This window comes from Clostridium sp. NSJ-145, from assembly GCF_021044725.1.
GTDB lineage: Bacteria > Bacillota > Clostridia > Clostridiales > Clostridiaceae > Clostridium > Clostridium disporicum_B.
Window position 1 is genome coordinate 1 of sequence record NZ_JAJNOS010000023.1, and the last position, 42298, is coordinate 42298.

Annotated in this window: 36 protein-coding genes; 23 read left to right on the plus strand and 13 right to left on the minus strand. The window is 30.6% G+C overall.

Going from position 1 to position 42298, the window contains the following annotated elements; genetic code table 11:
• Positions 1–143: 143 nt before the first annotated feature.
• On the minus strand, positions 144–836 hold the full coding sequence (locus tag LQE93_RS15415; RefSeq protein ID WP_186839733.1) for a YjjG family noncanonical pyrimidine nucleotidase: 693 nt from the start codon (positions 834–836) through the stop codon (positions 144–146).
• Between the two features lie 309 nt (positions 837–1145).
• Between LQE93_RS15415 and LQE93_RS15420 the strand changes: the two genes are divergently transcribed.
• The gene (locus LQE93_RS15420) at positions 1146–2459 is read left to right on the plus strand and encodes an APC family permease (protein ID WP_231074341.1); all 1314 of its coding nucleotides are present in this window, start codon (positions 1146–1148) and stop codon (positions 2457–2459) included.
• 136 nt (positions 2460–2595) lie between these two features.
• Here LQE93_RS15420 and LQE93_RS15425 read toward each other — a convergent pair whose 3' ends face one another.
• Positions 2596–3783 carry an ROK family transcriptional regulator gene (locus LQE93_RS15425; protein ID WP_231074342.1) on the minus strand — a complete coding sequence of 396 codons (1188 nt, stop codon included), beginning with the start codon at positions 3781–3783 and terminating at the stop codon, positions 2596–2598.
• Between the two features lie 214 nt (positions 3784–3997).
• Here LQE93_RS15425 and LQE93_RS15430 point away from each other — a divergent pair, with 214 nt between their 5' ends.
• Both LQE93_RS15430 and LQE93_RS15435 read left to right on the plus strand, forming a co-directional pair.
• Entirely contained in the window at positions 3998–5290 is a 1293-nt protein-coding gene (locus LQE93_RS15430; protein WP_231074343.1) for a PTS sugar transporter subunit IIC, read from the plus strand.
• A 28-nt stretch (positions 5291–5318) separates the two neighbouring features.
• Positions 5319–6218, plus strand: a complete 900-nt coding sequence (locus LQE93_RS15435) for a DUF7916 family protein (protein WP_231074344.1) — start codon at positions 5319–5321, stop codon at positions 6216–6218.
• Positions 6219–6303: 85 nt separating this feature from the next.
• On the opposite strand, the gene LQE93_RS15440 is transcribed toward LQE93_RS15435, so the two are convergent.
• Complete coding sequence (locus LQE93_RS15440; RefSeq protein ID WP_231074346.1) at positions 6304–7728, minus strand: DUF4317 domain-containing protein; 1425 nt, start codon at positions 7726–7728, stop codon at positions 6304–6306.
• A 359-nt stretch (positions 7729–8087) separates the two neighbouring features.
• Between LQE93_RS15440 and LQE93_RS15445 the strand changes: the two genes are divergently transcribed.
• Complete coding sequence (locus tag LQE93_RS15445; RefSeq protein ID WP_231074347.1) at positions 8088–9233, plus strand: glycerate kinase family protein; 1146 nt, start codon at positions 8088–8090, stop codon at positions 9231–9233.
• A gap of 185 nt (positions 9234–9418) precedes the next feature.
• On the opposite strand, the gene LQE93_RS15450 is transcribed toward LQE93_RS15445, so the two are convergent.
• The 3 genes from LQE93_RS15450 to LQE93_RS15460 all read right to left on the minus strand — a co-directional run bounded on the left by LQE93_RS15450 (position 9419) and on the right by LQE93_RS15460 (position 13317).
• The gene (locus tag LQE93_RS15450) at positions 9419–10501 is read right to left on the minus strand and encodes a YeiH family protein (RefSeq protein WP_231074349.1); all 1083 of its coding nucleotides are present in this window, start codon (positions 10499–10501) and stop codon (positions 9419–9421) included.
• 189 nt (positions 10502–10690) lie between these two features.
• Positions 10691–11659 (minus strand): 4Fe-4S dicluster domain-containing protein, encoded by a 969-nt coding sequence (locus tag LQE93_RS15455; RefSeq protein WP_341380627.1) that lies wholly within the window; start codon positions 11657–11659, stop codon positions 10691–10693.
• 32 nt (positions 11660–11691) lie between these two features.
• Positions 11692–13317, minus strand: a complete 1626-nt coding sequence (locus LQE93_RS15460) for an FAD-dependent oxidoreductase (protein WP_186839620.1) — start codon at positions 13315–13317, stop codon at positions 11692–11694.
• A gap of 178 nt (positions 13318–13495) precedes the next feature.
• Here LQE93_RS15460 and LQE93_RS15465 point away from each other — a divergent pair, with 178 nt between their 5' ends.
• The 6 genes from LQE93_RS15465 to speC all read left to right on the plus strand — a co-directional run bounded on the left by LQE93_RS15465 (position 13496) and on the right by speC (position 21677).
• Positions 13496–14404: a LysR family transcriptional regulator gene (locus LQE93_RS15465; protein ID WP_055267850.1), complete on the plus strand. Its 909-nt coding sequence runs from the start codon at positions 13496–13498 to the stop codon at positions 14402–14404.
• A 155-nt stretch (positions 14405–14559) separates the two neighbouring features.
• Complete coding sequence (hemA, locus tag LQE93_RS15470; protein ID WP_231074351.1) at positions 14560–15804, plus strand: glutamyl-tRNA reductase; 1245 nt, start codon at positions 14560–14562, stop codon at positions 15802–15804.
• Between the two features lie 101 nt (positions 15805–15905).
• Positions 15906–16808 (plus strand): hydroxymethylbilane synthase, encoded by a 903-nt coding sequence (gene hemC, locus LQE93_RS15475; protein WP_186839595.1) that lies wholly within the window; start codon positions 15906–15908, stop codon positions 16806–16808.
• The gene (gene cobA, locus LQE93_RS15480; RefSeq protein WP_231074353.1) at positions 16805–18301 is read left to right on the plus strand and encodes a uroporphyrinogen-III C-methyltransferase; all 1497 of its coding nucleotides are present in this window, start codon (positions 16805–16807) and stop codon (positions 18299–18301) included. Before hemC ends, cobA begins: the two co-directional genes overlap by 4 nt.
• Positions 18301–19284 (plus strand): porphobilinogen synthase, encoded by a 984-nt coding sequence (hemB, locus tag LQE93_RS15485; RefSeq protein ID WP_231074355.1) that lies wholly within the window; start codon positions 18301–18303, stop codon positions 19282–19284. The genes cobA and hemB overlap by 1 nt, the downstream gene beginning before the upstream one ends.
• Before the next feature lie 242 nt (positions 19285–19526).
• Positions 19527–21677 (plus strand): ornithine decarboxylase, encoded by a 2151-nt coding sequence (speC, locus tag LQE93_RS15490; protein ID WP_231074357.1) that lies wholly within the window; start codon positions 19527–19529, stop codon positions 21675–21677.
• Between the two features lie 257 nt (positions 21678–21934).
• Here the strand turns inward: speC and LQE93_RS15495 are convergent, their stop codons facing one another.
• From LQE93_RS15495 to sdaAB, 3 genes are all read right to left on the minus strand, one after another.
• Complete coding sequence (locus tag LQE93_RS15495) at positions 21935–22960, minus strand: PTS sugar transporter subunit IIC (protein WP_231074359.1); 1026 nt, start codon at positions 22958–22960, stop codon at positions 21935–21937.
• A gap of 91 nt (positions 22961–23051) precedes the next feature.
• Positions 23052–23939, minus strand: a complete 888-nt coding sequence (sdaAA, locus tag LQE93_RS15500) for an L-serine ammonia-lyase, iron-sulfur-dependent, subunit alpha (protein WP_172675776.1) — start codon at positions 23937–23939, stop codon at positions 23052–23054.
• Positions 23940–23952: 13 nt separating this feature from the next.
• Positions 23953–24624 (minus strand): L-serine ammonia-lyase, iron-sulfur-dependent subunit beta, encoded by a 672-nt coding sequence (gene sdaAB / locus LQE93_RS15505; RefSeq protein WP_231074361.1) that lies wholly within the window; start codon positions 24622–24624, stop codon positions 23953–23955.
• 253 nt (positions 24625–24877) lie between these two features.
• Between sdaAB and LQE93_RS15510 the strand changes: the two genes are divergently transcribed.
• A complete protein-coding gene (locus LQE93_RS15510) occupies positions 24878–25708 on the plus strand; it encodes an SDR family NAD(P)-dependent oxidoreductase (protein WP_055267835.1) in 831 nt (276 codons plus the stop codon).
• A gap of 108 nt (positions 25709–25816) precedes the next feature.
• On the opposite strand, the gene LQE93_RS15515 is transcribed toward LQE93_RS15510, so the two are convergent.
• Positions 25817–26392, minus strand: a complete 576-nt coding sequence (locus LQE93_RS15515; protein WP_231074363.1) for a TetR/AcrR family transcriptional regulator — start codon at positions 26390–26392, stop codon at positions 25817–25819.
• A gap of 236 nt (positions 26393–26628) precedes the next feature.
• Here LQE93_RS15515 and LQE93_RS15520 point away from each other — a divergent pair, with 236 nt between their 5' ends.
• Positions 26629–28710, plus strand: a complete 2082-nt coding sequence (locus tag LQE93_RS15520; RefSeq protein WP_231074365.1) for an efflux RND transporter permease subunit — start codon at positions 26629–26631, stop codon at positions 28708–28710.
• Complete coding sequence (locus tag LQE93_RS15525) at positions 28711–30672, plus strand: hypothetical protein (protein WP_231074367.1); 1962 nt, start codon at positions 28711–28713, stop codon at positions 30670–30672.
• Between the two features lie 77 nt (positions 30673–30749).
• On the opposite strand, the gene LQE93_RS15530 is transcribed toward LQE93_RS15525, so the two are convergent.
• The gene (locus LQE93_RS15530) at positions 30750–31268 is read right to left on the minus strand and encodes an NUDIX domain-containing protein (protein WP_231074369.1); all 519 of its coding nucleotides are present in this window, start codon (positions 31266–31268) and stop codon (positions 30750–30752) included.
• Positions 31269–31588: 320 nt separating this feature from the next.
• On the opposite strand from LQE93_RS15530, the gene LQE93_RS15535 reads away from it, so the two are divergent.
• Positions 31589–31744 (plus strand): zinc-ribbon domain-containing protein, encoded by a 156-nt coding sequence (locus tag LQE93_RS15535; RefSeq protein WP_055267825.1) that lies wholly within the window; start codon positions 31589–31591, stop codon positions 31742–31744.
• 47 nt (positions 31745–31791) lie between these two features.
• Here the strand turns inward: LQE93_RS15535 and LQE93_RS15540 are convergent, their stop codons facing one another.
• Complete coding sequence (locus LQE93_RS15540; protein WP_231074372.1) at positions 31792–32802, minus strand: AraC family transcriptional regulator; 1011 nt, start codon at positions 32800–32802, stop codon at positions 31792–31794.
• A 339-nt stretch (positions 32803–33141) separates the two neighbouring features.
• Between LQE93_RS15540 and LQE93_RS15545 the strand changes: the two genes are divergently transcribed.
• The 7 genes from LQE93_RS15545 (at position 33142) to LQE93_RS15575 (ending at position 39965) form a co-directional block, all read left to right on the plus strand.
• Positions 33142–34092: an iron-hydroxamate ABC transporter substrate-binding protein gene (locus LQE93_RS15545; RefSeq protein ID WP_186838414.1), complete on the plus strand. Its 951-nt coding sequence runs from the start codon at positions 33142–33144 to the stop codon at positions 34090–34092.
• On the plus strand, positions 34079–35071 hold the full coding sequence (locus LQE93_RS15550) for a FecCD family ABC transporter permease (protein WP_055267821.1): 993 nt from the start codon (positions 34079–34081) through the stop codon (positions 35069–35071). The genes LQE93_RS15545 and LQE93_RS15550 overlap by 14 nt, the downstream gene beginning before the upstream one ends.
• Positions 35071–36078, plus strand: a complete 1008-nt coding sequence (locus tag LQE93_RS15555) for a FecCD family ABC transporter permease (RefSeq protein WP_055267819.1) — start codon at positions 35071–35073, stop codon at positions 36076–36078. Before LQE93_RS15550 ends, LQE93_RS15555 begins: the two co-directional genes overlap by 1 nt.
• Positions 36079–36080: 2 nt before the next feature.
• Positions 36081–36881, plus strand: coding sequence for an ABC transporter ATP-binding protein (locus LQE93_RS15560; protein ID WP_055267817.1), 801 nt, complete (start codon positions 36081–36083; stop codon positions 36879–36881).
• Positions 36871–38121, plus strand: coding sequence for an MFS transporter (locus tag LQE93_RS15565; RefSeq protein ID WP_231074373.1), 1251 nt, complete (start codon positions 36871–36873; stop codon positions 38119–38121). Before LQE93_RS15560 ends, LQE93_RS15565 begins: the two co-directional genes overlap by 11 nt.
• 174 nt (positions 38122–38295) lie before the next feature.
• Positions 38296–39699: an MATE family efflux transporter gene (locus tag LQE93_RS15570; RefSeq protein ID WP_231074375.1), complete on the plus strand. Its 1404-nt coding sequence runs from the start codon at positions 38296–38298 to the stop codon at positions 39697–39699.
• A gap of 50 nt (positions 39700–39749) precedes the next feature.
• Entirely contained in the window at positions 39750–39965 is a 216-nt protein-coding gene (locus LQE93_RS15575; protein WP_231074377.1) for a hypothetical protein, read from the plus strand.
• A gap of 58 nt (positions 39966–40023) precedes the next feature.
• Here LQE93_RS15575 and rbr read toward each other — a convergent pair whose 3' ends face one another.
• Complete coding sequence (gene rbr / locus LQE93_RS15580) at positions 40024–40617, minus strand: rubrerythrin (RefSeq protein WP_231074379.1); 594 nt, start codon at positions 40615–40617, stop codon at positions 40024–40026.
• A 218-nt stretch (positions 40618–40835) separates the two neighbouring features.
• Here rbr and LQE93_RS15585 point away from each other — a divergent pair, with 218 nt between their 5' ends.
• Together LQE93_RS15585 and LQE93_RS15590 are read left to right on the plus strand one after the other, a co-directional pair.
• On the plus strand, positions 40836–40985 hold the full coding sequence (locus LQE93_RS15585; RefSeq protein ID WP_084759044.1) for a YfgJ family double zinc ribbon protein: 150 nt from the start codon (positions 40836–40838) through the stop codon (positions 40983–40985).
• 100 nt (positions 40986–41085) lie between these two features.
• Positions 41086–42165 carry a M42 family metallopeptidase gene (locus tag LQE93_RS15590; protein WP_186838421.1) on the plus strand — a complete coding sequence of 360 codons (1080 nt, stop codon included), beginning with the start codon at positions 41086–41088 and terminating at the stop codon, positions 42163–42165.
• Positions 42166–42298 lie beyond the last annotated feature (133 nt).

Sequence of the window (42298 nt, forward strand, 5' to 3'; positions counted from 1 at the left end):
ACCTCCTATTTGTCGTGTCAAAAAACTTGTTCATTTAGAAATAATTTCATATAAATATATGAATAAAAAATAAAAAGACCGTCTACTGAAATGATTTTAAAAATCATTTCAGAGACAGCCCCTTTTTATGTAATTAAAACTGTTTATGAATTAATCAATATTTCTTTTAATTCATCAAAGCTAGAAACTTCGTATGTAGGCTTTATTGAAGTTTTATTTTCTAATTTTTTTGGATTATACCAGCAAGTATCTATACCAAAGTTTATTCCACCTTGTATATCTGAAGTTAAGCTATCTCCAACCATTAAAACTTTTGATTTATCAGAATGATTTATAGTTTTTAAAGTATGTTCAAAGATTTCTGGATTTGGTTTTGATATTAATATTTCCTCAGAAATAACTACAGTATCAAAGTATTTTGCTACAGTAGATTTTCTTATTCTCTTATCTTGAACAGCAGTAAGTCCGTTAGTTACTATAGAAAGCTTATGTGATTTAGATATATCTTCTAAAAGTTCTACACTACCATCATATAAAAAGGATGCATCAGCTAAATGTTCCATATATGATTTTGCAAATTCATTTTCATCAAAGCTTACTCCTAATTTATCTGATAATCTTTTAAATCTTTCTACCTTTAATTTTGCTTGAGTAATAAGACCTTCTTCGAACTCTTTCCATATAGCTGAATTTATTTCTTGATATATTTTTAAGTGATAATTTTCATCATAATCGAAGCCAAATTTAATCATTGTATTTTTAAAAGCTTCTTTTTCTGATTTTTTAAAATCAAATAATGTTTCATCTGCGTCAAATAATATAACTTCGTATTTCATAATTTTCCCCCCAAGTTTATATCAAATAAATTTTTACCTAATATAAGAATATCATTTTTTTGAATTTATTTATACAGAGGATATTAATAATAGATAAGGAAATAATAGATTAGAAAATTGATAATTACGATATTAAAAATTAAATTTATTAAGCTATAAATAGTAAGAAAGAAGGAAAACTAATAGGATAGTCTTATTTTGAATTGAGCCAAAGATTTAATTAATTAAGTCATAAAATGTCGAAATTTGACTAAAAATATTTTTTAAGTATAATTAGTAAATGCTAATATTATACTTACGGAGGAATTTATGAACAAAGAACTAAAGAAAAGCCTTGGTCTAGCGGCTGCTTTTTCAACAGTTGTAGGAGTAGTTATAGGATCAGGTGTATTTTTTAAACCTCAAGCAATATATACTGCAACTAATGGAGCACCTGGATTAGGAATCTTAGCATGGATTTTAGGTGGTCTTATAACAATAGCTGGTGGTCTTACTGCAACAGAGGTATCTGCCGCAATACCAAAGACTGGTGGTATGATGATTTATATTGAAGAAATATATGGCAAGCGTTATGGATTTTTAACTGGATGGATGCAGACAGTATTATTTTTCCCAGGAACAATAGCAGCTGTAGCTGTAATATTTGCACAGCAAGCTTCAGAACTTTTAGGTTCTACGTCAAATAATATGAAAATGGTATTGCCAATAGCTATAGGAATCATATTATTGACAGCACTTTTAAATACTATTGGGTCTTCTTTTGGTGGCTCTATTCAGACTGTAGCTACTTTAGGAAAATTAGTTCCATTAGTTTTAATTATAATTTTTGGATTTACAAAGGGAAACAGCACATCAATACTTACACCTATGGTTGGAGAGGGAGTGAACCCTGTAACTACTTTAGGTCAAGTTCTTATAGCAACATTATTCGCTTATGATGGATGGATAAATGTTGGAGCTATTGCTGGTGAAATGAAGGATCCAGGAAAGGATTTACCAAAGGCAATAGTTGGTGGACTATCATTAGTTATGGCAGTTTATTTGGCTATCAATGTAGCTTATTTATGGGTAGCCCCAGCAAGTAGCTTAGCAAATATTACTTCACCTGCATCTCTTGTTGCTACAAAATTATTTGGGCCAATAGGTGGAAAGTTAATATCAGCAGGGATATTAATATCTGTATTTGGGACATTAAATGGATATTTATTAACAGGACCAAGAGTAGTATATGCATTAACTAAAGAGAAATTATTACCAGGTAGTAAGATTCTTTCAAAGGTTAATAAAGGTGGTTCACCATATAACTCAATATTACTTATATCAATACTTGCTTGTATATATGCATTAACAGGTCAGTTTAATTTATTAAGTGATTTAACTATATTTGCAGTATGGGTATTTTATGTTCTTACATTTATAGGAGTAATTATACTTAGAAAGACTAAGCCAGACCTTTATAGACCTTATAAAGTTCCAGGATATCCAGTAATACCTATAATAGCAATACTTGGAGGAACTTTTGTTGTAATAAATCAACTTATTACAGCACCACTTATATCTTTAGGTGGAATAATTATAACAATAATAGGGTTGCCTATTTATGCTTATATGAATAAAAAATAGCAATTTAATTTTCATAAAGTTTATTAAGATTACTTGATTATATCTTATGGTATTTATAATCTACTATTCAATTTAATGATGTGTAAAAAAAGAGTTAATGTAAAGCATGGAGTACATTAACTCTTTTTTATTATATTTAATTAATAAGTAGTTTAGAGATACAAAGAGAAGATGCAGATAAAGCACCATTATGATTATGATAATTTTTAATTATAATATTTTGTTTCTTTTGTAATGCAAATAAGTTAATATTTTTATCTAAATATTCCATTAATAAATTTGATAATAAAGGCTCACTAAATAATTCTCCGTGAACAATTATTTTATTTGAATCAATCATCATGGATAAATTATTAATTGTAATGGCAAGATATTTAATTGCGGAGTGAAGTATATGTATTATACCTTCATCACCTAATAGATATGCCTTTAATATAGTATTTATTGTTATATTATCTTTGTCTGTAACTAATTGTTTAAGGAATGTAGTTTCAGAATTAGAAAATATAATTTGAGATTTTTTTATTATCCAAGCTTCACTTCCGTAAGTTTGAAGACAACCTCTCTTACCACATTCACATAGCTCCCCATCAGGATGAACAATTATATGTCCTATTTCTCCTACTAGATAATTATCTTTAGCATATAATTCACCATTATACATGTATGAACAGAACATTCCTCTACCAACATGGAAGAATATAAAATTATCATCATTATTATTAGCAGAGAATAATCTTTCGGCTAATGTCATACATTTAACGTTATTCTCAAAAAACATTGGGAGATTAATATTATCTAATATTAATTTAATATTAAAATTTCCCCAAAAATTATTATTGGTTACAATTGATTTGTTTTCATAATTAAAGTGACCAGGTATAGCAAGTCCAATACCTCTTGGATTATAGTCCTTACAACTATCTATAAATAATTGTAGCTCCTTAAGATAAAACTCTGGGGTTAAAAGATTAGAGGAATCATTACTATTTAATTGAATAATATTTTCCTTGATAATTTTGCCACTATTATCAGTTAGACAGAAGGAGATGTATTTATGAGATAACTCCGTTCCTATATAAAAACTATGATTAGGGGAGATACCTAATAGTATCTTTTTTCTCCCAGATGTACTTTGTTCAGGAATAACTTCTCCGATTTCGTGAATAAGATTCTGATTAATCATTTCACCAGTAATTTCGCTAACTGTTGCAGGTGTGATTCCAGTTTCTTTTGAGATATCAATTCTAGAAATAGGCCCGTTAGAATAAATTTTATCTAAAATTGTAAATCTTAACTTTTGTTGTTTTTTTGTAATTTTCATAAGTATCCTCCTTCTTCACTAATATTAAATATATATTAATTATAATTTATAAACAACTAGGAAAAATAAAATAAAAAAACATAATTGACAAATTATGGATAATGGCATATCATTTAGTTAATAATAATTATTTATAATTAATCTTAGTTATGAAATGGTTTAAATATTATAAATAAATTATTTTTTATAATTAAATGGATGGGGGAGAGATAAAATGAAAAATGTAAATGGGTTCCTAGAAGAAAAATTATTACCTATAGCCGCTAAATTAGGTAATAATAAAATACTAATTGCGATACGTGATGGTATCACATTAAGTATGCCACTAATTATTATCGGGTCATTATTTCTTGTACTAGCTAGCTTTCCAATTGAGGCATGGACTAATTGGTTAGCTGAAATAGGTGTTGATGGATACCTTTGGAAAGGGGTAGATAGTAGTTTTGGTCTTATGGGATTAATTGCAAGCTTTGGGGTTGCGAACAGTTTAGCTCGTCAATATAAAGTTGATGGTGTTTCAGCAGGTGTTATATCATTATCTTCCTTTATAGTTATAACACCTTTTAGTGAGGGTGGAATTCCAGTTGGATATATGGGAAGCAAAGGTTTATTTGTAGCAATGGTTATTGGTATTATTTCAGCCTTAATTTTTCAATGGTTTATTAATCATAATATTCAAATAAAATTACCAGATGCAGTGCCACCAGCAGTTGCTAGAAGCTTTAGTGCTTTAATTCCAGGTGCAGCTATCATTACTTTATGGTTAGTTATTTATGGAATACTTGATAAGGTTGGTATTGGTAATGCACATGATTTATTAGCAATAGTTTTAGGTGGACCATTAGGATTACTTGGGAATAATATATTTGGAACATTAATTGCGATATTATTAAATAGTTTATTCTGGTTTATTGGTATCCATGGTGGTAATGTTGTTAACAGTATTCTTAGTCCAATTTGGTTAATAAATTCTGATGCAAACCGTTTAATATTCCAAGCAGATAAGTTTGCAGAATTACCTAATATTATTACTGCTCAATTTATAGATAACTTTGTCTTCATGGGTGGTGGTGGTGCCACAATCGGTTTAGTAATAGTTATTGCTATTATGGCAAGACGTAGAAAAGCAAGTCAAATTACTAAAACTATGGCCCCATTAACATTAACACCTGGACTTTTTAATATTAATGAACCAGCTATGTTTGGAATACCGATAGTAATGAACGTTTCATTATTAATACCATTTATATTAGCGCCAGTAGCAAATGCATTAATATGTTATTTTGCAATGGCAGCAGGAATAGCTGCTAAGACTACTGGTATTTCAGTTTCGTGGACAATGCCTCCAATAATTAGTGGATTCCTTACAACAGGTGGTCATATAAGTGGATCTATTTTACAAATAGTTTGTATAATTGTTGATATAGCAATTTACTGGGGCTTTTATAGAACAGTAGAAAAACAAAACTTAGAATTAGAATCAGCAGATAATACTATAAAAATATAAAAAAGAAAAAATTTAGGGGGATTAGATTATGGGAAAAAGACTTATTAGTGCAAACACTTCAGATATATTAGAAATGACTGCAGCAGAGTTAAAGCAAAGTATTAAAGCAAGTGAAGGAAGAGTTATCCTTTCAGAAAATGTAGCACCGAGAGAATCATTTATAGGAGATATTACTAATTCTGAAATTGCCAGAGCTTTTGGAGCAGATTTAATCCTTCTTAATGGATTAGATGTTTTAAATCCAGTTATTTTTGGATTAGATGTAAAAGAAGGTACATTTGTAGATGAACTACATCGTTTAGTTGGACGTCCTATAGGGGTAAACTTAGAACCAGTAGATTTAGATGCAGATATGGCTGAGGATCGTTTAGTAATAAGCGAGGGTAGACAAGCTACTGTTAAGACAATTGAGGAAATTGAAAGAGTTGGTATGGATTTTGTTTGCTTCACAGGTAATCCAGGTACAGGAGTAACAAATGCTGCAATAGAAAAAACAATTAAGTTAGCAAAAGAGAAATTCTCAGGACTAATTATTGCAGGTAAAATGCATGGAGCTGGTGTTGATGAACCAGTTGCTGATATAAAAGCCATTGAAGGATTTATCGAAGCAGGTGCAGATATAATATTAGTTCCAGCAGTTGGAACAGTACCAGGATTTGATGAAAATGAATTAAAGGAAGCTGTTAAAGTAGCTCATAGTAAAGGTGCACTTGTATTAAGTGCAATCGGAACTAGCCAAGAAAGCTCTGATGAAGATACTATTAAACAAATTGCTATTCGTAATAAAATTTGTGGAGTAGATATTCAACATATAGGGGATGCAGGTTACGGTGGAGTTGCACCATTTGAGAATATTTTTGCTATGAGTAAGGCAATCCGCGGGGTTCGTCATACTGTATCAATGATAGCTCGTTCAATTAATCGTTAATATAAAGTTAAATTACTTGCTATAAAAGTTAAATGTATCAATTATAAAAGATTATGTTTTATAATTGATACATTTTTTATTATTGTTAAATTAAATCATCTAATCCATTAACAGTTGTTTGTTCATCTTCATCAATAGGAATCATTATGAATTTTTTACCGTCAATTATTTGTGATTTTATTTGAGGTATTTTTTCAGGTTTTACTTGAAGTATAACATCATAATCAGCTGCAACTTCATCATTTTCTAATATTGCATCATTAGTTTCTTCAGTAGTATCCATATTATTTTCTTCTAAGTTATTTTCAACTGGTTCTTCTGAAGTATTTTCTAAAGCTTCTGAAGCGTTATCTTCTGTAGCATTTTCTAATTCTACATTACCTTCGTTAACTTCTGTAAAGTTATTAGTTACCTTATCAGCAGCAGCTTCTTGTTTAACTTGCTCAAGTTTGTTTTGAAGCATTTCAACTTGTCTTACAAGATGCTCTTCTTTTTTTCTTTGCTCATTTGCTTTAAGTACTTTTGGGTCAATTAAGCTTTCTGCTAAAGGTAGGTCATTACCGAAGTTTGCTACATATGATTTTTCTATTTTAGGAGCAAGCTCTTCAGGAACTCCACTTTCTACTAAGATATTTTGAATATCCTTACTTGATATTAATATTGGTTCAGCATCAGCTACATCTTCATACATAGAATTATGTTCTTCTATCATATTATTAATGCTTTCTTGAACCTCCATAAATACTTTATCTGCTTTCTTTTCATCAGCACCAAAAGAACCTTTAATTATTTCTTGGAAGGTTTCTTTTTGAATAGTAGCAGTTTGTTTTGAAGGACATCCTAAAGCATATTCCATTAATTCATAATGGGGGTCCTTAGCATTTTTTGTATAGTACATAATAGAGTTAACATCTGAACTACGGTTAATAAATGCTGGGAATATAAATCCATTAGCAGGAGCTTCAACAACCCAATCTCTATCACGAGCTTTAATTCTATTTTCATCCTCATAGTATCTAAGACCAGGTGCAGTAAGTGAAACTGGACATATTGCACATAGTACGTATTCATATACTTCTTCAGATTCATCAAGCTTAGCATTATCTTTAGTTTTAGTAATAACGTCATAAGCATCATGATACAGAAGTATTAAAAAGTTACCTGTATAATCATAGTTCTCTATAATAGACTCGTAAAAACTATCAAGAAGAGCATCATCTTTTAATGCACTACTTTTAAGTTGCATAAGAGAAATTTGTTTTTCATTCACAAGGTCTTCGTTAAGTGGAAATTCAAGTTGTAAAATATTATTTCCAATAGTTCCAGACATAACTTTTTTAGCAATTTCTAAGTACTTATGATAATCATCTTCCTCTAAGTTTAAGAATGTTTCTCTAAATTTTAAAATTACATGTTTTTCTCCACTGACATAGCACCCACACATTTTAGTAAAAGTACAGTGGTCTTTCTTTAGTCGTTTTTTTAATTCAAGTATATCTTTCTTTCTCATACATAAACCCCTCAATTTAGTATTTTATATTTCTATATATTAATTATAAGCAAACTCTTTTTTATATTAAACTATTTATTAAGTTTCTGTAAGTAAAAATTTTATATTTAAGTTATGTTTAAAGTGGAAATTAAGGGAAAATGGTAAATGTAATATATGGATATACATTCTATATATTTTGTATAATAGTATGTGATGGTGGATGGGGACCTTTTCTCTTTGCCATCAACTTCTATATGAATTCCAAGAAATTTAATCTTGATTATTAATTTAGAAATGAAAAGATTATGTTTTAAAACTAACCTTATAATATAAACATAGGAAAATAAACTTTAAATAGATTTATTTAGGAGAATTATATGAAAAAAGACTTTGTTATCGTATTAGCACCAGATTCATTTAAGGAAAGTATGACTGCAAAAGAAGCTTGTGTAGCAATGGAAAGAGGAATAAAGAAAATAAATTCAGATATAAAATGTGTACATGTTCCTATGGCTGATGGGGGAGAGGGTACAATGCAATCATTAGTGGATTCCACAAATGGTAAGGTGTATTCTTTAGAAGTAGTAGGACCATTAGGAAATAAGGTTAAAGCAGAGTATGGTATTTTAGGGGATGGAGATATAGGAATTTTAGAAATGGCTAGTGCAAGTGGAATACAGTTAGTTCCATTAGATAAAAGAAATCCTTTAATAACAACTACATATGGTACTGGTGAACTTATTAAAGCTTGTTTAGATAAAGGTGTGAAAAAGCTACTAATAGGTATTGGTGGAAGTGCAACTAATGATGGAGGAGCAGGAGTTATACAAGCTCTAGGCGGAAGATTATTAGACAAAGATGGAAATGAGTTAGGTTTTGGTGGAGGAGAGTTAGGAAAATTGCATAGTATAGATTTAACTAATTTTGACTCTAGGTTAAAGGATATTATTGTAGAAGTAGCTTGTGATGTTAATAATCCACTTTGTGGTGAAAGAGGAGCTTCAAATGTGTTTGGACCACAAAAGGGAGCAACAGAAGAAATGATTAATTTATTAGATAATAATTTAAGATATTATGCAGATATAATAAAAAATCAGCTTGGAAAAGATATATTAAATGTACCAGGTGCAGGAGCTGCAGGAGGCTTAGGTGCTGGACTAATGGCATTTTTAGATGGAAATCTGAAAAAGGGAATTGAAATGGTAATAGAATACGCCGGATTAGAAGAGAAAGTAAAAGCTGCAGATATGGTGTGGACTGGAGAAGGAAGTATTGATTTTCAAACTCAATATGGAAAAACTCCTTTAGGCGTTGCAACAGTTGCTAAAAAATATAATAAGCCAGTTATAGCCTTTGCAGGAAAAGTTGGAGATAATATAGACGTGCTATATGAAAAGGGCATAGATTGTATATTTGGAATTATGCAAGGTGTAATGTCTATTGAAGAATCTTTAGCTAAAGGTCAAGAAAACTTAGAAAAGGCAGCTGAAAATGTAATAAGACTTATGAAGTTAAACTGTTAATTATAATAGTTTAATATATTGTAATAAATTTGACACCTAATTGTCACAAAAGAAAGTTATTATAAATTCATAAAGTAGTTAAAGCATTATTATTTACCCCAAAAAATAACCTTTTAAGAAAAGCTAGCACTAATGTCCCCCAACAAAAGTGCCAGCTTTTTTATTTAATAAATTTTAGTTAGTAACTATCCTACGTAGCTTGCAAATAGGTGAATAAATATCATTGATGAAGCTGCAACTGCAAGCCAAGTACATCCACCAAGAATAATAGGTTTAATACCTTTAGTAAATAAATCTTTAAATTGAATTTTGAATCCTACACCAGCAAGAGCTACTGTAATAAAGAATTTATATCCAGTCTTAAATAATCCAGATAATCCTTCGATACTACTGAATAGACCCATTGTATTTAATACAGCCATAAGTAGGAATCCAAGTATAAACCAAGGGAATACTTTTAATACTGTTTGTCCTATGCTTGCTTGTTTAGTAACAGCAACTTGAGTTGCAGCACTAGAATTGCTCATAGTTGATGCAGTAGCAATAGCATTTTCTTTAGCTTCTTTACGTATAGCAAGTATCGTAAAAATTACAGCAAGTGCAATAAGCATAGTAGTTCTAGTAAGTTTTACGGTAATTGCTAAGTTAAGGTCAAGACCATGTATTGCATTATAAGTAGCTTCAGATGCAGCAACACTAGAAGTATCGTTTATAGCAGTACCAGCTAAAAATCCAAATTGATTAGCTGTTAAATTAAGAGCACCAGCTAGATATGGATAAACTAAAGCTGCTAAAATATCAAATAAGAAGATTGATGTCATAGCATATGCAATTTCAGTTTCTTTAGCTTTGATTATAGATGAAAGAGTTGCTATAGCAGTTCCTCCACAGATAGAAGTACCACCACCAACTAGAGTACATGTGTTATCAGAAAGATTTAATTTCTTTCCTACAAAAAATGCAACAGTAAAAGAAAGGCAAATATTAAAAATGATTAATGGAAGTGCTTTTGCACCATAGCCAAGAATTTGACTGAAGTTTAATGTAGCACCAGCAAGTATAATACCAATATTTAAAAATTTCTTTCCTGCAAATGTAGTTCCCTTTTTAAAATCTTTATCTACAGTTGGTAGAAGGTTTACAATCAACATACCAATGAATAGACCTATCATAGGAGCACCTACAATATTTTGTAATCCACCTAAGTAAGTAGCAATAACAGCAATAGCAACACAAACAATAATAGCAAAATATGATTTCTTGTTCATAAATTTATCTCCCCTTTAATATCAATTCTACTTGTTAAAAAATAAACGATTGAAAGTATAAATTAAAGTGGATAATTCCACTTTGTTTTAGCCTTAAAAGGAGTTCTAAATAGTGGGAAATAGAATCCTTTTAAGGCTATTTTTATGATTAAATTAGGTGATTTGTTATAAAATTATATAGTGTTTAGATTAACAAGTAGCTCCACCAACTAAGTGAAGTTGTGCATCTAAAATTTCTTGTTTACGATCCCAAATAGCATCAGAAAGTAATTCTTCTTGAATTCTTTCAAATCCTATACGCTCAATTGTTTGAGATAAACGTTCTCCTGTTTGTCCTTGTTCTCTGTAAAGTAAGATTAATTTTTCTACTACGTCTAAAGCTTCTTCTTTAGTAGTAAATACTTTATCTAAAGCGATACCGTGAGCAATTTTTTTACCCCATCTACCACCAATGTAGATTTTGTATCCTGTAGTACCATCTTCGATACAGTCAAAGTGACATTTTCCAATACAACGTCCACAGTTGTTACATTCATCTTTATTGATTTCTAAGATACCATCTTGAAGTGTAGCAGCTTTGATTGGACAGACATCTGCAACACCACATTTCTTACATCCGTTACATCCATCTTCATCATAGTTAGGTATATTTTGACCAATAATACCAACGTCATTTAAGTCTGGTTTTACACAGTTATTTGGACATCCACCTACTGCAATTTTGAATTTGTGAGGTAACTTAACATTTGCATATCCGTTGAAGAATCTTTCGTGGATTTCTTCTGAAAGAGCAAATGTATCTATTAATCCATATTGACAAGTTGTCCCCTTACAAGATACAACAGGTCTAACTTTAGAACCAGTACCACCAGTTACTAAACCTTCTTTTGCAATATATTCTTGGAATTTTTCTATGTTATCATAGTGGATTCCTTGACATTCAATTGTAAGACGAGTTGTAAGTGTTACAACACCGTTTCCATATAAATCTGTTGCTTCTGATAAACATTTATTTTGAGCTGCAGTAATTTTACCGTTTACAGTAATAATTCTACCTGAGAAACAATCAGTTCCCTTATTTCTTAAAAAGCCCATCGCTTTTACTCTTTTTTCATCTTCTGGTGTTACCTTAAGTTTTGTCATAGTCATTTCTGCCATAATTAATTCCTCCAATGTTATAAATTTTTTTATTATAATTCTACTTCTGAGAAAGTAGAACCGCCTTCAAGTACAAGAGTATTTGTGTAACCATAATGTTTTAATCTGTTTTGTAAAAGGTAAGCACGTTTACCTTTAGTACAAACTAATAGTAATTTGTCATCTAAGTTATATCCTTCTACAGGTCCTGTAACTTTTGTAAGGTCCATATAAGGAGCACCTGTAATAGAAGGCGCAATTGAAGCATCAATTACCTTATAACCTTCTGGTTTGTTAGTTTTATATTCAAATGGAGTTATTGTTGTAAATGCTCCACTGATTTTATTAAGTAATACGTTTACTGTATGAGAGAATGGATGTATTGCTGTAGAGAATGGTGGAGCATAAGCTAAATCCATATTCTCGATATCTTCTAAAGAAGCATTCAGAGTAATAGCTGTTACTGCGATATCAACCATCTTATCAACAGCACCTTTACCGATTACTTGAAGTCCTAATAATTTTTTAGTTTCTTTATCAGCAATCATTTTTACGATAAATGATGATGCACCTGGATAATAGTGTGCTTTATCGTCTACTACAGTTACAACTGAAGCAACATCAAAACCAGCATCTTTAGCTTGTTTTTCAGTTAAACCAGTACGTCCAACATTTAGTTCTGGCAATTTACAAACACCAGTACCTAATACACCATTATATTTTAATTTATTACCAGCAATATTTTTTGCTGCAATACGACCTTCGATATTTGCTGAAGATCCCATAGGAGACCAAGCTGGAGCATTTGTAATTGAATTTGTTACGCATGCACAGTCACCGATTGCATATATGTCAGGATCGTTTGTTTGTAAATATTCATTAACTTTAATTGTTCTATTAGGCATAAGTTCTATAGATGTACCTTCTAAGAAAGAAGTATTAGCACGTATACCCATTGCAAGAATCACAGCATCACATTTCATTGCACGTTTTTGAGTTTTAACCTTTTCAACTCTATCTGTTCCAAGGATACCTTCAAGACGAGTATTAGTAAAAGTCATAATACCGTGGTCTGCAAGGTGATTTTCTACATAGTCACAGAACTCAGGGTCAAAACCTGGAAGTACGTGGTCTGCCATATCAAGAACAGAAACTTTAACTCCTTGTACTGCTAAGTTTTCAGCAACTTCAAGCCCGATGAAACCGCCTCCAACAACGATAGCTCGTTTAATTTCTCCAGCTTCTACAGAGCTTCTTAAAGAAATTGCATCATCTGGTGTTCTCATAAAGTAAACACCTTTTAAATCTACTCCTTCAAGGCTTGGCTTAATTGGATTCGCACCAGAAGCTATGACTAATTTGTCATATGTAAAAGTAGAAGATTCGTTTGTAGATAGATTTAAAGCAGATACAGCTTTTTCTGATTGATTTACATTAGTTACTTCCATTTGTGTTAAGACATTAACACCTGTAAGTGCAGAAAAACTTTCTGGTGTATTTACAATAAGTCCAGAACGTTCATGGATTAAGTCACCAACATAATAAGGTAAACCACATCCAGCGTAAGATATATCATTACTTTTGGTTAATATAGTAATATCTAAATCGCGATTTTCTCTTTTTAATTTAGCAGCTACTTTTGTACCAGCAGCTACTCCACCAATAATAAGTATTTTCACCAAATCACTCCCTTGTCATTTATTTAACATACTAACAATCTAAATATAACATTTGAGTTAATATTAGGAAAGTGATATTATCTTATTAAGGTCATAGGAAATACCTATGAACTTTTTGGGGAAATATGTCGAATAGGTAAAGGGGTTATTGGATAAAGGATAAAAGAGGGAGAATTATATGACAATTAAACATTTACGTGTATTTAACGAGGTTGCAGAAAGTGGGAAAATGAGCATTGCAGCAGCAAAGTTTTATTTATCGCAACCAACGGTAAGTCAGATAATAAAAGAGTTAGAGGAGCATTATGGCTTTTTGTTATTTGAACGTTTATCTAAGAAACTGTTCATTACTGAAGAGGGAAAAAAGCTATTATATTACTCAAAACAAGTTGTAAAGCAATTCGATGAATTAGAAAGTAAAATGTTAGAGTCTTCTAAGGTGCAATCATTCCGAATTGGCTCAACTATCACAATAGGAAGTTGTTTAATTAATGACATTATTAAAGAGTTTGAACGTATTGATGATACTGTTGAGATTTATTCTTATGTAAATAATACACAAGCAATAGAAGATGAATTATTAAAAGCAAATATAGATATAGCCTTAGTTGAAGGTGTTGTAAAGAGTTCAGATTTAGTAAGTATTCCAGTAGTAGATGATTATCTAGTACTTGTCTGTAGTAAGAATCATCCATTGGCTGAAAGTCGTCATTTTACAGTGGAAGAGCTAAAAAATCAAGGATTTGCAATGAGAGAAAAAGGTAGTGGAACAAGAGAACAATTTGAAAACTATATAAGTAAACAAGGCATTTCAATAAAGGAAAGTGTAGTAGCAAACTGCCCAACAGCTTTGATAAATGCTGTAATAGAACAAAATTGTTTGGCTGTTTTATCAGTGAGATTAGTAGAAGAGCAAATTAAGAATGGTAGTATAGTAGTTCTAAAAAATGAATGTTGTGCTTGGAATCGTTCTTTTTCTATTGTATATCATAAGAATAAGTTTTTATCGCATAGCATGGTGAATTTTATTCAAGTAGCATCGAGCTTTAAACGTTCAGAGATTATGGATTCAATTATGTCAATGTAAAGGATTAATCATAAATATTTCCTATGATTAACTTAGGCAAAACTTAATTTAACTCAATATATAATTATGGTATGTTAAATATATAACATTAAATGTTAAATATATAACAGTTTGGTGTTTAATAATCTATATTGTTATTAATAAAGGATGAGCATATGGATATTTACATGACAGGAATTAATTATAATAATGCTGATATTGAATATAGAGAAAAGTTTTCGCTAACAACAGAGCAACAGGATATTATAGCTAAGAAGTTAATAGATTCAAAAATAGCTAAAGGATGTATTTTTTTATCTACCTGCAATCGTACAGAGCTTTGGATAAGTGGAAATAATTCTTTATCACTAGACTTTTTTATAAATGAAGTATTAGGAGATGAAGAAATAGATTTCCTTATAAAAGAAGATATAAAAAAATGTTTTATAGTAAGAAAAGGTGAAGAAGCTGTTGATTATCTTTTAGAGCTTGCCTGTGGAATACATTCTCAAATTTTTGGAGAGGATCAAATTTTAACTCAATTAAAGGTAGCTACAGATAATGCTAGAAAAAGTGGATATATAGATAGTATATTAGAAACTTTATTTAGAACAGCTATAACAGGAGCAAAGAAGGTAAAAACAGAAGTAATATTAACGAATAAAAATCGTTCTTTACCAGAGACAATAATTTCTCAATTAGAAGGAAGATATGGGTCATTAAAAGAAAAAAAATGTCTCGTTATTGGAAATGGTGAGATGGGACGTCTTATGGCTAGTAACTTAGTAGATGTAGGTGCTAATGTTGAAATGACACTTAGGCAATATAAAAAGAAACAAGCTATTATACCATCAGGTTGTGGAGTAGTACTATATGAAGAGAGATGTAATGGAATAGAAGAAAAAGAATTTATTTTTAGTGCTACAAGAAGTCCACATTACACTATAAAGAGAGAAGAGATTAGTGAATTATTAAATAAAGAGAAAATGTACTGCTTTATTGATATGGCACTTCCAAGAGATATTGATCCTAAAATTGATGAGCTTAGTAATGTAAGACTTTTTCATATAGATGATTTTGGAGTAAGGTCCGAATGTGAAAAAGAAGACTTAGAAAGTGCAAGAGAAATTCTTTCAGAATATAAACAGGATTTTATTAATTGGTATCAGATTAGGGCCTTAGCTCCTAAGGTAAATGAGATAAGTGAAATAGTTGGGGAGTTAGCTCATTGTAAGCTTACAAAGGTATATAAGAATATAAATATATCTGAAGATGATAAAGGCTTTTTACAAAGTAGTGTACAAGCTGCTACCAAAAAAGCTGTATCAAAAATAATATTTGGATTACGTGAAAATATGGATAGAGAGCAGTACAATGAATTACTTAAAGCATTGGAATTAACAGCAAGTAATTGCATGTAATTAATATAGGATATCACCTATATTTAGAAAAGTAGATGAATTAATAAGGTGTAGAGTATATTTGAAAAACGTTAGAATAAATAGACTATGGGAGCAGATTTATGAGTAAAAATAAAATTATAGTTGGAAGTAGAGATTCAAAGCTAGCTGTCATGCAGACAGAATTAGTTATGAATCAAATTCGTAGATATAACCCAAACTTAGAATTAGAACTAGTTACATTAAAAACTACAGGAGATTTAATTTTAGATAAGACCTTAGATAAAATTGGGGGAAAAGGGCTTTTTGTAAAAGAACTAGACCAGGCATTAATAGATGGAAGAATTGATATTGCAATTCATAGTTTAAAGGATATGCCGATGGAAGTAAGTGAAGATTTACCGATTGTAGCACTTCCAACACGTGGTGATGCAAGAGATGTATTAGTATTACCAGAAGGTGAAACTTTAGAATCTTTAGATAGGGAGAAATATTTATCTAACATAGGTTCTTCTAGTAATCGTAGAAAATTACAACTTGAAAATTTATATGGTAATGTGAAGATAACACCAGTAAGAGGAAATATTATTACTCGTCTTGCAAAGCTTGACAGAGGGGAATACTCATCTCTTATTCTTGCAGCAGCTGGATTACAAAGAGTTGGTTTAGAAAATAGAATAAGCAAATATTTCTCTGTAGAAGAAATGATTCCATCTGCAGGTCAAGGAATATTATCAATTCAAGCAAGAAAAGATTTAGATGTTAGCTTTTTACAAGGGGTAAATGACCCAATATCAATGTATTGTGCAACAGCAGAACGTAGCTTTGTAAGAGTATTAAATGGAGGATGCTCATCTCCAATTGCTGCTAATGCAAGAGTAATAGGAAATGAAATAAAGCTAGTAGGACTTCATTATAATGAGAAAACAAAAGAGCATATAATTGATACTATTGTGGGAGATGTACTAAAAGCAGAAGCTTTAGGTGAAACATTAGCAGATAAGTTGAGAGGTGAAATAGGATGAATACAGGAAAAGTGTGGCTTGTAGGAGCAGGTCCATCTGATGAAGGATTATTTACTTTAAAGGGGAAGCGTGTACTAGAACAAGCAGATGTTGTTGTTTACGATCAACTTGTTGGTGATGGAATTATGAGGATGATTCCAACTAATGCAGAATGTATTGATGTTGGTAAACATGCTGGAAATCATAAGGTTATACAAGAAAGAATAAATGAAATTTTATTAGAAGAAGCTCAAAAAGGAAAAAGAGTTGTAAGACTAAAGGGTGGAGACCCATTTTTATTTGGTCGTGGTGGTGAAGAGTTAGAATTATTATGTGAACATAATATTCCTTTTGAAATTGTACCTGGTATAACATCAGCAATATCTGTACCGGCTTATGCAGGGATACCCGTTACACATAGAGATTTTACTTCATCTCTACATATTATAACAGGTCATAAAAAGAAGGGTTGTAATGACCCTATTGATTATAAAAGCTTAGTAGCATTAGGAGATGTAACTTTAGTATTTCTTATGAGTGTAGGGGCTTTACCTGATATTTCAAAAGGGTTAATAGAAGCTGGAATGGATAAGAATACACCTGCTGCTATATTAGAAAAGGGAACTAGATATAATCAAAGAAAAGTAGTGGCAACTATTGAAACATTGCCTGAAGAAGCAAGAAAAAATTATGTTGGAACTCCAGGCATAATTATTGTTGGAAAGGTATGTTCATTATCAGAACAGTTTTCATGGGCGGAGAAGAGACCTTTAGGAGGAAGACGTATAATAATTACTAGACCTAGACGTAAATCATCTAAGCTTAAAGAGATGTTATATGACTTGGGGGCAGAGGTAGTAGAAGTACCAAGTTTTGAAACTGTAGCTATTAATAATAATGAAGTATTAGATGAAGCTATAAATAATATTAAAGATTATAATTGGGTTGCTTTCACATCAGAAGCAGCAGTTGAAATATTTTTTAATGAATTAATAGATAAAAAAATAGATATTAGAAAGTTAGCTAATATTAAATTTGCAGTTGTTGGACCAGCCACTAAGAAAGCTGTAGAGAGTCGTGGAATATTTGTAGAATATATGCCAGAGGAATACTATGGTGAAGCTATGGCTAAAGGATTATCAGAGCGCATTTCTGTAGACGATAAAGTTATGGTTTGTGTACCTAAAGAAGTAGATACTGAGCTTTATAAAAATTTAAAGTCATATGAAAAACAAATAGATGTTGTTCCTTTATATGATATTGTATATGAGAAAAATAAAGATATTAAAGTTAATGATGAAGATTATGTTGTATTTACTAGTGCATCTTCAGTAAAAGGCTTTGTAAACTCTATAGATGATTTAGATTATAATTCTATAAACTCAATTTGTATCGGAAAGAAGACAGCAGAAGAAGCTAGCCGTTATGGTATGAAGGTGTCAGTTTCAAAGGAAGCTACAATTGAAAGTTTAGTAGAATGTGTTATTGAATGTAGTAAGAGAGGTATTGATTAATGGACTTAATAAATAGACCGAGAAGACTTAGAAGTAATCCTTTTGTACGTTCTATGGTTAGAGAGACTAAGATGAATATAAAATCATTAGTTTATCCTATTTTTATAAAAGAAGGAACTGGCATTAAGGAAGAAATATCTTCAATGGAAAATCAATTTAGATATAGTATAGATATGTTGCCACAAGTTTTAAAAGAAATAGTAGATAGTGGTGTACAAAATGTTATGTTATTTGGAATTCCTGATAAAAAAGACCCATTAGGTACTGGAGCTTGGAGTGAGGATGGAATAATACAAAGAGCATTAAGAGTTGCTAAGAAGGAGTGCCCAGAGCTTTATTACATAACAGATGTATGTCTTTGTGAATATACTTCACATGGTCATTGTGGTATGTTAAAGGGACAAGAGATAGATAATGATAGTACTCTTCCTTTATTAGCAAAAACAGCTTTATCGCATGTACAAGCTGGAGCTGATATGGTTGCACCATCAGACATGATGGATGGAAGAGTTGCTGCAATAAGAAGTATATTAGATGAAAATGGTTATGAAAATATTCCAATTATGTCTTATGCAGTTAAGTATTCATCGTCTTTCTATGGACCATTTAGAGAAGCTGCTGGTTCAGCACCATCTTTTGGAGATAGAAAAACTTATCAGATGGATTATCATAATAGAAAAGAGGCAATGAGAGAAGCTTTATTAGATATTAGTGAAGGTGCAGATATAATTATGGTTAAGCCTGCATTATCATATTTAGATATAATTCGTGATGTTGCTAATGAAGTTAACGTTCCTGTAGCTGCATATAGTGTAAGTGGTGAGTATGCCATGATAAAAGCAGCAGCAAAAATGGGATTTATAGATGAAGATAATATTGTTTGTGAGACTGCAACAAGTATATATAGAGCAGGAGCAGATATATTACTAACATATTATGCAAAGGAACTTGCACAATTTATGAAGAGTGGAAGAATCGGCTAAAATAGCACCTTGTATTTGTTATATAGTAAGTAGAATTACAAAAATATTTTTATATATTATGTTAAGAATTAAGCACCATATAGGTGCTTTTTTTGATATTAGGAATATTATTAATATTACAGCATTTACTTTCAAATGCACTACCTATATAATTATGATGTTAATTATTAAAGTATACCTATAATATATTTTTAAAATTAAGCAAATTATAACTATATACTAAAAAGCAAGGGGGAATAAGCATGAAATCCTTAAAGATTGCTTGCACTAATAAAACAGAATATTATTTCTATACAGACAGAGAAATTATATCAGCAATGTCAACTGATTATACAGATGTAGCAGTTGCTGTAGTTAATGAATGTGATATAGAAATTATTAATAGCATATATGACACAAAATTCGGAATAGATATATTTGTTATAGCTGAGACTGATAATATTGATGAATCTATTAAAAATAAAGTTGCTAAAATAGTAAAAGCTGAAGATTTAAATACAGAAGAGTTCAGTAAAGAAGTAAATGAAGCAGCTGATAGATATGAAGAGCAAATGTTACCTCCATTTTTTGATGTCTTAAGTAAATATTCAAAAAGAGGAAATTTAGCATTTGCATGTCCAGGACATCAAGGTGGAAAGTACTTCCTTAAGCATCCAGCTGGAAGAGCTATGTATGAATTTTTTGGAGAAAATATATTTAAATCAGATATATGTAATGCAGACGTTGATTTAGGGGACTTATTAATACATGAAGGTCCTGCAATGTCAGCTCAAGCATATGCAGCAAAGGTATATAATGCAGATAAGACATACTTTGTAATGAATGGAACAAGTACGTCAAATGCTGTAGTTATAAATGCAACAGTTGCCCCTGGAGATTTAGTTTTATTTGATAGAAATAACCATAAATCTATATATAATTCAGCTTTAGTAACAGCTGGAGGAAAACCTGTATATTTAGAAACTTCTCGTAATCCATTTGGATTTATAGGAGGAATAGATGCACATTGCTTTAATGAAGAGTATTTAAGAAATGAGGCAGCTAAGGTTGATGCAGAAAAAGCTAAAAGTAAGAGACCATTTAGATTAGCTGTTATTCAACTTGGAACTTACGATGGAACTATATATAATGCAAGACAGGTAGTTGATAAGATAGGACACCTTTGTGATTATATTCTTTTTGACTCAGCATGGGTTGGATATGAGCAGTTTATACCAATGATGAGAGATTGTTCTCCATTATTATTAAATTTAACACCAGAAGGTCCAGGTATATTTGTTACACAATCTATACACAAGCAACAAGCAGGATTTTCTCAAACTTCTCAAATCCATAAGAAAGATAGTCATCTTAGAGGACAAAAGCGTTATATAGACCATAAGCGTTTCAATAATGCTTATATGTTATATGCTTCAACAAGTCCATTCTATCCATTATTTGCGGCATTAGATGTTAATGCTAGAATGCAAGATGGAGAAGCAGGAAGAAAGCTTTGGGCAGACTGTATAAAGATTGGTGTTGATGCTAGAAAAGACGTTTTAGAAAGATGTACTTTATTAAAACCATTTATTCCACCAGTAGTTAATGGAAAGCCATGGCAAGATTATGATACAGAAGAAATATCAACAAATATTGAATTCTTCAAATTCCATCCAGGAGAAAGATGGCATTCATTTGAAGGATATGGAGAAAACCAATACTTTGTAGACCCTAATAAATTTATGCTTACAACTCCAGGAATAAACGTAGAGACTGGTGAATATGAAGATTTTGGTATACCAGCAACAATACTTGCAAATTATTTAAGAGATAATAGAGTTATACCTGAAAAGTGTGATTTAAACTCAATTCTTTTCTTATTAACTCCAGCAGAAACTCCTGCAAAGATGAAAGGTCTTGTAAATCATCTTGTAAGATTTGAGACATTTATAAAAGAAGATGCTCCATTAAGTGAAGTTCTACCTGTGCTTTACTCTAAATATGAAGAGCGTTATAAAGGTTACACAATAAGAAGACTATGCCAAGAGATGCATGACTTCTATAAAAAGAATGATGCTAAAACTTATCAAAAGCTATTATTTAGAAGAGATTCACTTCCAGAGTATGTAATGGACCCAAGAGAAGCTAATGTTGAGCTTAAGAGAAATAATGCTAAGCTTGTACCATTAACTGATATAGTTGGAGAGATTGCATTAGAGGGAGCACTTCCTTATCCACCAGGAGTATTCTGCGTAGTTCCAGGTGAAAGATGGAATACAGTAGCTCAAAGATATTTCTTAATTTTAGAAGAGGGAATTAATTCTTTCCCAGGCTTTGCTCCAGAAATCCAAGGTGTTTACCTTGAAAAAGAAGATGGTAAAGTTAGAGCTTATGGATATGTTTTAGATAAATAAGAATTAGTATAGGTGAAATTATATTTCACCTATATTTTTTTGCTTTTTTATTAAATAAGGTCATATAAGTGCAAATAGAAAAGAAATAATTTTATATAATATTTAAGATATTGTATTTAATTTAATATAGTATTAGAAGAAAGTAGTTCTTAATATTAAAATTTAATAAAAAATATAATAAAGACTATCTTAAGATAAATAGTATTATTATCTTAGGATAGTCTTATAAATTATGTATAAGTATATTTGACGTTTGATTATGCTGCTTTAGGATTTCTTATTTCATCAGCAGTAAGGATTTTCTTATTTTTAAATATTAAGTATCCGATATATCCACTTATTACACTTACTATGATACATCCAGTTGCTGCTATTAAAACTTTTATAGCTGGGTTGTAAGCAAACATAACTGCAAACCCTGCAATTGGAGTAGCTGTACCTGGAGTATTGTTTACTAATCCCATTAAAGCAACTATTATACCACTTGCTGCTCCCCCTATAAAGTTTGTTACGTAAACTGGAATAGGGTTTGCACTAATTATATCTGCTTGAGTAAGAGGTTCTATAGCAACTGCTATAGTATCTTTCTTAGAACCAAACTTCATTTTGTGGAAGAATACATAGTTCATGAAAGAAGAACCAAATACTGCTAAAGCACCTATAGCCATTGGAACACCAGTTAATCCAAGCATAGCAGTAAGAGCCATTGAGCTAAGTGGAGCTGTAGCAACTACCGTTAATATTCCACCAAGGATAATTCCCATAATTACAGGGCTTGAATTTGCAGATGAAAGTAATACATCACCTATTTTTAATAATGTTCCATTAACTATTGGGTTTACGCCAGTAGCAATTAATCTAGAAAGTGGGGCAGCGATAATTATTATAGCAATAAGATCTAAACCAGCTGGCACTTTCTTTTCTAAGAATTTAACAACATAAGATATTAGGTATCCTGCTATAAATCCTGGTAATATACCAAAGCCTGAAACAGCAAGACCAGTTAATACTGCATAAACTGGAGAAACTCCAAGAGCTAGCGGTACAAGTATACCTGCTGCAACACCACCAAGGCTTCCGTTTGCACTACCTACACCTTGTAAAAATTCAATTTTTAATACTTCACCAAAGAATGCAAAGTGAAAGGCTTCAACTAAGAAACTAGCACAAGCTGCATTTGCAAGAGCTCCCATAGCCTTCATTCCATTTGGTGCCTTGTAGCTAAATAAAGTAAATAGTCCAAGTACTACAAGTAAAAGAACAGTTCCAAATATGATATCCATTTTTTCATCCCCTATTAATCATTTGTTTTTTTAAAATTTATCATAAGTTAAATTTTTGCTGTTAAGTAGTTAAGTAATTATTCGTTTATTATTATTTAGAAGATTTCCCGAATACTTTTTCTTTAAGTGCTAGACCAGTTTCAGTAATAGCAACTCCACCTAAAGCTGTTTCTCTTAATTCAGCAGGCATGCTTGTACCAACTTTGTACATTGCTGAAACTGCATCATCAAAAGGAATCTTTGAATCTACTCCTGCCATTACCATATCTGCTGTACAAAGAGCACTTATCGCACCTGATACATTTCTTTTTGCACAAGGTATTTCAACAAGACCAGCAACAGGGTCACATACAAGACCTAATACGTTTTTGAAAATTATAGCTGCAGCATCTAAACTCATCTTAGGAGTACCACCCATAAGTTCAACTACAGCACCTGCTGCCATTGCAGCTGCAGAACCACATTCAGCTTGACATCCACCTTCTGCACCAGAGAAAGTAGCATTCATTCCTATAATCATACCGATAGCTGAAGATGCAAATAAACCTTGAATAAGTTCTTCATCAGTTTTATTTAATAATTCTCCAGCACTTAAGATTACAGCAGGAAGGATACCACATGAACCAGCAGTTGGACATGCAACTATCTTACCCATAGCACCATTTACTTCTGAAGATGACATAGCCATTGCCATTGCAGTAACGATACCACTTCCCATTAATGATTTACCAGAGTTGCTGTATTGTTGTAGACGATAAGCATCTCCACCGATAAGACCACTAAGAGAATATACTTGTTTCTCTCTACCAACAGTAGCACTTTCTTTCATTGCATCAAGAGTAAGTTTCATTTGTTCAAATAAGTATTCACGAGAAACGCCTTTGCATTCCATTTCTTTACGTATAGCATATTCACTTAAAGATATTTGTTCTTTTTCACATATTTCAATTAATTCTTTACCAGAATTTGCAATCATCATAGTTAAAATCCCCCTAACCTAAAGAGTTTATAACAATAACACGGTTTACTCCGTCTATTGATTTTATTTTTTCAATTACTTCATCAGAAGCAGTGTGGTCTATTTCAACAGTCATTGTAGCATCTTGTCCTTTTTGACTTCTTACAAGAGCCATATTAGCGATATTAATTTCATTTTCATAGAAAATAGTAGAAATCTTAGAAATAGTACCAGGAATGTCATCGTGGCTAGTAATAATAGTAGGATATTCTCCAGTTATTTTTACCTTATTTCCATTTATCTCGTAAATTTCAACTAGTCCACCACCGATAGAAGAGCCTAGCACTTCCCATTGAATATCATCTAAATCAGTGATAAGAAATTTTACTGTATTAGGATGAACTTGTCCTAAATCTGCTGGAAGAAATTTAATTGTTAGACCCTCTGATTCAGCAATTAAAAGTGAGTCTTTAAGCCTAGAATCATCAGGCATCATTCCTAATATTCCCGCAACAAGCGCACGGTCTGTTCCATGTCCTTTGTAAGTTTCTTTAAAAGAGCCATGCAGTAAAAAAGTAACATCTTTGATAGGCTTATTTACAATTGTTCTAGCTATTTTACCAAGTCTTGCTGCACCAGCTGTGTGTGATGATGATGGACCTATCATAATTGGTCCTAAAACGTCAAATATTCCGATATTAGACACAATAAACATCCTTTCCGTATAGTAATAAGTATTTTTTATTTTTTGATTACGGTTACAAGAATACAATATTCGACAAAGTTTGTAAATGGTTTTATTGAAATATAATAAATTACCAGGTATTTTACGATTAAATTAAGAGAATAGTAAAAAAATAATAAAAATAATCAAAAATATTTGATAAAACGCTAAAGGAAAATAATGTAATATATGTTATAATTGCTATGTAAATAATACAAAAAGGGAGATGTTTAAAATGAGAGATTATTTTGAAGGTAGGTTTGAAGGAAAAAATATGCTTGTAACTGGAGGAACATCTGGTATAGGTAAGGCTGTTTGTATTAGAGCGGCAAAAGAAGGTGCATTTGTAATTATAGTAGGACGTAACGAAGAAAGAGCACAAGCTGTACTTTCTGAAATAGTTCAAAATGGTGGTAAAGCAAGATTTATAAAAGCTGATGTTAGTAGAGAAGATGAAGTTACAAGCTTATTTAATATAATAAACAATGAAGTAGGAGAATTACATGTTGCTATCAATAATGCTGGAGTTGTAGGACATGGAGAAAGAATTGATGAGCTATCTACAGAAGAATGGTCAAGAGTTATAAATACAAATTTAAATTCAGCATTTTATTGTTGTAGAGAAGAAGTTAAAAATATGTTGAACCATAAACAAGGTGGTTCTATAGTAAATGTATCATCAGTGGCAGGAACTACAGGTTTTTATAGAGCAAGTGCTTATGTTACATCTAAGCATGCGCTTAATGGATTAACTAAAGCTGTAGCTAATGATTTGGCTAAATTCAACATACGTTGTAATTCAGTTTCTCCAGCAGTTACAGCAACACCATTAAATGATAGAAGTGCTCAAGAGATTAAAGTTAAGCTTGGAACAGCTATGGCTCAAGGAAAATCTTTAGAGGAAGCAAAATCAGAAACTATGATAGGTGGAAAAACTGAAACATTACAAAAACGTTCAGCAACTCCTGAAGAGCAAGCAGCAACTATTCTTTATATAGCAAGTGAAGAAGCAGCTCATATAACTGGCTCTATCATTATGAGTGATGGTGGTTATACAGCTTACTAAAATGAAATTTAGTTAGAAATAAAATCTAGCACAAAAGTTTAACAACTAAAGTGCTAGATTTTTTTAATTATTTGTAACTTTATTTATCAGCAAGATAAGATAAAGATTCTATTTTAAAGTTTGAAATCCATGAAGTATAAAAGATTCTGTTAATAATGCTATTTCATGTGGTGATTCCTTTAGTCCATTATTTAACCAGGCCTCAAATAATCCTAAACATCCTGAAAGAATATAAGTATAAAAATAATCAAAGTTATTCATGTTTTCAGAGTTAAAAAAGGCACTCCATGAAGTAAAACAGTTTTTTCGTATAATATCTTTTATTTTATTAACAAAAGCAATATCTCCAGTACGACCTAATAATACTGTTGTCATGGAAGCATTATCTTTTAAAAACATAAAAATATCTTCTAAAAGTGGAAGAGGACGGCCATCAAGTTTATCTGGAGAATGAGCATCCATAATTTTATTAAATTCCTCAAATAATTCTTCTTCAATTTTTTCTAGCAAATCAAAAATATCTTTGTAATGCAAGTAGAATGTTCCTCTATTTAAATCAACTTTTTCTGTAAGTTCTCTAACTGTAATATCATTTATACTTTTTTCCAACATAAGTTCAATAAGTCCATCTTTTAAGGCATTTTTAGTCTTTCTGATACGCCTATCAGTAGATTTCTGTTCCATAGATATCCTCCTAAGATTTATTTCAATATCATGTATGAAAAATGGTTATTAAAAATAGACACATTTTTAAAATCTGTCTAATAATATTCAGAGTTACAAAAGGAAGTCTAGTTTTTAACATTTTCAAAAATATTGATTATTGATATGGAAATTTTAGTCTATTATAATCTAAATGGACTAATAAATCAACACAGTGTCTAATAATTAGGCTATTTAAAAAGGGGATGGAGCAATAAATGAAGGAAAAGTTTTTTAGAGGAGTTGTAAAGCATAAAAGATTAATTTTAATAGTCTTTTTTATAGTAATGATATTTTCAGCTTTATGTAAGCCATTGGTTTCTGTTAATTATGACATGAACGATTACCTTCCAGATGATACATCATCAACAGTATCTCTAAATGTAATGGAGAATGAGTTCAAGGGTGGAATACCTAATGGAAGGATAATGGTATCTAATGTTACTATACCTGAAGCTATTGATATTAAAGATAAACTTGAAGCTATTGATGGTGTTGATGAAGTTATGTGGTTAGATGATGTAGCTAATATAAAAGAGCCATTAGATACTATAGATAAAGATATAATTAGCGATTATTACATTGATGGGAATGCCTTATTTACTGTAACTGTAGATGAAAGTAAAAGAATAGAGGCTGTAAATGAGATAAGGGATTTGATTGGTGATGATAATGCATTTTCAGGAACAGTAGTGGATACAGTCGTTGCAACAGAATCTACTACAAAGGAAATTGGTAGAATAGTGATGATAGCAGTACCGTTTACCTTATTAGTTCTATTAGTTACTACAACATCATGGTTTGAACCTATCATATTACTATTATCAATAGGTGTAGCGATTATGATAAATTCTGGTACAAACTTGATTTTTGGAGAAATATCTTTTGTAACTAATGCAGCAGGAAATATATTGCAGTTAGCGGTATCACTAGATTATTCTGTATTTTTATTACATCGATATAAAGAGATACGAAAAGAAGAATTAGATAATAAAGAGGCTATGGTACAAGCGTTATGCAAATCTACAGGTTCAATTTTATCTAGTGGATTAACTACTGTAATTGGATTCTTAGCTCTTACAGTAATGCAATTTAAATTAGGTCCAGACCTTGGATTTGCATTAGCTAAGGGAATAGCTTTAAGCTTAATAACAGTGTTTATTTTTACTCCAGGATTAATTTTATATTGCAGTAAGCTAATTGATAAAGGGGAGCATAGAAACTTTATGCCTAGTTTCAATGGATTTGCTAAGGTAGTAAGAAAGATTATGATACCATTTTCTATTTTATTTGCAATTGTAATTGTACCTTCTTATTTAGCATCTATAAATAATGACTATTATTATGGAGCTTCTAAGATATTTGGAGAAGATACTAAATTAGGACGAGATACAAAGTTGATAGAAGATACTTTTGGCAAGTCAAATAACTTTGTATTAATGGTACCTAGAGGTGATTTTGAGACTGAGGAAAAATTATCAGAAAGACTTAAGGAAGTTAAAGAGGTAAGCTCTATAATATCTTATGTAGATAAAGCTGGTGCAGAAGTTCCTATGGAATATTTAGATGAAGATACTTTATCTAAATTAATAAGTGATAATTATAGTAGGATGGTCATTACAGTTAAAAGTGATTATGAAGGAGAAGAAGCTTTTAAGTTAGTAGAGGAAATTAGAAATATTGCAAAAGAATATTATGGAGATAAATATTATTTAGCAGGTAGTACTGTAAGCACTTATGATCTAATGGATACAGTAACAGCAGATATGGTTAGTGTTAATTTACTAGCAATAGGAGCAGTTTTTCTAGTATTAGCAATTACAATGAAGTCCATATCTGTTCCAATAATTTTAGTTTTAGCTATTGAAACAGCGATTTGGTTTAATCTTTCAATACCTTACTATATGAATACACCATTATTTTATATTGCTTACTTAATTATAAGCTCAGTTCAATTGGGAGCTACAGTAGATTATGCAATATTAATGACTGAAAGATATCTAGATTTTAGAAAAGAATTTAATAAAAAAGAGTCTGTAGTAAAGACAGTATCAGTATCAATGGTTTCAATACTTACTTCAGGTACAGTATTGACAGCTGTAGGACTTTTACTTGGATATATGACAACCCATCAATTACTAGCACAGCTTGGAAGACTTCTTGGAAAAGGAACAATATGTTCATTAGTAATTGTAATATATGTTATACCAGGCTTGTTATATATTTTTGATGGTGTAGTTGTTAAAAAGAATAAGATTAAAAAAGCTGAAGGATTAGATATAAAGGAAGGGTTGATATAAATGGATAATAATAAAGTAGTAAAAAGAACTGCAGCTGGTGTTGTGACATCTCTATTTGTAATTTCAAATATATTACCAACTGTTGTACAAGCAGCTTCAATAGCTAGTAATAAAGAAGAAGTAGTATATGTAAATTTAAATTCTGATGGTGATTTACTTGGAACTTACGTTGTTAATATATTTAATGATAGTGATATAACTGATTATGGAAATTATATAGAAGTAAGAAATATGAATACAAATGATGAAATTAATTATGATTCAGGAGTAATAAAAATAAAAAGTTCTAAAGATAAGCTATATTATGAAGGTATTATGGAAAATGCAGAAATACCGTGGAATATAGATATCACTTATAAGATGGATGGAAAAGAGTATTCACCAGAAGAAATTGCAGGAATGAGTGGAAAGCTTACGATAGAAATTAACATTACAGAAAATACTAAGGCAAAAGAAGGATTTTTTGAAAGTTATGCATTACAATCTACAGTTAAGTTAGATACAAATATATGCAAAAATATTGTAAGTGAAGGTGCTACGGTAGCTAATGCTGGTGATTTAAAACAGCTTACTTACACAGTGATGCCAGGCAACGAAAAAGATATTAAAATATCAGCAGATGTAACTGATTTTGAAATGGATGGGATTGATATAAATGGGATTAAATTAAATCTTGGTATTAGTAAGGAGAATGTTGATACTAGCAACCTTTCAGATAAGATAACAGAATTACAAGATGCAGTAAGCGAATTAGATAATGGCGCTAAGGACCTAAATGACGGAGCAGAAACCCTTAATAGTGGAGCAGGGAAATTAAATGATGGAATAAATACAATTAATGAAGCTTTAAATACTTTAAATGGAAAATCATCATCTTTAACAAATGGTTCTTCTGAAGTAAAAACTGCCTTAGAAACTATAGATTCAGCTTTAAGTGGAGTTACTATTTCTTCTGGTGAGATTACAAAATTAAGCGATGCTTCTGCACAAATAAAAAATGGAATAGCTATGCTTGTAGGAGGACTTCAGTCTATAGATGGATCAATAGATACATACTATGGAGTATTATCACAAAATGGATTAACAGATATAAATGATTTTATAAATAGCCATAATAATGCTATTGCTGCTTTAGGAATAACAGATACACAAAGAAATCTTTATAGTGCTTATGTAAATGGAGGAATAGAGGGAGTACAAGCTAGCCTTGGACAACTAGTAGCTTCAGGTGATACAGAAGCAGTAGCTTTATTTAATCAATATGCTTCAGGAGATACTAATGCAGTAGTTAATTATGTTACAACAGCAGGAAAACTTATATCAGTTGAAGCACTTTTAAGTGCAGATGTTGCTTATATACAAGGAAGCCAAGCTTTAATAGGTGGAATAGATTCAGCTTTAGACAGTGAAAGCGGAGAGCTTATGACAGGAGTAACTGCATTACAACAAAACTATGAAGTATTTGATGCAAGTATACAAAACCTTGTATCATCATTAGGAAACCTATTAGTAAATATGAATGATTTAAAGAATGGAATAAATCTGCTTACTGAAAATTATAGCACATTAGATTCAGGAATTAATGAATACACAAATGCTGTAAATAGTATAACTATGGGATACAATCAAATATGCAATGGAGCACTTGATTTAGTAAATGGAACATCAGAACTTTATAATGGAACAAAGACTATGGCAGAAGGAACAGGAGAATTTTCTAAAGAAACAAGTGGATTACAAGATGAAGTGGATGAACAAATTGATTCTATGCTAGAAAAGTTCACAGGATCAGATTCAGAAGTTGTATCATTTGTATCAGAAAAAAATACTAATGTTGAGTCAGTGCAATTTGTAATAAAGACAACAGGAGTAGAAAAGGCTACTGTTACAGAAGAGAAAATTCAAGTAGAAGAAAATCTTAATATGTTACAAAAATTCTTAAGATTATTTAAATTATACTAATTAAAAATTAAAGGGAATTTATAAATTATAAGTGCTAATAGATAAGTATAACAAAATATCTATTGGCACTTTATTTATTATAAGTATGCAAGTATACTTATAGTTTTTGTATCTATTATTTCACCGGATTTTACCATTGCCTTTACTTCATCTAAAGAAAAAGTTTTAATTGATGTAAACTCATCTTCATCACAGCATTTTGTACCTAATGATAAGTTTTCAGCTTTATATAAGTGAATAATTTCATCGCAGAAACCAGGGGCTGTAGCTATAGAACCAAGATATGTAATAGAGCTAGCTTTATAGCCTGTTTCTTCTTCTAATTCTCTGTGGGCGCAATTTAAAGGATCTTCGTTTTTATCAAGTTTTCCAGCAGGAATTTCTAGTATAGTTTTTTCTAATGGTTTTCTAAATTGTTCAACTAATAAAACAGTTTCTTTATCTAAAAACGGAATTATAGCACATGCACCTGGATGTTTAATAATATCCCTATTAGATGTTTTTCCGTTGGGCAATTCAACTTCAACATTATTTATTTCTAGATAATTTCCTGTATATATGTGAGTTTCTTTGATAGTCTTTTCATGAAATTTCATAATAGCCTCCAAAAATTTTTGTTAAAAATATTATATCAAAACTAAGATTTTAATATTACAAAATAATATAATTCACTATGAAAATAAAGAAAAAAATTATTTTCAATTAGCCGATAAAAGAGGATATCAGTATGTTTGAGATGTATTGGAAATAAATAAAATAAATTTTAAAATTATATTTGTTGTAATAAATAAGAAAGTGTGTTACTATTAATGAGTAGCGTAAATGCTAACAATAAGAGTTAATTCAGGTAAATAGTTTCTCGTAAATTAGAGATTATTATATCGATTTAAATTCTTTAAATTTAGGAGGAACAAATATGACAGATAAGACTTTAACATGCAGAGATTGCGGAGCTGAATTCGTATTTACAGTAGGAGAACAAGAATTCTACAAAGAAAAAGGATTCACTAACGAGCCAACAAGATGCATACCTTGCAGAAGAGCAAAGAAAGAACAAAACAACAGAAGATAGTTTTGAATTTATAAGGTTGTAGTTTTAACTACAACCTTTTTTGTATATTATTTTTTACCTTTTCTAAAATCTAGAGGTGTTTTTCCATGAGTCTTTTTAAACATTTTTATAAAATTACCGCTATAATTATATCCAATCATTTTTGAAATTTCATCAATACTTAATTCTGTTGTAGATAATAAATTTTCTGCCATTGTCATTCTTATGGAATTAGTATATTGGCTAATAGACATATGGTATTTAGCTGAAAATCCAGCCTTTAGTTTCTGCTCATTTAGAAATACTCTCTTGCTTAAGCTTTTGATAGTCGGAGGATTACAAGCTTCCTTTGTCAAAATATCATAAGCCTCTTTTATTGCATTAGCGTCTGAAGCTGTTAATGTGATATATCTATCTTTTCCTATTTTAATTTCTCCGTAATTTAATTGATTAGTAAAGGCATTATTAGGAGATGAATTAATTTCATCATTAATCAATGAAATAGATTCTAAAATTTTACTTTCTAAATATATAGGGGTTAAACGCTCAACTTCAGCTAAACTCCTTAAATGCTGTATAATTGAGGCTATTTCAAGAGGGAGATAGTTGTAGGTATAGTTGGTTATGAAATAATCAAAATCTATGATATTTTTAAAATTTGGCTTTATTACTTCATCAAAATATTTTTTATGAATTGTTATTTCTGCCCCATGAAAATGTTGTCCTTTACTCCAAACTTGATTTCCTTTAAGTGTTTTTTCAACTACGAAAAAGGATGATGGGCTAAAAGAAGAAACTGGATTATTTTCTATTTTAAATTTAGTTTCTCCAGTATAAACTGTGCCAAAACGCATTAATTCTTCTTCATGGTCAAAGGAGAGAGAAAAATCTGATGGAATTGTATAATCACCAACTCCAAAATCATAATAATCTTCTCGGCTATATTTAATAAAATATCCTAGTTCTGGTCTAGATTCATTCTTATATATAATGCAATTTTCTTTAGGATATGGGCTAAATGTTATTTTGTCTAAAACTCTGCTTTGAAATTCCTTAGTTGTTTTACAAATCGAAATCATAGATTATCAATCCTTTGTATAAATTGTATAAGTTATATAATTTTTAACTTTTTAAATATTATAAACATAATGGTATTTAACAGGCAAATAAAATTATTTAGTATTTCTTGAAGATGCCATTATTTATGTATATTTGGGAATAATAGTAGTAATTAATCAGATTTACGATAAAAAATACATATTTACTTTATAAATTAGTATGATACAAAAATAATTATAATAGATGATAAAATTATCAAATTGGGTGCAACAGTTGAAATTGAGAATGAATATCATATACAATCATCTCAGACGAAAGAGAAATAAAAAGTTAGACTTAAATATATACGGAGGTAAATTATGAAAAAGAATTTATTAAAGACGTTAGTAGTTTCTTGTGTTACAGCTTTAATGTTCATGGGATGTGGAGCTAAAACAGAAGATGGAGCTAATAACGTATCAGAAAATACTGTAACAGTTACAGATGTAAGAGGAGAAGTAGAAATACCAGCAGATCCTCAAAGAATAGTAGACTTAAGCGGAAACAGTGATATTTTATCAATTTTAGGATATAAGGTTATAGGAACTGCAAATAGTGATGCTTATGATTATACTAAATTCCCAGCATACTTAGAAGAAACATTAAAAGGTGCAGAGATTTTAGGTTACAGCATGCAAGATACTATGGACGTAGAAGCAGTTATGAACTTAAACCCAGACTTAATAGTTATATCAACAGTTCAAGAGAAGATGTATGACCAATTAAGTGAGATTGCTCCAACAGTTATGATTCAATTAGAAGCTTTAAACTGGAAAGATGATGTTAAAGCTTTAGCAGAAGTATTCAATAAAGAAGATGTTGCAAATGAGTGGATAGCAAATTACGAAACTAAAGCTAAGGAAGCTGGAGATAAGATTAAAGCAGAATACGGTGAAGATACAACTTATCTTTCATTCTTAGCAAGTGGTGGACAATTCTTTATCTTTGATGGTGCAGGTTTTGGTGATGTATTATACAACGATATGGGACTTGCAAAACCAGAAGGAATGCCAGAACAAACTGATATAAGCTTACCAGTTGTAACTTATGAAGGATTAGCATCAATCAAAGCTGATTATATATTCTTAATAGCAACTGCTGAAGATTTAGCTCAGCTTGAATCAAATGCAATATGGAACAGCTTACCTGCAGTTAAAGAAGGTCATGTAGTAGTATTAGATTCATCACCATACTTTAACCAAGGATATAGCTCAATCGGAAGAGAATTATTAGTAGATGAAATAGGTGAAATGTTAAATGGAACAAAGTAAGAAGCGTACAATAATCTTTGTGATTTGTAGTTTGTTACTTTTAGTAGGAGGACTGGTTCTGGCTGTAAGGCTAGGATCCGTCCATATTACTTTTACGGACATTTTTGACAGTATCTTTAATTATAGTGAAACTTTAGAAAAAATGCTTGTTAGAGATGTACGTATTCCAAGAGCTCTTTCTGTATTATTAACAGGAGGGATATTAGGAGTAACAGGTGCTATGATTCAAGGAGTTACAAGAAACCCAATAGCTGAACCATCAATATTAGGGGTTAGCCAAGGAGCAACTTTAGTAATAGCTATTTTTTATGCAGCAGGTATTGCAATAACTACAACTAATGTAATGATAGCTTCTTTTATAGGAGCACTTATAACTGGAATTATAGTCTTAGGATTTATATCAAAAAAAGCCAATAATAATTCTATTGCAAAAATACTTTTAGCAGGAACAGCTATGAGTACCTTTTTTATTTCATTAACTACAGTTATAGGACTTTTATCAAACCAATCTCAAATGATAGGTTTCTGGGTGTCTGGAGGATTCAGAAATGCTAGTTGGGCAGATTTTAGATTAGTATTTTTTGTAGGAATTATAGGTCTTATTATAGCTTGTGTTTTATCACCAAAGATAAATATTTTAAATCTTGGTGACGATGTAGCTATTGGTCTTGGTCAAAATCCAGAGAAAATAAGGTTTATGACTCTTATGGTTATGATACCAATGTGTGCGGCAGCAGTAGCAGTAGGTAAAAATATAGCCTTTGTTGGACTTATAGTTCCACAGATAGTTAGAAAATTATTAGGTGAAGATTATAGAAGAAATATTCCATGTTCATTTTTACTTGGAGCAGTTCTTTTAACTTATGCAGATATTGCAGCTAGAATGTTATTTAATCCGTATGAAACTCCAATTGGAGTATTTACAGCATTAATTGGAATACCATTTTTCATAGCAATAGCTAGAAAGGAGAGGGGATAATGAAAAAAAGAAAATACAAAATAACTTTATTAATTTTATTAGCGTTATTAGTTATCTCCTTTGCAGTTACATTATGCTGGGGTACATATAAGGTTTCACCATTAGAGGTTATAAATACTCTTCTTGGAAATGGAACTAAGCTTCAAAATACAGCTATATTAAGTATAAGACTGCCTAGAATGTTAGTAGGAATATCAGTAGCAGTTGCATTATCAACAGCAGGAGCGATACTTCAAACTATAACTAAGAATGATTTAGCGGATACAGGGATAATAGGTATAAATGCAGGAGCATCAGTAGCAGCAATATTATTTATCACTTATCAAACTGCTAATTATTATAGTGAGCTTGGAGGACTTTCAATATTTGTATTACCTATTATGGCAGTAATAGGGGCAGGTATTGCAGCCTTTATGATATATATGTTATCAAGCAGAAAAGGAATAAGACCAAAAAGACTTTTATTAATAGGTATTGGATTAAATGCAGGACTTAATGCTTTTATAACTTTCTTTACTTTTAGAGGTGGAGTTGGAGATTATAATAAGGTATTAGTATGGACATCAGGAAGTCTTTGGGGTTCAGGATGGAGCTATGCAAAGGTAATAATCCCAATAGTACTTTTAATGTTTGTAGTAGTTTTACTAAACCATAAAAAATTAGATGTTTTAAATCTTTCAGATGAGATTGGGATATCTTTAGGATTAAACTTAGAAAAAGAAAGAAAGAAGTTTTTAAGCTTTGCAGTTATTTTAGCAGGAGTAGCAACAGCCTTTGCAGGAAATATTGGATTTTTAGGACTTATATCTCCTCATATTGCAAAGAAGTTAGTTGGGCCTTATCATAAGAATTTCGTTGTAATTTCAGCGGTGATAAGCGTTATAATAATTCTTCTTGCTGATGCGGTTTCAAGAAATTTATTTTCTCCAATTGAAATTCCAGTGGGAATAACAGTATCAATATTTGGAGTACCATATTTTATTTATTTAATGATGAAGGAGAAATAATTATGGAAGCTATTAGTGTAAAGAATTTAACAGTATCTTATGAAAATAATACTATAATTCAAGATATGGATTTATCTATACCAAAGGGAAAGATAAGTATAATAATTGGAGCAAATGGATGCGGAAAATCAACACTCCTAAAAACTATATCAAGAATTAATAAGCCTAAAGCAGGTGATATTTTCATAAATAATAAAAATATAAAAAAGGTTAAGGAAAAGGATATAGCAAAAGAAGTTGCATTTCTTCCTCAAGGACCAGTTTGTCCAAGCGGTCTTACAGTAAGAGAACTTGTAGCCTTTGGAAGATTCCCTCATCAAAAAATGATAGGTGGACTTAATAGCCATGATAAAGAAGTTATTGACTGGGCAATAAAAGAAACTGGACTTAGTGAATTTGCAGATAGAGAAGTTGAAAATTTATCAGGTGGACAGAGACAAAGAGCTTGGATAGCTATGACCCTTGCTCAAGAAACAGAGATTATAATGCTTGATGAACCTACAACTTATTTAGATATGTCTTATCAGCTTGAGGTTTTAGAAGTGCTTCAAAAGCTTAATAAAGAAAAAAAGATTACAGTAGTCATAGTTCTTCATGAGCTTAACAATGCTTGTAGATTTGCAGATAACATAATAGGTCTTAAAAAAGGAAAGACTGTTTGCCAAGGAAGACCTTTAGAAGTTATTAATAAAGAAAACTTGAAAAAGATTTACGGTATAGATGCAAAACTTACAGAAAGTGAAAATAAAGAATACCCAATATGCATAGATTATGAACTTTTTAGGGGGATAAATGAAAAATAAAAACTTTATAATTATAGTACTAGGGCAGATTATATCTCTCTTTGGTAATGCTATTCAAAGATTTAGTATGTCCTTATACTTGTTAGAATTTACAGGAAGTACAGCTGCTTTTTCTAGGATATTAGCTATATCAACTATACCCTATATCTTATGTGCACCTATTGCTGGAAGACTTTCAGACAATGTAAATAGGAAAAAGATAATGGTATACTTAGATTTTTTCTGCTCAGTATTGATTGGAGGATATGCCTTTATATTACTTAGAGGAAGAGATAGCGAACTTATAGTTGGAACAGTTATGTTTATACTATCAATCTGCTATACATTATATGGACCAGCAGTAACTTCTTCAATTCCTCAAATTGTAGAAGAGGAAAAGCTAACTTCAGCAAATGGGATAATAAATCAAGTAAGTTCAATAGTAAATTTTGTAGGCCCTATATTGGCAGGGTTACTTTATGGATTTGTTGGGATAAAGCTTATAGTAATAATAAATGCAGTAAGTTTCTTAGCATCAGCAGTAATGGAATTATTCTTAGATATACCAGATGTAGTTAAAGTTGAAGAAGTAGCTTGCGATAAAGATGATAAAGTAATATCTATGGGTTTTGTAAAAAAATCATTTGTGGATATGAAAAATAGCTTTATTTACTTAAAGAAAGAAAAGAAAATCATATTAGGAATTATAGCTTCTTATGCATTTTGTAATATTTTCTTAGTGCCAATATTATCAATAGTTGCACCATATTTTATAAATATATTATTAGGACTTTCATCACAGGTTTATGGAATAGTAGAAGGACTGTGTGTGTTAGGTATGATACTAGGAGGATTCCTTATAAGTGTTAAGCCAAAAATGTTCTCAATGAAAAAAGTTCATTATACATATTTCCCTATGATAATAGGTGTTATATTAATGGCAACATTAGGAGTAATGAAAATAAATAATTATGCTTTAGCTGGACTTTTTGCATTTGGGGGTATGGCAATAATGCTATCTTTAGCATTATCAAATGTACTTACTTTAACATTTATACAAAAAGAAGTAAGAAGCGATATGCTTGGACGTGTATCAGCCTTTTCAACAGCAGTAGCAACTATAAGTGTTGCGCCAGGGCAATTACTATTTGGACAAGTAATAGATATGGGAATACATATAAGTATAATCTTAGGTATAACAGCTATATTAAACATTGCACTTATGCTGTTTATTAAATGGAATGTAAGAGAGTTAGCATAAATTTCTTAAAAAAACTTTCTTGACATATATTTAAATTTTATGATAATGTTTATAAAGTCGACAGCAGAAATGCGTAGAATTCGGACAGGATTCTACGCATATTTTTTTTTGCCAAAATAAGTTTCAGGTAGCTTTTCTAAAAAAGACTCCAGTTATGTAATTTAGGAGGTTCAAATGAAAAAATCAGAAGAGAGTAAGTTTTTAGGTGAAGAGAAAATTTCAAAATTATTATTAAAATTTTCTGTTCCATGTATTTTATCATTACTTATCAGTTCATTATATAATATCGTAGATCAAATATTTATTGGTAATAGTGAGATGGGGTATTTAGGAAATGCAGCAACAACTATAGTATTCCCAATTACTATTATAGCAGTTGCTTTTGCATGGTGTTTTGGAGATGGTGCAGCAGCTTATTTAAGTATATGTCAGGGAAAGAAGGATACAAAGGATGTTCATAAAAGCATAGGTAATAGTATTACCGCTACATTTGTTATAAGTTTAATTTTTGTAGCCATAGGTTTTATGTTTAAGGATGAAATATTATTTGCTTTTGGTGCATCTAGTGCAAGCATAGGATTAGCTAGAGAATATTTTGTTATAATACTTGCAGCAATTCCTATATATATGCTTATGAATATGATGAATGCAATTATTCGTGCAGATGGAAGCTCTGCATACTCAATGGCGTCTATGCTTGTTGGAGCTATTATAAATATCATTTTAGATCCAATCTTTATTTTTGTGTTTAAATGGGGAATTAAAGGGGCAGCATACGCAACTATTATAGGACAAATAATTTCATTTATAATTTCAGCAAGCTATTTCTTTAAGACAAAAACATTCAAATTAAAGTTAGAAAGCTTTAAAATGAATTTCGGTATATTTAGTAATGTTATCAAATTAGGGGCATCTACTTTTATTACACAAATGTCTATAGTTATAATATCATTAGTATGTAACATCATGCTTGTTAAGTATGGGTCAGTGTCTAAGTATGGTCAAGATATTCCTATTGCAGTTATCGGTATTGCAATGAAAGTATTTACTATAGTTATTAATATTGTTGTTGGTATAGTTCTTGGAGGACAACCTATTCTTGGATACAACTATGGCGCAAAAAAATATAATAGAGTAAAAGAAGCTTATAAGATAATATTCATTTCTACATTAATCGTAGGAATTATAGCTACACTTATTTTTGAACTTTGTCCACAAGTTATAATTGGAATGTTTGGCGCTGAGTCAGAGTTGTATAATGAGTTTGCTAAGATGACTTTCCGTATTTTCCTTTCTTTAGTTACTTTTACTTGTACAATAAAAATGACATCAATTTTCTTCCAAGCAGTTGGCCAACCAGCTAAAGCAGCAATTATTTCATTAACTAGAGATATTGTTTGCTTTGTACCACTTGTAATATTGCTTCCAATTAAAATGGAGATTACAGGGATACTTTGGGCAGCACCTATTGCAGATGGAATAGGAATGATTATTTCTATGACATTTGTTACATTATTCTTAAAGTCGCTAGATAAGAATATTGATAAAAAACAATTAGACTATAAAGAAGTAGTTTAAATAAAGATTATTTATTGAAGCATACTAACTTTATAAGGAGTATGATATATATGAAAGTAAAGATAGTATGTACTAGAGATAATGAAACAAAAATTGTAGACCTACCTATGAATGAGGAAGAATTATTAAAAATTCAAGGTAGTGTACTTGATAGAGATACAGTTGGTTATATAACAGGTGCAGAAATTAAATACTATGATGAAAATATAAATGAAATAGATAATGTATTTCTATTAAATAGACAACTTAAAAATATTTTAAAATAAAAGATGCTATAGGGTAACTAAGATTATGAATGTTACTCTATAGCATTTTAAATTTTATTTACTTTTCAAATGGGCTTTCATTAAATCTTATATAATAATCTTGAGTGTATTCGCATACAGGACATTTAGCAGGTGCACTTTCACCTTCATAAATATATCCGCAATTTGTACACATCCATTGAAGCTTATTAGTTGCTTTAAATAAGGAACCATTTTCAAGCATAGTAGCATAATTATTAAATCTTTCTGAATGAACTTTTTCAACTGATGCAATATTATTAAATAAAGTATATATATCCATGAAACCTTCCTCTTTTGCTGTTCCTGCAAAAGATTTATAGATTTCATCATGTTCAGCAGATTCATGTTTTGCTGCTGATTTTAATAATGTTAAAGTACTGCTTTCAACTTCAGCTGGATATGTAGCTGTTATTTCTATTTCTTGACCAGAAAGCTCTTTAAGCTTTTTCATAAACTGCCAAGCATGAGCTTTTTCTTGATTTGCAGTATAGATAAATAAGTCATGTAAAATTTGATAACCTTCTTTTTTAGCAGCATCTGCAGCAAAAGTATATCTGTTTCTTGCTTGACTCTCACCAGCAAAAGCTCTCATTAAATTTTCTTTAGTCCTACTATTTTTAAAATCTACCATTTAGACGACCTTCCTTTCAATAGTATGAAATCCACTTTAGTATTAAAATTAATTCGTAATAAATATATTTTATACAGAATATATAGATTTATACTAAATTTTACTAAATGAGATGACATTAAAAATGTTGAAATTTAATAAAAATATGGTAATGTAAAATTAAGGGGATTTATATTAAATTATAGCTAATTTTAATATAAGTGAGAGAGGTGATTAATATGACATATTATTGTCCAGATTGTGGTAAGGTTATAGAATGTATAAGAGGCTGTGGTTCAACTGGATACTTTTGCAATGAGTGTAAAAAGTTAATATCTAGTAAGGCTGTATTAACAGAACCAAAAACTGAAGTTAAAGAAGAAAAATAATTAATATCTATTAATCTAAATTAAATAGTAAATATTTAATTTAAGAAAATAATAAGGATTAATTTTAAAGGGTGCAAAAGCAACTTTGGGGGGATAAATAATGATTAATTTAAATGTATTAAAAGAATTATCTGATGCATTTGGACCATCAGGCTTTGAAGATGATGTTGTAGAGGTTATAAAAAAGCATTGTAAAGATATGATAGTAGAAAATGATGCTATGAATAATGTTTTTGCTAAGTTAAAAAATAATAGTGGCAAAAAGATAACAGTAATGTTAGATGCCCATACTGATGAAGTTGGATTTATGGTACAAGCTATAAATGATAATGGGTTATTAAGTATAGTAAAGCTTGGGGGATGGCATAACACTACTATTCCTGCACATACTGTTTATATAAAAAATAGAGATGGTGAATTAATAAGGGGTATTACAACTTCTAAGCCATCACATTTTATGACTGCAGCTGAAAAATCTAGCAATGCATTAGAAATTGAGGATATATTTATTGATGTTGGGGCAAGTAGTAAGGAAGAAGTTATAGATATATTTAAAATTAAGGTTGGAGACCCAGTAGCACCAAATGTAGAATTTGATTTTAATGAAAAAACTGGTGTATGTTTTGGAAAGGCTTTTGATAATAGGGTAGGGTGTTTCTGTATTATTCAAACATTAAAGGCTTTAGCAGATATTATAGATTTAGAAGTAGATGTAGTAGGTGCTTTTGCAGCACAAGAAGAGGTTGGTATTCGTGGGGCTCAAATAACAACTAAGGTAGTTAATCCTGATTTAGCAATTGTTTTTGAAGGCTCACCAGCAGATGATTTATATTATTCAAAAAATATATCTCAAGGAGCATTAAAAAAAGGTACTCAAATTAGAAATTTAGATCAAGGATATATAGCAAATCCTTTATTTATAAGATATGCAGAAGATATTGCAGATAAAAATTCTATAAAATATCAAAATGCAGTTAGACGTGGTGGCTCAACAGATGCAGCTAAGATAAGTTTAGGAAATAAGGCAGTTCCTTGTTTAGTTTTAGGAATTCCATCAAGATATGTTCATAGTCATTATAATTACTGCGCAAAGGAAGATATTGAAGCATCTGTATCTTTAGCTGTAGAAGTTATTAAGAATTTAAATGAAGAGTCAATTAACAAGATTATGAGAAAGTAACTAATATAAAAGGGGCTGTCTCTGAAATGATTTTTAAAATCATTTCAGTAGACGGTCTTTTTATTTTTTATTCATATATTTATATGAAATTATTTCTAAATGAACAAGTTTTTTGACACGACAAATAGGAGGT

Coding starts and splice junctions, on each gene's coding strand:
- LQE93_RS15495 (WP_231074359.1), bottom strand. CDS start 22,960: ATGGATATCATATTTGGAACTGTTCTTTTACTTGTAGTACTTGGACTA.
- LQE93_RS15430 (WP_231074343.1), top strand. CDS start 3,998: ATGAAAAATGTAAATGGGTTCCTAGAAGAAAAATTATTACCTATAGCC.
- LQE93_RS15435 (WP_231074344.1), top strand. CDS start 5,319: ATGGGAAAAAGACTTATTAGTGCAAACACTTCAGATATATTAGAAATG.
- LQE93_RS15545 (WP_186838414.1), top strand. CDS start 33,142: ATGAAAAAGAATTTATTAAAGACGTTAGTAGTTTCTTGTGTTACAGCT.
- speC (WP_231074357.1), top strand. CDS start 19,527: ATGAAATCCTTAAAGATTGCTTGCACTAATAAAACAGAATATTATTTC.
- hemB (WP_231074355.1), top strand. CDS start 18,301: ATGGACTTAATAAATAGACCGAGAAGACTTAGAAGTAATCCTTTTGTA.
- LQE93_RS15565 (WP_231074373.1), top strand. CDS start 36,871: ATGAAAAATAAAAACTTTATAATTATAGTACTAGGGCAGATTATATCT.
- LQE93_RS15425 (WP_231074342.1), bottom strand. CDS start 3,783: ATGAAAATTACAAAAAAACAACAAAAGTTAAGATTTACAATTTTAGAT.
- LQE93_RS15420 (WP_231074341.1), top strand. CDS start 1,146: ATGAACAAAGAACTAAAGAAAAGCCTTGGTCTAGCGGCTGCTTTTTCA.
- LQE93_RS15510 (WP_055267835.1), top strand. CDS start 24,878: ATGAGAGATTATTTTGAAGGTAGGTTTGAAGGAAAAAATATGCTTGTA.
- LQE93_RS15445 (WP_231074347.1), top strand. CDS start 8,088: ATGAAAAAAGACTTTGTTATCGTATTAGCACCAGATTCATTTAAGGAA.
- LQE93_RS15575 (WP_231074377.1), top strand. CDS start 39,750: ATGAAAGTAAAGATAGTATGTACTAGAGATAATGAAACAAAAATTGTA.
- LQE93_RS15560 (WP_055267817.1), top strand. CDS start 36,081: ATGGAAGCTATTAGTGTAAAGAATTTAACAGTATCTTATGAAAATAAT.
- LQE93_RS15585 (WP_084759044.1), top strand. CDS start 40,836: ATGACATATTATTGTCCAGATTGTGGTAAGGTTATAGAATGTATAAGA.
- LQE93_RS15455 (WP_341380627.1), bottom strand. CDS start 11,659: ATGGCAGAAATGACTATGACAAAACTTAAGGTAACACCAGAAGATGAA.
- LQE93_RS15440 (WP_231074346.1), bottom strand. CDS start 7,728: ATGAGAAAGAAAGATATACTTGAATTAAAAAAACGACTAAAGAAAGAC.
- LQE93_RS15535 (WP_055267825.1), top strand. CDS start 31,589: ATGACAGATAAGACTTTAACATGCAGAGATTGCGGAGCTGAATTCGTA.
- LQE93_RS15520 (WP_231074365.1), top strand. CDS start 26,629: ATGAAGGAAAAGTTTTTTAGAGGAGTTGTAAAGCATAAAAGATTAATT.
- LQE93_RS15540 (WP_231074372.1), bottom strand. CDS start 32,802: ATGATTTCGATTTGTAAAACAACTAAGGAATTTCAAAGCAGAGTTTTA.
- LQE93_RS15465 (WP_055267850.1), top strand. CDS start 13,496: ATGACAATTAAACATTTACGTGTATTTAACGAGGTTGCAGAAAGTGGG.
- LQE93_RS15450 (WP_231074349.1), bottom strand. CDS start 10,501: ATGAACAAGAAATCATATTTTGCTATTATTGTTTGTGTTGCTATTGCT.
- rbr (WP_231074379.1), bottom strand. CDS start 40,617: ATGGTAGATTTTAAAAATAGTAGGACTAAAGAAAATTTAATGAGAGCT.
- cobA (WP_231074353.1), top strand. CDS start 16,805: ATGAATACAGGAAAAGTGTGGCTTGTAGGAGCAGGTCCATCTGATGAA.
- LQE93_RS15525 (WP_231074367.1), top strand. CDS start 28,711: ATGGATAATAATAAAGTAGTAAAAAGAACTGCAGCTGGTGTTGTGACA.
- LQE93_RS15555 (WP_055267819.1), top strand. CDS start 35,071: ATGAAAAAAAGAAAATACAAAATAACTTTATTAATTTTATTAGCGTTA.
- sdaAA (WP_172675776.1), bottom strand. CDS start 23,939: ATGATGATTGCAAATTCTGGTAAAGAATTAATTGAAATATGTGAAAAA.
- LQE93_RS15415 (WP_186839733.1), bottom strand. CDS start 836: ATGAAATACGAAGTTATATTATTTGACGCAGATGAAACATTATTTGAT.
- LQE93_RS15530 (WP_231074369.1), bottom strand. CDS start 31,268: ATGAAATTTCATGAAAAGACTATCAAAGAAACTCACATATATACAGGA.
- hemA (WP_231074351.1), top strand. CDS start 14,560: ATGGATATTTACATGACAGGAATTAATTATAATAATGCTGATATTGAA.
- LQE93_RS15590 (WP_186838421.1), top strand. CDS start 41,086: ATGATTAATTTAAATGTATTAAAAGAATTATCTGATGCATTTGGACCA.
- LQE93_RS15515 (WP_231074363.1), bottom strand. CDS start 26,392: ATGGAACAGAAATCTACTGATAGGCGTATCAGAAAGACTAAAAATGCC.
- hemC (WP_186839595.1), top strand. CDS start 15,906: ATGAGTAAAAATAAAATTATAGTTGGAAGTAGAGATTCAAAGCTAGCT.
- LQE93_RS15550 (WP_055267821.1), top strand. CDS start 34,079: ATGGAACAAAGTAAGAAGCGTACAATAATCTTTGTGATTTGTAGTTTG.
- LQE93_RS15570 (WP_231074375.1), top strand. CDS start 38,296: ATGAAAAAATCAGAAGAGAGTAAGTTTTTAGGTGAAGAGAAAATTTCA.